53 protein-coding genes (2 of these 53 only partly in view) are annotated in these 57,339 nt (G+C 69.2%); 26 read left to right on the top strand and 27 right to left on the bottom strand.

The annotated features are described in order from the left end of the window. Positions 1 to 829 carry the 3' portion of a glycerol kinase GlpK gene (gene glpK, locus QE428_RS01720; RefSeq protein WP_307462450.1) on the top strand. 704 nt of this gene lie to the left of the window's left edge, so only the last 829 of its 1,533 coding nucleotides appear in the window; its start codon lies off the left edge, out of view; its stop codon occupies positions 827 to 829. A gap of 1 nt (position 830) precedes the next feature. On the opposite strand, the gene QE428_RS01715 is transcribed toward glpK, so the two are convergent. Together QE428_RS01715 and QE428_RS01710 are read right to left on the bottom strand one after the other, a co-directional pair. Beyond that, positions 831 to 1,694: an Fpg/Nei family DNA glycosylase gene (locus QE428_RS01715; protein ID WP_091356090.1), complete on the bottom strand. Its 864-nt coding sequence runs from the start codon at positions 1,692 to 1,694 to the stop codon at positions 831 to 833. Positions 1,695 to 1,737: 43 nt separating this feature from the next. After that, positions 1,738 to 2,295, bottom strand: coding sequence for a GNAT family N-acetyltransferase (locus QE428_RS01710; RefSeq protein WP_307462447.1), 558 nt, complete (start codon positions 2,293 to 2,295; stop codon positions 1,738 to 1,740). Positions 2,296 to 2,628: 333 nt separating this feature from the next. On the opposite strand from QE428_RS01710, the gene QE428_RS01705 reads away from it, so the two are divergent. Beyond that, positions 2,629 to 3,351: an endonuclease domain-containing protein gene (locus QE428_RS01705; RefSeq protein ID WP_231916466.1), complete on the top strand. Its 723-nt coding sequence runs from the start codon at positions 2,629 to 2,631 to the stop codon at positions 3,349 to 3,351. Positions 3,352 to 3,460: 109 nt separating this feature from the next. Here QE428_RS01705 and QE428_RS01700 read toward each other — a convergent pair whose 3' ends face one another. The 8 genes from QE428_RS01700 to sdhC are packed head-to-tail and all read right to left on the bottom strand — an operon-like array spanning position 3,461 to position 10,526. After that, positions 3,461 to 3,910: a hypothetical protein gene (locus QE428_RS01700; RefSeq protein ID WP_307462444.1), complete on the bottom strand. Its 450-nt coding sequence runs from the start codon at positions 3,908 to 3,910 to the stop codon at positions 3,461 to 3,463. After that, entirely contained in the window at positions 3,903 to 4,907 is a 1,005-nt protein-coding gene (trpS, locus tag QE428_RS01695; protein ID WP_307462442.1) for a tryptophan--tRNA ligase, read from the bottom strand. The genes QE428_RS01700 and trpS overlap by 8 nt, the downstream gene beginning before the upstream one ends. A 47-nt stretch (positions 4,908 to 4,954) precedes the next feature. Continuing rightward, positions 4,955 to 5,794 carry an exodeoxyribonuclease III gene (locus QE428_RS01690; protein WP_307462440.1) on the bottom strand — a complete coding sequence of 280 codons (840 nt, stop codon included), beginning with the start codon at positions 5,792 to 5,794 and terminating at the stop codon, positions 4,955 to 4,957. Positions 5,795 to 5,827: 33 nt separating this feature from the next. After that, positions 5,828 to 6,967: a YihY/virulence factor BrkB family protein gene (locus QE428_RS01685; RefSeq protein WP_091356075.1), complete on the bottom strand. Its 1,140-nt coding sequence runs from the start codon at positions 6,965 to 6,967 to the stop codon at positions 5,828 to 5,830. A gap of 22 nt (positions 6,968 to 6,989) precedes the next feature. Then, a complete protein-coding gene (locus tag QE428_RS01680; RefSeq protein ID WP_091356072.1) occupies positions 6,990 to 7,757 on the bottom strand; it encodes a succinate dehydrogenase iron-sulfur subunit in 768 nt (255 codons plus the stop codon). Next, positions 7,757 to 9,583 carry a succinate dehydrogenase flavoprotein subunit gene (gene sdhA, locus QE428_RS01675; protein WP_133400248.1) on the bottom strand — a complete coding sequence of 609 codons (1,827 nt, stop codon included), beginning with the start codon at positions 9,581 to 9,583 and terminating at the stop codon, positions 7,757 to 7,759. Before sdhA ends, QE428_RS01680 begins: the two co-directional genes overlap by 1 nt. Positions 9,584 to 9,630: 47 nt before the next feature. Then, the gene (locus QE428_RS01670; protein ID WP_018188785.1) at positions 9,631 to 10,092 is read right to left on the bottom strand and encodes a succinate dehydrogenase hydrophobic membrane anchor subunit; all 462 of its coding nucleotides are present in this window, start codon (positions 10,090 to 10,092) and stop codon (positions 9,631 to 9,633) included. Beyond that, positions 10,092 to 10,526, bottom strand: a complete 435-nt coding sequence (gene sdhC, locus QE428_RS01665; RefSeq protein WP_133400247.1) for a succinate dehydrogenase, cytochrome b556 subunit — start codon at positions 10,524 to 10,526, stop codon at positions 10,092 to 10,094. Before sdhC ends, QE428_RS01670 begins: the two co-directional genes overlap by 1 nt. A 230-nt stretch (positions 10,527 to 10,756) precedes the next feature. Between sdhC and QE428_RS01660 the strand changes: the two genes are divergently transcribed. The 9 genes from QE428_RS01660 to QE428_RS01620 all read left to right on the top strand — a co-directional run bounded on the left by QE428_RS01660 (position 10,757) and on the right by QE428_RS01620 (position 21,323). Then, on the top strand, positions 10,757 to 11,869 hold the full coding sequence (locus tag QE428_RS01660; RefSeq protein WP_091356056.1) for a mannose-1-phosphate guanylyltransferase: 1,113 nt from the start codon (positions 10,757 to 10,759) through the stop codon (positions 11,867 to 11,869). 171 nt (positions 11,870 to 12,040) lie between these two features. Continuing rightward, positions 12,041 to 13,165 carry a BMP family protein gene (locus QE428_RS01655; protein ID WP_307462432.1) on the top strand — a complete coding sequence of 375 codons (1,125 nt, stop codon included), beginning with the start codon at positions 12,041 to 12,043 and terminating at the stop codon, positions 13,163 to 13,165. 111 nt (positions 13,166 to 13,276) lie between these two features. Further along, entirely contained in the window at positions 13,277 to 14,791 is a 1,515-nt protein-coding gene (locus QE428_RS01650; protein WP_307462430.1) for an ABC transporter ATP-binding protein, read from the top strand. Beyond that, positions 14,788 to 16,098: an ABC transporter permease gene (locus QE428_RS01645; protein ID WP_307462427.1), complete on the top strand. Its 1,311-nt coding sequence runs from the start codon at positions 14,788 to 14,790 to the stop codon at positions 16,096 to 16,098. Before QE428_RS01650 ends, QE428_RS01645 begins: the two co-directional genes overlap by 4 nt. After that, complete coding sequence (locus QE428_RS01640; RefSeq protein ID WP_091356042.1) at positions 16,095 to 17,381, top strand: ABC transporter permease; 1,287 nt, start codon at positions 16,095 to 16,097, stop codon at positions 17,379 to 17,381. The genes QE428_RS01645 and QE428_RS01640 overlap by 4 nt, the downstream gene beginning before the upstream one ends. A 23-nt stretch (positions 17,382 to 17,404) precedes the next feature. Next, positions 17,405 to 17,830 (top strand): cytidine deaminase, encoded by a 426-nt coding sequence (locus QE428_RS01635; RefSeq protein ID WP_307470594.1) that lies wholly within the window; start codon positions 17,405 to 17,407, stop codon positions 17,828 to 17,830. Beyond that, the gene (locus QE428_RS01630; protein ID WP_133400244.1) at positions 17,827 to 19,119 is read left to right on the top strand and encodes a thymidine phosphorylase; all 1,293 of its coding nucleotides are present in this window, start codon (positions 17,827 to 17,829) and stop codon (positions 19,117 to 19,119) included. The genes QE428_RS01635 and QE428_RS01630 overlap by 4 nt, the downstream gene beginning before the upstream one ends. A 23-nt stretch (positions 19,120 to 19,142) precedes the next feature. Then, positions 19,143 to 20,258 (top strand): adenosine deaminase, encoded by a 1,116-nt coding sequence (locus QE428_RS01625; protein ID WP_091356035.1) that lies wholly within the window; start codon positions 19,143 to 19,145, stop codon positions 20,256 to 20,258. A 156-nt stretch (positions 20,259 to 20,414) separates the two neighbouring features. Next, positions 20,415 to 21,323, top strand: a complete 909-nt coding sequence (locus tag QE428_RS01620) for a hypothetical protein (RefSeq protein WP_307462423.1) — start codon at positions 20,415 to 20,417, stop codon at positions 21,321 to 21,323. A gap of 70 nt (positions 21,324 to 21,393) precedes the next feature. Here the strand turns inward: QE428_RS01620 and QE428_RS01615 are convergent, their stop codons facing one another. From QE428_RS01615 to QE428_RS01585, 7 genes are all read right to left on the bottom strand, one after another. Next, positions 21,394 to 22,152, bottom strand: a complete 759-nt coding sequence (locus QE428_RS01615) for an alpha/beta hydrolase (protein ID WP_307462420.1) — start codon at positions 22,150 to 22,152, stop codon at positions 21,394 to 21,396. Beyond that, entirely contained in the window at positions 22,149 to 23,312 is a 1,164-nt protein-coding gene (locus tag QE428_RS01610) for a mannitol-1-phosphate 5-dehydrogenase (RefSeq protein WP_307462418.1), read from the bottom strand. The genes QE428_RS01615 and QE428_RS01610 overlap by 4 nt, the downstream gene beginning before the upstream one ends. Continuing rightward, on the bottom strand, positions 23,309 to 23,749 hold the full coding sequence (locus tag QE428_RS01605) for a PTS sugar transporter subunit IIA (RefSeq protein ID WP_091356022.1): 441 nt from the start codon (positions 23,747 to 23,749) through the stop codon (positions 23,309 to 23,311). The genes QE428_RS01610 and QE428_RS01605 overlap by 4 nt, the downstream gene beginning before the upstream one ends. A gap of 79 nt (positions 23,750 to 23,828) precedes the next feature. After that, entirely contained in the window at positions 23,829 to 25,409 is a 1,581-nt protein-coding gene (locus tag QE428_RS01600; RefSeq protein WP_307462415.1) for a PTS mannitol transporter subunit IICB, read from the bottom strand. A 2-nt stretch (positions 25,410 to 25,411) separates the two neighbouring features. Further along, entirely contained in the window at positions 25,412 to 27,082 is a 1,671-nt protein-coding gene (gene ptsP, locus QE428_RS01595; RefSeq protein WP_307462413.1) for a phosphoenolpyruvate--protein phosphotransferase, read from the bottom strand. 7 nt (positions 27,083 to 27,089) lie between these two features. Further along, positions 27,090 to 27,365, bottom strand: coding sequence for an HPr family phosphocarrier protein (locus tag QE428_RS01590; protein ID WP_091356012.1), 276 nt, complete (start codon positions 27,363 to 27,365; stop codon positions 27,090 to 27,092). Then, entirely contained in the window at positions 27,362 to 27,691 is a 330-nt protein-coding gene (locus QE428_RS01585; RefSeq protein WP_307462410.1) for a PTS sugar transporter subunit IIB, read from the bottom strand. Before QE428_RS01585 ends, QE428_RS01590 begins: the two co-directional genes overlap by 4 nt. 140 nt (positions 27,692 to 27,831) lie before the next feature. On the opposite strand from QE428_RS01585, the gene QE428_RS01580 reads away from it, so the two are divergent. Next, positions 27,832 to 29,724: a transcription antiterminator gene (locus QE428_RS01580; protein WP_307470591.1), complete on the top strand. Its 1,893-nt coding sequence runs from the start codon at positions 27,832 to 27,834 to the stop codon at positions 29,722 to 29,724. On the opposite strand, the gene QE428_RS01575 is transcribed toward QE428_RS01580, so the two are convergent. The 3 genes from QE428_RS01575 to QE428_RS01565 are packed head-to-tail and all read right to left on the bottom strand — an operon-like array spanning position 29,725 to position 32,788. After that, a complete protein-coding gene (locus tag QE428_RS01575) occupies positions 29,725 to 30,300 on the bottom strand; it encodes a GNAT family N-acetyltransferase (protein WP_307462409.1) in 576 nt (191 codons plus the stop codon). It abuts the gene before it with no gap. Beyond that, complete coding sequence (locus QE428_RS01570) at positions 30,297 to 31,961, bottom strand: phospho-sugar mutase (protein WP_307462406.1); 1,665 nt, start codon at positions 31,959 to 31,961, stop codon at positions 30,297 to 30,299. The genes QE428_RS01575 and QE428_RS01570 overlap by 4 nt, the downstream gene beginning before the upstream one ends. Then, positions 31,958 to 32,788: a purine-nucleoside phosphorylase gene (locus QE428_RS01565; RefSeq protein WP_091355999.1), complete on the bottom strand. Its 831-nt coding sequence runs from the start codon at positions 32,786 to 32,788 to the stop codon at positions 31,958 to 31,960. Before QE428_RS01565 ends, QE428_RS01570 begins: the two co-directional genes overlap by 4 nt. Positions 32,789 to 32,881: 93 nt before the next feature. Here QE428_RS01565 and QE428_RS01560 point away from each other — a divergent pair, with 93 nt between their 5' ends. Next, positions 32,882 to 34,333: an NAD(P)H-quinone dehydrogenase gene (locus QE428_RS01560; RefSeq protein ID WP_165971384.1), complete on the top strand. Its 1,452-nt coding sequence runs from the start codon at positions 32,882 to 32,884 to the stop codon at positions 34,331 to 34,333. A 10-nt stretch (positions 34,334 to 34,343) separates the two neighbouring features. Here QE428_RS01560 and QE428_RS01555 read toward each other — a convergent pair whose 3' ends face one another. From QE428_RS01555 to QE428_RS01545, 3 genes are all read right to left on the bottom strand, one after another. Beyond that, a complete protein-coding gene (locus tag QE428_RS01555; protein ID WP_307462399.1) occupies positions 34,344 to 34,790 on the bottom strand; it encodes a hypothetical protein in 447 nt (148 codons plus the stop codon). Positions 34,791 to 34,832: 42 nt separating this feature from the next. Further along, positions 34,833 to 36,614 (bottom strand): biotin carboxylase N-terminal domain-containing protein, encoded by a 1,782-nt coding sequence (locus tag QE428_RS01550; protein WP_307462397.1) that lies wholly within the window; start codon positions 36,612 to 36,614, stop codon positions 34,833 to 34,835. An 81-nt stretch (positions 36,615 to 36,695) separates the two neighbouring features. Beyond that, positions 36,696 to 37,352, bottom strand: a complete 657-nt coding sequence (locus QE428_RS01545) for a nucleoside triphosphate pyrophosphatase (protein ID WP_307462396.1) — start codon at positions 37,350 to 37,352, stop codon at positions 36,696 to 36,698. Between the two features lie 41 nt (positions 37,353 to 37,393). Here QE428_RS01545 and QE428_RS01540 point away from each other — a divergent pair, with 41 nt between their 5' ends. The 4 genes from QE428_RS01540 to QE428_RS01525 are packed head-to-tail and all read left to right on the top strand — an operon-like array spanning position 37,394 to position 41,624. Continuing rightward, complete coding sequence (locus QE428_RS01540) at positions 37,394 to 38,674, top strand: class I SAM-dependent RNA methyltransferase (RefSeq protein WP_307462394.1); 1,281 nt, start codon at positions 37,394 to 37,396, stop codon at positions 38,672 to 38,674. Positions 38,675 to 38,690: 16 nt separating this feature from the next. Beyond that, complete coding sequence (locus QE428_RS01535; RefSeq protein ID WP_091355977.1) at positions 38,691 to 39,347, top strand: response regulator transcription factor; 657 nt, start codon at positions 38,691 to 38,693, stop codon at positions 39,345 to 39,347. Beyond that, positions 39,337 to 40,551 (top strand): ATP-binding protein, encoded by a 1,215-nt coding sequence (locus QE428_RS01530; RefSeq protein WP_307462392.1) that lies wholly within the window; start codon positions 39,337 to 39,339, stop codon positions 40,549 to 40,551. Before QE428_RS01535 ends, QE428_RS01530 begins: the two co-directional genes overlap by 11 nt. After that, positions 40,548 to 41,624 carry a hypothetical protein gene (locus QE428_RS01525; protein ID WP_307462389.1) on the top strand — a complete coding sequence of 359 codons (1,077 nt, stop codon included), beginning with the start codon at positions 40,548 to 40,550 and terminating at the stop codon, positions 41,622 to 41,624. Before QE428_RS01530 ends, QE428_RS01525 begins: the two co-directional genes overlap by 4 nt. Before the next feature lie 225 nt (positions 41,625 to 41,849). Here the strand turns inward: QE428_RS01525 and QE428_RS01520 are convergent, their stop codons facing one another. Both QE428_RS01520 and QE428_RS01515 read right to left on the bottom strand, forming a co-directional pair. Beyond that, positions 41,850 to 42,077 (bottom strand): acyl-CoA carboxylase epsilon subunit, encoded by a 228-nt coding sequence (locus QE428_RS01520; RefSeq protein ID WP_091355967.1) that lies wholly within the window; start codon positions 42,075 to 42,077, stop codon positions 41,850 to 41,852. Continuing rightward, positions 42,074 to 43,663, bottom strand: coding sequence for an acyl-CoA carboxylase subunit beta (locus tag QE428_RS01515; protein WP_373457688.1), 1,590 nt, complete (start codon positions 43,661 to 43,663; stop codon positions 42,074 to 42,076). Before QE428_RS01515 ends, QE428_RS01520 begins: the two co-directional genes overlap by 4 nt. A 138-nt stretch (positions 43,664 to 43,801) precedes the next feature. Here QE428_RS01515 and QE428_RS01510 point away from each other — a divergent pair, with 138 nt between their 5' ends. The 9 genes from QE428_RS01510 (at position 43,802) to QE428_RS01470 (ending at position 54,545) form a co-directional block, all read left to right on the top strand. Further along, complete coding sequence (locus QE428_RS01510; protein WP_133400231.1) at positions 43,802 to 44,584, top strand: biotin--[acetyl-CoA-carboxylase] ligase; 783 nt, start codon at positions 43,802 to 43,804, stop codon at positions 44,582 to 44,584. 81 nt (positions 44,585 to 44,665) lie between these two features. Beyond that, a complete protein-coding gene (locus tag QE428_RS01505) occupies positions 44,666 to 45,220 on the top strand; it encodes a PH domain-containing protein (RefSeq protein WP_091355954.1) in 555 nt (184 codons plus the stop codon). Positions 45,221 to 45,274: 54 nt separating this feature from the next. Then, positions 45,275 to 46,402 (top strand): 5-(carboxyamino)imidazole ribonucleotide synthase, encoded by a 1,128-nt coding sequence (locus QE428_RS01500; RefSeq protein WP_307462377.1) that lies wholly within the window; start codon positions 45,275 to 45,277, stop codon positions 46,400 to 46,402. Between the two features lie 97 nt (positions 46,403 to 46,499). Beyond that, entirely contained in the window at positions 46,500 to 46,967 is a 468-nt protein-coding gene (gene purE / locus QE428_RS01495; RefSeq protein WP_091355943.1) for a 5-(carboxyamino)imidazole ribonucleotide mutase, read from the top strand. Between the two features lie 25 nt (positions 46,968 to 46,992). Further along, entirely contained in the window at positions 46,993 to 48,453 is a 1,461-nt protein-coding gene (locus tag QE428_RS01490; protein ID WP_307462374.1) for an LCP family protein, read from the top strand. Positions 48,454 to 48,487: 34 nt separating this feature from the next. Then, positions 48,488 to 49,597 carry a glycosyltransferase gene (locus QE428_RS01485; RefSeq protein ID WP_307462371.1) on the top strand — a complete coding sequence of 370 codons (1,110 nt, stop codon included), beginning with the start codon at positions 48,488 to 48,490 and terminating at the stop codon, positions 49,595 to 49,597. Positions 49,598 to 49,689: 92 nt separating this feature from the next. Further along, complete coding sequence (locus tag QE428_RS01480; protein WP_307462368.1) at positions 49,690 to 52,797, top strand: SH3 domain-containing protein; 3,108 nt, start codon at positions 49,690 to 49,692, stop codon at positions 52,795 to 52,797. Between the two features lie 132 nt (positions 52,798 to 52,929). Then, positions 52,930 to 53,793, top strand: coding sequence for an ABC transporter permease (locus tag QE428_RS01475; protein WP_307462366.1), 864 nt, complete (start codon positions 52,930 to 52,932; stop codon positions 53,791 to 53,793). Continuing rightward, entirely contained in the window at positions 53,793 to 54,545 is a 753-nt protein-coding gene (locus QE428_RS01470; protein WP_307462364.1) for an ABC transporter ATP-binding protein, read from the top strand. The genes QE428_RS01475 and QE428_RS01470 overlap by 1 nt, the downstream gene beginning before the upstream one ends. A gap of 87 nt (positions 54,546 to 54,632) precedes the next feature. Here the strand turns inward: QE428_RS01470 and QE428_RS14680 are convergent, their stop codons facing one another. Continuing rightward, the gene (locus QE428_RS14680) at positions 54,633 to 55,514 is read right to left on the bottom strand and encodes a glycosyltransferase family 2 protein (RefSeq protein ID WP_373457687.1); all 882 of its coding nucleotides are present in this window, start codon (positions 55,512 to 55,514) and stop codon (positions 54,633 to 54,635) included. 76 nt (positions 55,515 to 55,590) lie between these two features. Then, positions 55,591 to 57,339: the 3' portion of a hypothetical protein gene (locus QE428_RS01455; RefSeq protein WP_307462355.1), read on the bottom strand. 105 nt of this gene lie beyond the right edge of the window; only the last 1,749 of its 1,854 coding nucleotides appear in the window; the start codon falls outside the window, past its right edge; it ends in the stop codon at positions 55,591 to 55,593.

Raw genomic sequence — 57,339 nt, 5'->3', positions numbered from 1 at the left:
CCGGGGGATTCGGATCGCCGGCATCCTCGGAGATCAGCAGGCGGCGACCTTCGGGCAGGCCGCCTTCGACGCCGGCCAGTCCAAGAACACCTACGGCACCGGCAACTTCCTGCTCGTCGGCACCGGGACCGAGCTCGTCCGGTCCGAGGCGGGGCTCATCACGACGGTCGCCTACCGCCTGGGCGACGAGCCCGCGCACTACGCGCTCGAGGGCTCGATCGCCGTCACCGGATCGCTCGTGCAGTGGCTGCGCGACAACCTCGGGATCATCTCCGACTCGGGCGAGGTCGAGCGTCTCGCCCGGAGTGTCGAGGACAACGGCGGAGCGTATTTCGTGCCCGCCTTCTCAGGCCTGTTCGCCCCGTACTGGCGACCCGACGCGCGCGGCGCCCTCGTCGGCCTCACCCGCTACGTCACCAAGGCCCACATCGCCCGCGCCGCCCTCGAGGCGACCGCGTTCCAGACGCGCGACGTGATCACGGCCGTCGTCTCCGACACGGGCCGCGACCTCGAGGAGCTCCGCGTCGACGGCGGGATGACCCGCAACGACACGCTCATGCAGTTCCAGGCGGACATCCTCGGCATCCCCGTGATCCGTCCGAAGGTGGTCGAGACGACCGCGCTCGGCGCCGCATACGCGGCCGGGCTCGCCGTCGGCGTCTGGACGGACAAGGACGCGCTCCGCGGGTACTGGCAGGAGGACCGCCGGTTCGAGCCGCAGATGGACCCCGGCGAGCGCGACCGCCGCTGCCGCCTCTGGGAGAAGGCCGTCTCGAAGTCGATGGACTGGGTCGACGACGACGCCCGGGTCCTCGCCGGGACCGTCTGACCTACTTCAGGAGCCTCGACAGGCGGCGGTCCGCGAGGATCTTGCCGCCCGTCTGACACGTCGGGCAGTACTCCAGGCTGTTGTCGGCGAAGAACACCGACCGCACCTCGTCGCCGCACACCGGGCACGCCTCACCGCGACGACCGTGGACGGCCATGCCGCGACGTTTGGCGTCCTTGAGGTCGGCCGGAGGCTTGCCGGATGCCGCGGCCACCGCTTCGGCCAGCGTCTGCCGCAACGCGGCATAGAGCCTGTCGATCTCGGCATCCGTCAGTCCCGCCGCGAGAGCGTACGGCGACATCTTCGCGGCGTGGAGGATCTCGTCGGAGTACGCGTTGCCGATCCCCGCGACGATCGACTGGTCCCGGAGGACGCCCTTGATCTGGGTGCGACGACCCTCGAGCAGCCCGGCGAGCGTGTCCCGTGTGAAGGACTCGTCGAGCGGGTCCGGGCCGAGGCGTGCGATGCCGGGGACGTCAGCGGGGGAGCGGGCGGCGTAGTAGGCGAGGGACTTCTTCGTGCCGGCCTCGGTCAGGTCGAAGCCGGAGCCGTCGTCGAAGCCCACCCGCAGGGCGATCGGGGTCTTGCCCGGGCGGATCACCGTCGCCGGCAGCTGGTCGTACCAGCGGAGCCAGCCCGCCTTTGCGAGGTGGAAGACGAGGTGGGCACCGGCATCCGTCTGCAGGTCGACGAACTTGCCGTGGCGCTCCGCACCGGTCACAGTCGCGCCGGTGATGGCGTCGATCGGCGGGTCGTACGTCTTCAGGGCGGCGATGTTCGCGACCGACACCTTCGTGACGGTCAATCCCGTCGCGCGCTCGCGGAGGAAGTCGACCAGTCCCTGCACCTCGGGCATCTCAGGCATGGGGTCATCCTGCCAGTCGGGTGCGACGGCGGTCAGGGGGTTGTCAGAGGATCGGCCAGGACTGCGGCGAGCGGTCGTCCGTTCGCAGGAGTGCCGCGATCCAGCCGTCGTGGCGGCCGCGCGGGTCGCTGAGCCCCTGGCGGAGGAGCCCTTCGTACCGGAAGCCGAGCTTCTGGGCGACTCTCGCCGACGCGTGGTTGCCGACCACGGCGCGCCATTGGATCCGGGCGAGCGCGACAGGCTCCGCGAACCCGAACTCCACGACGGCGGCCCCCGCTTCGGTGAGATAGCCGTGGCCACGGGCCGCGGCATCCATCCAGAACCCGATCTCGGCAGAACCCCGCTTCTCGACGCGGTGCAGGCCGATCATGCCGATCCAGCGGCCCCCGCGGCGGACGCCCCAGGTGAGCTCGCTCTCGTCCTCCCACCACCCGGCGGCCTTGTCGACGAACGCCTCGGCGTGCGCGCGGTCGTACGGCGACGGCAGTGTCGTCCACCGCGGTACCTCGGGATCCTGCGCCGCCGCCGTGATCGCATCGATGTTGGCCGCCGTCGGGACGGACAGCTCGAGCCGATCAGTCCGCAGGGTCACCGGTTCCATGCCCCGACCCTAACGGCGGCCGCGTGTGCCGAGTGCAGGTTCAGGTACGTCTCGGACGCTCCACCCCCACGAATCCGACGATTCTCCCTGCAGTCGGCACGAGGATTCCTCCCCGAGGCCACCTCGGAGCCTGTCCGCCACATCTCTCGCGGAGCCGCCCTGCACATCGGCGCCATCGGCGAGCGTCGTCCCATGACCTCGACACGTGATCGGCGCGTCTTCGCCGACAGAGCCGCCTCCCTCCTTTCCATCCGCTCCAGAACCGCCCGTGAGCTCCGGTCTTCCGGGATGTCGAAACGGGCGATCGCGCAGGCCGCAGCGGATGATGCGATCGTGGCGGTCCGTCGGGGCCGATACCTCGCCTCGGACGTCCCGGCCGATGTCGTCCGGGCAGCCCGCGTCGGCGGCCGGCTCACCTGCGTGAGCGCTCTTCGCCTCCTGGGGGTCTTCATCCTCACCTCGGAGGAGCTTCACGTGCACATCCCTCCGCATGCGGCTCGACTCCGCGTGCCGTCGGAAGGAGCCTCGCGTCATTGGTCGCCACCGATCGGGGAGCGACCCTCCGGGGCGGGCATCTCGCACCCGTGGGACCTGCTCGCCCACGCGATCGTCTGCCAGTCGCCCGCGGCGGCTGTCGCGAGCCTCGACAGCGCACTGCACTGGGGCCTCATCCTGCCGTCGGAGCTCGACCTCGTCTTCGCCGCTGTGCCCCGGAAGTATCGCGTGATCCGGAAGATGCTCGACGGACGGGCCGAGTCCGGGCCGGAGTCGTTGATGCGACTCATCCTGCGCCGCCTCGGATTGAAGGTGGAGGTGCAGGTGAGGATCGACGGAGTCGGGAGGGTCGATCTTCTCGTCGACGGGTGGCTCGTCATCGAGTGCGACAGCGATGCTCACCATTCCGGTCCGCTCGCCCACAGGGTCGACCGTCGTCGTGATCTTACGCTCGCCGCACTCGGCTACACGACGCTCCGACCGATGGCGGCCGACATCATGTGGCATCCGGATCGGGTGGTTGCAGCGGTGAGAGGGCTGTTGCGCGCGCGACGACGCTGACACTGCGCCGAGTGCAGGCTCAGCGGTGCCGATGCGGGCCGAATCGTCCTGAACGGGCGTCTGAACCTGCATCCGGCACGCGACCGGCCGCTTCCAGCCGGCGGCGGGATCAGCCCTCGGGGTGCTGCTGGATCCAGACGGCCATGGCGGCAAGGTTGGCCAGCGGGGCCATCGCGCCGGTCACGGGCGCGTCGAACACCATCGACTGGACGCCCGCCTCGGCGTAGGAGGCGACCCAGCCCGCGGCATCCGGCATCGGAACCGCGAGGAGCCGATCGGTCTCTTCGGGCGGGATGCCGAAACCCGCCGCCGCCTCGGTGGCACGCTCGGGCGTCGAGAAGGCGAAGATCGCCGGGCCCTGCTCCGTCGTGGCGGCGAACGGGGTGGGCTGCTCGTCGGTTCCGCGCGCGATGAAGATCCACCGCTCGAGGGCGAACACCGCGCGCCATAGGCGCTCCTGCGCGGCGCGGTCGTCGGGGGCTGCCATCGACGCCGCGGCGGCCGCATCGATCGCGGCGACCGCCTCGGGGGCGGGGTCGAGTCCGGGCTGGTCAGGCACGACGCAGCAGCCCCAGCTTGTCGTACACGTCGCCCAGGGTGCGGTCGGCGACCTCGTCGGCGCGGGCGGCGTTCGCCGACAGCACCCGGTCGAGCTCGGCGGGGTCGTCGAGCAGCTCGAGAGCGCGTTCGCGCACGGGGCCGAACTCCGACACGACGACCTCAGCGAGTCCCTTCTTGAAGTCGCCGTATCCGCGACCCGCGTACTCGTCCTCGATCGCGGAGATCTCGCGGCCGGTGAGTGCGGCGTAGATCACGAGCAGGTTAGAGACGCCGGGCTTCGCCTCCCGGTCGTACCGGACGACGCCCTCGGAGTCCGTGACGGCCCGCATGACCTTCTTCGCCGACTTCGCCGGGTCGTCCAGGAGCCAGAGCACACCGGCATCCGACTCGGCGGACTTCGACATCTTCGACGTCGGGTTCTGGAGGTCGTAGATGCGCGCCGTCTCCTTCTGGATGACGGGCTTCGGCACGCGGAATGCCTCGCCGTAGCGACCGTTGAAGCGCTCGGCGAGGTCGCGAGTCAGCTCGACGTGCTGCTTCTGGTCGTCCCCGACCGGCACGATGTCGGTCTGGTAGAGCAAGATGTCGGCGGCCATGAGGACGGGATAGGTGAAGAGGCCGACGTTGGTGGCGTCGGTGCCGTAGCGCGCGGACTTGTCCTTGAACTGCGTCATGCGACCGGCCTCACCGAAACCGGTGATCGTGGACAGCACCCAGGCGAGCTCGGCGTGCGCACGGACGTGCGACTGCACGTACAGCGTCGACTTCGCCGGCTCGATGCCGGCGGCGATGTACTGCGCAGCCGTGCGGCGGGTCTTCTCGCGGAGCTCCGCCGGGTCGTTCGGCTGGGTCAGCGCGTGCAGATCGACGACCGAGAAGAACGCGTCGTAGGACTCCTGCAGGTCTCGCCACTGCATGAGCGCCCCGATGTAGTTGCCGATCTGGAGGGAGTCGGCGGAGGGCTGCATTCCGGAGTAGAGGCGGGGTTTGCTCACCCTACGATCCTAGGCGCGAACGGATGCCGCGCCCCCGCGCCCGAGCCTCAGCTGCCGAGCGTGTAGTCCGCCACGACGGGCGCGTGGTCGCTCCACCGCGTGTCCCAGGACGGTGCCCGGACGACCCGGTAGTCCGTCGCGCGCGTCGCGAGCTCCGGAGTCGCGAGGTGGTAGTCGATCCGCCAGCCGGTGTCGTTGTCGAACGCCTTTCCGCGGTTCGACCACCACGTGTACGGCCCGTCGACCTCGCCGGCGAAGCTGCGCCCGATATCGACCCAGCCGAGTCCGGTGCCGTTCTCGCCGTCGACGGTGGCGACGGTCTCGCCCGCGGCGCCGGTGAATCGGTCGAAATACGCGCGCTCACGGGGGAGGAAGCCGGCCTTCTTGACGTTCCCCCTCCAGTTGCGGATGTCGAACTCGCGATGCCCGACGTTGAGGTCGCCCGTGATGAGGGCGAGGTCGCCGAGGTGCGGCATCCGCTCCTCCATCGCGTCGAGGAAGGCGTACTTCGCGACCTGCTTCTCGGTGCCGGCTTCGCCGGTGAAGACGTAGGCGCTGACGACGGTGAGCAGTTCGCCGTCGACCTCGATGTCGGCTTCGACCCACCGGCCCTTCGAGTCGAGCGTGTCGTCGCCGAGGTCGACCCGCCAGACATCGAGCGGCTCGCGCGCCGCGATCGCGACGCCTGCGCGCCCCTTGGCGAGGGCTTCGTCGTTCACCAGATGCCATCCGGGAAGGGCGGCGCCGAGATCGGATGCCTCGGCGCGCACCTCCTGGAGGGTCAGGACGTCGACGCCGGCGGTCTCGAGCCAGGCGTGCATGCCCTTCCGGGCGGCGGCGCGGATGCCGTTGACGTTGACGGAGGCGATGCGGAGTGTTCGTGGCACGCGTTCCAGCGTATCGAGGGCGACGGACCCGCCTCACCGACGCGTGCGGTCGAGGAGCTCCTCGGCGTGCCGGAGGTCTCGCCGTGCGCCCGGCTTCTGCCACCACGAGGCGTCCGCGACCGCCTGCCGCGCCTCGCGGACGCCGGCTTCAGCCACGACCCGGAGCGCGCGCCGCTCCTGCTCGCGGCGCTGCTGCGCGGTCACCTCCACCAGCGGGATGTCGGCGTCCTCGGCGGCCACGGAGATCCAGGATGCCGCGACGAGGATGACGATCCCGGCCAGGCGAAGCCACAGCAGGAGGCCGATGACGACGGAGAAGGTGGCCAGGAGCGGGTTGGTCGGGGAGTAGACCGCGAGGAATCCAGCGCCGAGCTGCAGCAGGGCGAGAGCGCTGCCGCCCGCGGCGGCCCCGGGGATGATGGCGCGCCAGGGAAGCGTGGTCCCCGTCAGGAAGCGGATGAGGCCGGTCAGGGCGGCGGTATTGAGGATGATGCTGACGAGCACCGAGGCGATCCGGCTCGTCACGTCGACGAGGGCCGACTCGTACGGCACCTCGGCCCACGCGAGGACGCGGGCGACGACACCGCCGGCGACCAGCCCCGAGGCGGCGCCGAGGACCAGGGCGAGTCCGAACAGCACGGCGGCGAGGAGGTCGCCGAGCTTCAGGAGCACGAAGCTGCGCGCGTCGAAGGGCAGACCGAAGATGTCGCGCACGGCGCGACGGGTGAAGGTGACGAACCCGATCGCGGTCCAGATCGCGACGGCCACGGCGATCGCACCGGTGACGGCCAGCAGGCTGCTGCTGTCGCGGGCGATCTGGGCGACGTCAGCGGGTTCCACCGTGCTGCCGGCGGCGATGAATCCCGGCAGGTAGGAGTTCACGACGGCGATGAGTCCGTCGATCGCGGCCTGCGAGCCGCCGAGCCACAGGCCGACCGCGGCGAAGGCCGTGTAGAGCGTCGCGAAGATCGCGAAGAGGGACTGGTAGCTGATGGATGCCGCGAGCAGGAACCCGTTCCGCCGGAGGAACCGGCGCCACACCCGGACGGGGAACGAGCCGATCGTCCGCTGCGTCAGCTCGGTGGCCCGCTCGATCGGCTGATCGAGGCGCTCGCGCAGACGAGACGCCTCCCACCGCTCGCGCAGGGGAGGCGTCGTGTCGTCCGAGGTCACGCCTCGAGGCTATCCGGCTGGATCAGCCGCGAAGGACCGCCTGCTTGACCTCGGCGATGGCCTTCGTGATCTCGATGCCGCGGGGGCAGGCCTCGGTGCAGTTGAAGGTGGTGCGGCAGCGCCACACGCCTTCCTTGTCGTTGAGGATGTCGAGGCGCACGTCGCCCGCGTCGTCGCGCGAGTCGAAGATGAAGCGGTGCGCGTTGACGATGGCGGCAGGGCCGAAGTACTGGCCGTCGGTCCAGAACACGGGGCAGGACGACGTGCACGCGGCGCAGAGGATGCACTTCGTGGTGTCGTCGTAGACGGCGCGGTCCTTGATGGACTGGATGCGCTCCTTGCCGGGCTCCGGTGCGCTGTTGGCCTGCAGGAAGGGCTGCACGTCGCGGAAGGACTCGAAGAACGGGTCCATGTCGACGATGAGGTCCTTCTCCAGCGGCAGGCCCTTGATCGCCTCGACGTAGATCGGCTTCGAGATGTCGAGGTCCTTGATCAGCGTCTTGCAGGCGAGGCGGTTGCGGCCGTTGATGCGCATGGCGTCGGAGCCGCAGATGCCGTGGGCGCACGAGCGGCGGAAGCTCAGCGTGCCGTCGACGTCCCACTTGATGCGGTGCAGCGCGTCGAGCACGCGGTCCGTCGGGTACATCTCCACGTCGTAGTCGACCCAGCGCGGCTCGGCGTCCACCTCGGGGTCGAAGCGTCGGATGATGAAGGTGACCAAATACGACTGGATGCCGGAGTCGTTCGTCTCCTGCGTCTGCGCAGGGGCGCCGCTGTCGACGATCGTCATCAGTACTTCCTCTCCATCGGCGGGTAGTTGTACTCGCCCTGCTCGTTCTTGGTGAACACGACCGGCTTCCAATCCAGGCGGATGTGGTCCTCGGGGTTCGCGGAGTGCGGGTCGCCCGTGAGGTAGGCCATCGTGTGCTGCATGTACTTGTCGTCGTTGCGGTCGGGGTAGTCCTCGCGCATGTGGCCGCCGCGGCTCTCCTTGCGGTTGCGTGCGGCGTAGGCGACGATCTCGGCGATGTCGAGGAGGAAGCCCAGCTCGACGGCCTCGAGGAGGTCGGTGTTGTAGCGCTTGCCCTTGTCGTCGACGTGGACGTTCTTGTACCGCTCGCGCAGGTCGTTGATCGTCCCCATGACGTTGGTCAGGGTCTCCTCCGTGCGGAACACCTGGGCGTTGGCGTCCATCTCCTCCTGAAGCTTCTTGCGGAGGGTGGAGATGCGCTCGGTCCCGGCGTTGCTGCGCAGGCCCTCGATCAGCTCGCGGACCTCCTTCGCGGGGTCCTCGGGGAGAGGCATGAACTCGGCCGTCTGGACGTACTCGACGGCGTTCTGGCCCGAGCGCTTGCCGAACACGTTGATGTCGAGCAGCGAGTTCGTGCCGAGGCGGTTGGCGCCGTGCACCGACACGCACGCGCACTCGCCCGCGGCGTAGAGGCCGGGGACGATGGTGTCGTTGTCGGCGAGGACCTCGCCCTTGATGTTGGTCGGGATGCCGCCCATCGCGTAGTGCGCGGTCGGCATGACCGGCACCGGCTCGACGACCGGGTCGACGCCCAGGTAGGTGCGGGCGAACTCGGTGATGTCGGGGAGCTTGGTCTCGAGGACCTCGGCACCCAGGTGGGTGCAGTCGAGATAGACGTAGTCCTTGTTCGGACCGGCGCCGCGGCCCTCGAGGACCTCCTTGACCATGCAGCGCGCGACGATGTCGCGGGGTGCGAGGTCCTTGATGGTGGGGGCGTAGCGCTCCATGAACCGCTCACCCGAGGCGTTGCGGAGGATCGCACCCTCACCGCGGGCACCCTCGGTGAGGAGGATGCCGAGGCCCGCAAGGCCGGTCGGGTGGAACTGGAAGAACTCGATGTCCTCGAGCGGCAGGCCCTTGCGCCAGACGATGCCGACGCCGTCACCGGTGAGGGTGTGCGCGTTCGAGGTCGTCTTGAAGATCTTGCCGAAGCCGCCGGTGGCGAAGATCACGGCCTTGGCGTGGAAGACGTGCAGGTCACCGGTGGCGAGCTCGTACGCGACGACACCGGCGATGCCGGTGCGACCCAGGGCATCCTTCACCGTGATGAGGTCGAGCGCGTAGAACTCGTTGAAGAAATTGATGCCGAGCTTGACGCAGTTCTGGAACAGCGTCTGGAGGATCATATGGCCGGTCCGGTCGGCGGCGTAGCACGCGCGACGGACGGGGTTCTTGCCGTGCTCTGCGGTGTGCCCGCCGAAACGGCGCTGGTCGATCTTGCCGTCAGGCGTGCGGTTGAAGGGTAGGCCCATGTTCTCGAGGTCGATGACCGCGTCGATGGCTTCCTTCGCGAGGATCTCGGCCGCGTCCTGGTCGACGAGGTAGTCGCCGCCCTTGACGGTGTCGAAGGTGTGCCACTCCCAGGAGTCCTCTTCGACGTTGGCGAGCGCCGCCGCCATGCCGCCCTGTGCCGCACCGGTGTGGCTGCGGGTGGGGTAGAGCTTGGTGATGACAGCGGTCTTCGCGCCGGGACCGGCTTCGATCGCGGCGCGCATGCCGGCGCCGCCGGCGCCGACGATGACGACATCGAACTGGTGGTAGTGGACGCCGTCCTTGACGACGGAGTCCGCGGTCTGAGTGCTCACGTGACGAATGCCTCTGTTCTCTGCGTTTGCGTGCCGGGCGAGCCGGCTCAGCCCTGTGCCTTGCAGACCTCGGCCAGAACGCTGCCGTCGAGGTTGGGGATGCAGGGGTCGAAGGTGAAGACGACGAGGGTGCCGAGGAGGATCATGAAGCCGGCCACCACCCACAGGCTGGTGACGAGGACCCGGCGGACCTTCGCGTTGGTGACGTAGTCGTTGACGATCGTGCGCATGCCGTTCGTGCCGTGGATGAACGCCAGCCACAGCATGAGGACGTCCCACCACTGCCAGAACGGCGTGGCGAACTTGCCTGCGACGAAGGCGAAGTCCAGGCCCGAGATGCCCTCACCGAGCATGAGGTTCACGAAGAGGTGGCCGAAGATGAGGACGAGCAGGAGCACGCCCGAGACGCGCATGAAGACCCAACCCCACTTCTCGAGGTTGGGGCCCTTCTTGCGGACGGCGGCCTTGCCCTGCGGGGTGCGCGGAGCGGCGAGGGTGTCGGCGGTCATCAGTGCTCGCCTCCCATGTGCGAGAAGACGTTCGGAAGGTGGCGCGCCGCGAAGCCGACGAGGGTGACGGCCCAGACGGCCAGCACACCCCACCACAGCTGACGCTGGTGGCGTGTGGCCCACGGCCAGAGGTCCACCGCGATGATGCGGAGGCCGTTGAAGGCGTGGTAGACGATCGCGCCGACCAGGGCGACTTCGCCGATGCCCATGATCGGGTTCTTGTACGTGCCGATGACCGCGTTGTACGCATCGGGCGAGACCCGGATGAGCGCCGTGTCGAGGACGTGCACGAGCAGGAAGAAGAAGATGGCGATGCCGGTGATGCGGTGAAGGACCCACGACCACATGCCCTCGTTGCCGCGGTACAGCGTGCCGCGCGGGGTCTTGGACGTGGTCTCAGCGATCGACGGCGTGACGCGTGCTGGTGCAGACACGGTCGTCCTCCCTTGAGTGAGATGGATCGCGCGCGTGCGGCGAGATCGCGGCATCCCGGGGAATGTCGCCCATCGTCGCAAGCGGGCGCACCGACCATCCTAAGCGGCGTCGAAGGAGGCGGGCGAGGAAGGCGAGCCTTAGATCGCACGGTGCTCGGGGCGACAGGGCCGACTGCGACCGTCATCGGAGCGGAATGAGGGCGTCACGGTCGGCCGGTAGGGTTCGGGGCATGGTCGAACACATCGAGGATTTCTACGCCGTCATCCCCGCCGGCGGTGTCGGATCGCGCCTCTGGCCGCTCTCCCGGGCCGATGCCCCGAAGTTCCTCCACGACCTGACGGGTTCCGGGCACTCCCTGCTGCGCGACACCTGGAACCGGCTCGAGCCGCTGACAGGCCCCGATCGGATCGCCGTGGTCACCGGTCGCGCACACCGGGCGGCCGTCGAGGGGCAGCTTCCCGGCATCCCGGACAAGAACGTCATCCTCGAATCGGAGCCGCGCGACTCGGCCGCCGCGATCGGTCTCGCCGCGGCGATCCTGCACCGTCGGCATCCGGATGTCGTCATCGGTTCCTTCGCGGCGGACCACGTCATCCGCGGCTCGCGCGTCTTCGAGTTCGCGGTGCGCGACGCGGTCGCGGTGGCCCGCGAGGGGTACATCTGCACGATCGGCATCGCACCGTCGGAGCCCGCGATCGGGTTCGGCTACATCAAGCGCGGCGGTGAGCTGATCGTCGAGGGCGCGCGGGATGCCTCCCTCGTGGAGCGGTTCGTCGAGAAGCCCGACCTCGAGACCGCGAAGTCCTACGTCGCGGATCGCTCGTATCTCTGGAACGCCGGCATGTTCATCTCGCGGGCGGACGTGCTGCTCGCCGAGATCGAAGCCAACAACCCGACCCTGCATGCGGGGCTCATGGAGCTCGCCGAGGCATGGGACGACCGGGACCGCCGGGGTCCTGCCGTCGACCGCATCTGGCCGACCCTCGAGAAGATCGCCATCGACTACGTCGTCGCCGAGCCCGCCGCGGAGAAGGGCAAGCTCGCCGTCGTGCCCGGGCACTTCGACTGGGACGACGTCGGAGACTTCGCGAGCCTCGCCAAACTCAACTCCGCCGGTCGCAGCGACCTCGCGATCCTCGGTCAGAACGCCCGCGTGCTCTCCGATGCGGCGAGCGGGATCGTGGTCTCGCAGACCAGCCGGGTGATCAGCATCATCGGCGTGCGCGACATCGTCGTGGTCGACACCGACGACGCGCTGCTCGTCACGACGGCGGAACATGCACAGCGCGTGAAGAGCGTGGTCGACGCCTTGAAGGTGACCGGCCGCGGCGACGTCCTCTGACCGCCCTCGGGTGGGTTTCTTGGGCAGGATGCCGCTCCTGTGACAGGTTCATTGCGGCTTTGTAACCATTCGGCCTCACGCGCTCATCAGGGTGCCCGGTCGTCGTCACAGTAGGTAACTTCGGTTGCGCACACCCGCGAAGTCCGCGGGTTCTCTTCCGTGGAGGCACTCTTGACCATCTCGAACCCGAAGAAGCTCGCCGGCATCGCCGGTGCCGCGCTTCTCATCGCCGCGCTGGCCGGTTGCGGTACCGCCCCCGAGGCCAACCCGTCGTCGTCCGCCGGCGCCGGTGCCGGCGACGTCGTCGACGGCTTCAAGCCCTGCCTGATCTCCGACGCCGGTGGCTGGAACGACAAGTCGTTCAACGAGTCGGCCAAGAACGGCATGGACAAGGCCGCCGACGAACTCGGCGTGGACCCCATCGAGTTCGAGTCGACCAACGACAACGACTACGAGCCCAACATGACGACGGCGATTTCCGAGGGCTGCACCCTCATCGTCTCGGTCGGGTTCAAGCTCGCCGCCGCGACGGTCGAGGCGGCCAAGGCCAACCCCGACCTGCAGTTCGCGATCATCGACGACTACGCGGACACCGACCAGGACGGCAAGACCGACGCCCCCAACATCAAGCCCCTCGTGTTCAACACGGCCGAGGCCGCGTACCTCGGCGGCTACGCCGCCGCGGCGTGGTCCGCGGAGGCCGGCGTCAACAAGGTCGGCACCTTCGGCGGCATCCAGATCCCGTCCGTCGCGGTCTTCATGGACGGCTACGCGCTCGGCGTCGAGAAGTACAACGAGGACAAGGGTGCGGACGTCCAGCTCTTCGGCTGGGACGTCGCAGGCCAGAAGGGCGCCTTCACCGGCGGCTTCGACGCCAACGACACCGCGAAGCAGACGGCGCAGTCCGTCCTCGACCAGGGCGTCGACGTCATCCTCCCCGTCGGCGGCCCCATCTACAAGAGCGCCGCGGCCGCCATCACCGACAGCGGTGACGACACCCTCATGCTCGGCGTCGACACCGACCTCGCCGTCGCCGACACGAGCGTGACCGACGTCACGCTGGTCTCGATCATGAAGGCCATCGACGTGGCCGTCTACGACACCACGGTCGCCGCCTCCACCGGCGAGTTCGACGCCGCGCCGTACATCGGCACGCTGGAGAACGAGGGCGTCAAGCTCTCGAGCTTCCACGACTTCGAGTCGAAGCTGCCCGCCGGTCTGACCGACGAGCTCGCCGCCCTCCAGAAGGCGATCGTCGCGGGCGACATCACGGTGGAGTCGAAGAACTCGCCGTGATCTGAACGACACACACTCGGGGCGGGCGGCGTGCAGCTGCCCGCCCCGAGTGCCGTTCACTCCACATTCGTTGGCGGGTGCTTCCTGACACCCGCCGGATAGGGTTCTCGTATGAAGCTCGAGCTCCGCGGAATCACCAAGAGATTCGGCAGCCTCGTCGCCAACGATCACATCGACCTCGTGGTCGAGCCGGGGGAGATCCACGCTCTCCTCGGTGAGAACGGCGCCGGCAAATCCACACTCATGAACGTCCTGTACGGCCTCTACCGTGCAGATGAAGGCCAGATCCTCCTGGACGACGTCGTCCAGAACTTCCGGGGCCCCGGCGATGCGATGGCCGCCGGGATCGGCATGGTGCATCAGCACTTCATGCTCATCCCCGTCTTCACCGTCGCCGAGAACGTCATGCTCGGACACGAGAAGACGAAGGGTCTCGGACGGCTCGACCTGGCCCAGGCCCGCGACCACGTCCGCGCCGTCGCGGACCGCTTCGGTTTCCAGATCGACCCCGACGCCCTCGTCGGCGACCTCCCCGTCGGTGTCCAGCAGCGGGTCGAGATCATCAAGGCGCTCTCGCGCGATGCGAAGGTCCTCGTCTTCGACGAGCCGACCGCCGTCCTCACGCCGCAGGAGACCGATGAGCTCATGGGCATCATGCGCCAGCTGCGCGACGAAGGCACCTCCATCGTCTTCATCACCCACAAGCTCCGCGAAGTCCGCGAGGTCGCGGACCGCATCACGGTCGTTCGCCTCGGCAAGATCGTCGGCACGGCGTCGCCCACGGCGACGAACGCCGAGCTGGCCTCTCTGATGGTCGGTCGCGCGGTCGAGCTCACCGTGCAGAAGGAGCCTGCGAGCGTCCGCGAGGGCGGCCTCGAGGTGCGCGACCTCCGCGTCCTCGCTCCCGGAGGCAGCATCGTCGTCGACGACGTCTCGTTCGACGTCCGCCCGGGAGAGATCCTGGCCGTCGCCGGCGTGCAGGGCAACGGTCAGACCGAACTGGTCGAGGCGATCGTCGGCCTCGCAGCACGCACCGAGGGCTCGATCCGCCTCGACGGCACCGAACTGGTGGGCAAGAGCGTCCGCAGCATCCTCGATGCCGGGGTCGGTTTCGTTCCCGAAGACCGCAAGGAGGACGGCCTGGTCGGCGGCTTCTCCGTCGCCGAGAACCTGATCCTCGACCGGTCGACCGACCCGGCGTTCTCGCGCGGAGGTACCATCCGTCGCGCTGAGCTCGACGCGTTCGCCCGCGCCCGCATCGAGGAGTACGACATCCGTACGCGCGGACCGGAGACCCCCGCAGGCACCCTCTCGGGCGGCAACCAGCAAAAGGTCGTCATCGCTCGCGAGATGAGCCGCGACCTCAAGCTGTTCGTCGCCGCGCAGCCCACGCGCGGCGTCGACGTCGGTTCCATCGAATTCATCCACAAGCGCATCGTCGAGACCCGGGATGCCGGCATCCCCGTCATCGTCGTCTCGACCGAACTCGACGAGGTCACCGCCCTCGCCGACCGCATCGCGGTCATGTACCGAGGCCGCGTCGTCGGCATCGTTCCCGGGGACACACCCCGCGACACCCTCGGCCTGATGATGGCCGGCGCAACCGACCCGGAGGTGGCTGCATGAGCGGCACCACGCCCGGCGCCGCCGACGCGGCGCACCCCGCCACCCAGTTGCCGACGGCCAGCGGTCCGATGACGGGGGAGAAGGAGCCGAAGGAGACGTCCCGGACGGACGTCTTCTTCCGCGAGCTCATGCGCGGCAGCGCGGTGACCACGATCCTCGCCGTCGTCCTGGCGCTGATCGTCGGCGGCATCCTCATCGCCGTGACGAACGAGGACGTCGAGGAGGCCAGCGGATACTTCTTCGCGCGCCCCACCGACACCATCGTCGCCGCATGGAACGCCATCTACAACGGCTACGAAGCCTTGTTCCGCGGCGCCGTCTTCAACCCGCGCGTCACCGACTTCGCCGCGCAGATCCGGCCGTTGACGAACTCGCTCGGATTCGCAGCCCCCCTGATTGCCGCGGGCCTCGGCGTCGCGCTCGCGTTCCGCGTGGGCCTGTTCAACATCGGTGCACGCGGCCAGATGCTCGTCGGTGCGCTCTTCGCCGGTTTCTTCGCCTTCAACCTGGATCTGCCCCTGCTGGTCCACCTGCCGATCACGTTGCTCGCCGGCATCCTCGGCGGAGCGATCTGGGGCGGGCTCGTCGGCCTGCTGAAAGCACGCACCGGCGCGCACGAGGTGATCCTCACGATCATGCTCAACTACGTCGCCTACTACCTGCTGCTGTGGATGCTGCGCACCCCGGGCCTCCTGCAGGCGGAGGGGACCAACCAGCCGCAGTCGCAGCCGACTCCCGCGAGCGCGCAGTTCCCGGACCTCCTCGGCCCGATGTTCCCGCAGCTGGACTGGGGTTTCGTCATCGTCGTCATCGCGACCCTGTTCGTCTGGTGGCTCATCGAGCGCTCCAGCCTGGGCCTGCGCATGCGCGCCGTGGGTGAGAACCCTCACGCCGCACGCGCGGGTGGCATCAACGTCGAGCGCATCTACGTCTACGCCATGGTCTTCGCCGGCGGCCTCGCAGGCCTCGCGGCGATGAACCAGATCCAGGGCAACGTGACGACCGGCTTCGCCGCGACCATCGACGCCGGTATCGGCTTCGATGCGATCACCGTCGCACTCCTCGGGCGCAGCCGCGCGTGGGGGACCTTCGCCGCCGGCATCCTGTTCGGCGCCCTCAAGGCGGGGTCGTTCTCGATGCAGGCGCAGGGCATCCCGGTCGACATCGTGCTCGTCGTCCAGTCGCTCGTCGTCCTTTTCATCGCGGCTCCGCCGCTGCTGCGCGCCGTGTTCTTCCTGCCCAAGACCGAGATCGAGAAGGCGGACAAGGCGCGAGCCAAGGCCGCGAAGAAGGCGGTGTCGGCATGAGCGCTCCTGCTCCCGCACTCGAATCCGACGGCACGATCCAGCTGGACGTCGTCAAAGAACGGCACATCAAGGTGCCCCTCGTGTTCGGCGTCGTCGTCGTCCTCATGGCACTGCTGTTCCTGCTGGTGCCGCGCGGCGTCACCACGACGTTCCGACTCGGCGACGCGACGTCCTCCATCGCGGTCCCCGACCTCGCTGTTCCCACGGGCGCGACGAGCTGGGTGATGGTCGTCATCCTGGTGGCGCTCGCCGCCCTCGCCGGGTGGAACGCCTGGAACTACCGCCGGACGCCCCTCTGGCTTACCACGGCCTTCGCCGTGATCGCTGTCGTGGCATTCATCGTGTGGGCGGCCGCCGGGGGGATCTTCCCCGTCACGAGCCTGCTGTTCGGTGCCGTCTCGCTGTCGGTCCCGCTCGTGTTCGGCGCGTTGGGCGGTGTCATCGGTGAACGCGTCGGTGTCGTCAACGTCGCCATCGAGGGGCAGCTGCTCCTCGGCGCGTTCTCGGCGGCCCTCCTGTCGAGCATCACCGGGAACCCCTTCGTCGGCCTGTTCGGCGCGATGATCGGTGGCGTCCTCGTCTCGTTCGTCCTGGCGGCGTTCGCCATCAAGTACCTCGTCGACCAGGTGATCGTCGGTGTCGTCCTCAACGTCCTGGTCACGGGCCTGACCGGCTTCCTGTACGGGGCGCTGCTCGTCCCGAACGAGGACACGCTCAACCAGCCCGAGCGCTTCGGTCGCATCGAGATCCCGCTGCTGAGCGAGATCCCGATCATCGGTCCGGTCCTGTTCAACCAGACCTTCATCGTGTACCTCATGTACATCACCGTCGCCGTCGTCTCGTGGGGTCTGTACCGCACGCGCTGGGGCCTGCGCCTCAGGGCCGTCGGCGAGCACCCGCAGGCCGCCGACACCGTGGGCATCAAGGTCAACATGACGCGGTTCTGGAACGTCTCGCTCGCCGGTGCGATCGCCGGCATCGGCGGCGCGTACTTCACGCTCGTGTCGGTGCCGCAGTTCGGCAAGGAGATGACCGCAGGACTCGGCTTCATCGCTCTCGCGGCCGTCATCTTCGGACGCTGGGACCCGATCCGCGCGACACTCGCGGCGCTCCTGTTCGGCTTCGCGACGAACCTGCAGAACCAGCTCACCGTGCTGGACACCCCCATCCCCAGCGAATTCATGCTCATGCTGCCGTACGTCGTGACGATTCTCGCGGTCGCAGGTTTCGCCGGCCAGATCCGCGGGCCCGCGGCAGCGGGCAAGCCCTACATCAAGGGCTGACACGGGATGCCGCGACCCGCGGCATCCGCTCATCTACAGAGGAAGAAGTCGTGACCGACATCGATTGGGACGAGCTGCGTTCGGCAGCCGTCGAGGCCATGGAGAACGCGTACGCGCCGTACTCCCGTTACCGAGTGGGCGCCGCTGCGCTCGTGAGCGACGGGCGGATCGTGACCGGCTGCAATGTCGAGAACGCGTCCTATGGCGTCGGCCTGTGCGCCGAGTGCGGGCTGGTCGGGAATCTCCACATGACCGGCGGCGGGGAGCTCGTCGCCTTCGTCTGCGTCAACAACGACGGCGAGACGATCATGCCGTGCGGACGCTGCCGGCAGCTGCTCAACGAGTTCGCGATCCCCGGGATGCTGCTCGAGACCGTCTCGGGCATCCGCACGATCGACGAGGTCCTCCCGGATGCCTTCGGTCCCCGCGACCTGGAGGCCGCCCGATGAGCGCGGTCGAGGCGTTCGACGCCGTCGACGTCATCCGCACCAAGCGCGACGGGGGAGCCGTCCCCGAGGACGCGCTCCGCTGGATGATCGACGCCTACACGCGGGAGTACGTCGCCGACTCGCAGATGGCCGCGTTCGCGATGGCCGTGCTCCTGAACGGCATGAGCCGCGACGAGATCCGCGTCATGACCGACGCGATGATCGCGTCGGGGGAGCGGATGAGCTTCGCCGGTCTCGGCAAGCCGACCGTCGACAAGCACTCCACCGGCGGCGTGGGCGACAAGATCACGCTGCCGCTCGCGCCACTCGTCGCCGCGTTCGGTGTCGCCGTGCCGCAGCTCTCGGGCCGCGGCCTGGGCCACACCGGTGGCACGCTCGACAAGCTCGAGGCCATCCCCGGGTGGCGCGCAGCCCTCAGCAACGACGAGATGGTGGCGCAGATGCGCGACGTCGGCGCCGTCATCTGCGCTGCGGGGTCGGGCCTCGCCCCGGCCGACAAGCGGCTCTACGCCCTCCGCGACGTCACGGGCACGGTCGAGGCGATCCCGCTCATCGCGTCGAGCATCATGTCGAAGAAGATCGCCGAGGGAACCGACTCGCTCGTCCTCGACGTGAAGTTCGGCTCCGGCGCCTTCATGCAGGACGTCGACAAGGCCCGCGAACTCGCCCGCACGATGGTCGCCCTCGGCACGGACTCGGGCGTCGCGACCACGGCGCTGCTGACCGACATGAACACGCCCCTCGGTCTCGCCATCGGCAACGCCAACGAGGTTCGCGAGTCCGTCGAGGTGCTCGCCGGCGGCGGCCCCGCCGACGTCGTCGAGCTCACCGTCGCCCTCGCGCGCGAGATGCTCGCTCTCGCCGGCCAGCCCGACGCCGACGTGGAGGCCGCCCTGAAGGACGGCCGCGCCATGGACTCGTGGCGCCGGATGATCCGCGCTCAGGACGGCGACCCGGATGCCGCGATGCCGGCGCCCCGCGAGACCCACACCGTCACCGCGACGGAGTCCGGCGTCGTCACGCGGCTCGAAGCCCTCCCGTTCGGGATCGCGGCCTGGCGCCTCGGCGCCGGACGCGCCCGCGCGCAGGACCCCGTCATCCACGCCGCCGGCATCGACCTGCACGTGAAGCCGGGCGACACGGTCACCGCCGGACAGCCGCTGTTCACCCTGCTCGCCGACGATGACAAGCGCTTCGGGCGCGCCGCCGAGGCGCTCGAGGGTGCCTGGGAGATCGGTGCGGAAGCCCCGGCATCCACCCCGCTCGTCCTCGAGCGCATCACCGCCTGAAACCCTCACGACAGGACTGCACAATGGCCATCGATCAGCACGGTGACGCGAACCTCGAGGGCGTCTCGATCCGCTCTCTCCCCAAGGTGTCGCTGCACGACCACCTCGACGGCGCCCTGCGCCCGCAGACGATCATCGAGCTCGCCGATGAGGCGGGTGTCGAGGTCCCCGAGACCGCGGCCGACGACCTCGCCGACTGGTTCGAGGACCAGTCGGATTCGGGCTCGCTCGTCGAGTACCTGAAGACGTTCGACCTGACCATCGCGGTCATGCAGACCCGCGACGGACTGCGCCGCGTCGCGAAGGAGTTCGTCGAGGACCTCGCGGCCGACGGCGTCATCTACGGCGAGGTGCGCTGGGCTCCGGAGCAGCACCTGGGCGGCGGCCTCAGCCTCGACGAGGTCGTAGAGGCCGTGCAGGAGGGCATCGAGGAGGGTGAGGACTCGGTCGAGGGATCGGGCCGCGACATCCGCGTCGGCCAGCTCATCAGCGCGATGCGTCACACCGACCGGTCGCTCGAGATCGCCGAGCTCGCCGTCCGTCACCGCGGACGGGGCGCCGTCGGGTTCGACATCGCCGGTCCCGAGGCTGGCTTCCCGCCGTCGAACCTGCGTCCGGCGTTCGACTACCTCGCCTCCGCCTTCTTCCCCGCCACGGTGCACGCCGGAGAGGCCGCCGGTCTCGACTCGATCCGCTCCGCGCTGGTCGACGGGCGCGCGCTGCGCCTCGGACACGGTGTGCGCATCGCCGAGGACCTCGACGTCGTCGAGCAGAAGGGCGAGGAGGTGCAGGTGCGCTTCGGCGACCTGGCCCGCTGGGTGCGGGACCGCGAGATCCCCCTGGAGCTCTCGCCGTCGTCGAACCTTCAGACCGGTGCGATCGCGGCGTGGGGCACGCAGCTCGAGGACCACCCCTTCGACCTGCTGTACCAGCTCGGCTTCGCCGTCACCGTGAACGTCGACAACCGCACCATGAGCCGCACGTCGCTCACGCGTGAGCTGAAGCTCCTCGCGGACGCGTTCGAGTACACGCTCGACGACCTCGAGGCGTTCCAGCTGAACGCTGCCGCGGCCGCCTTCCTCACGATCGAGGAGCGCGAGGAGCTCATCGAGCTCATCGGTGAGGGCTTCTCGGCCTGACGACTTGTCGAGGTCCCGATCGGGCCGGGTATGGCGCGCTCATACCCGGCCCGATCGGGACTTCGGTCTTCCTCCCCAGGGCCGCCGCCGCGAGCGCCGTCCCCGAGGGGCGGGCAGGCGTGATTGCGAGCGGATGCCGTCGGTCACGCTTCCCGGATGCGACGACCGCGACCTCTCCCCGAACACCTGCAGGACCGCGCGTTCGCGGTCCGGGATGCGCGCGCGGCGGGCGTCTCCGCCGGCCGGCTCGATGCGGATGACCTCGCCATCCCGTTTCCCGGCGTCCGTGTCCCGGCCGGGGGAGACGTCGACTCGCTGTCGGCGCGGGCGACGCACTTCGCGCAGCGCATGCGGCCAGGGCAATTCTTCAGCCACAGCACGGCCCTTGCCCTCTACGGAGTCCCCATGCCGTCCGATCGCCGCTCGCATCTGCTCCACGTCGCGGCGCATCGGCCTGATCGCGAGCCGCGCGTCGCGGGCGTCGTCGGTCATCGCCTCGGTCAGCGCGCACCCGACATCCGCGTCGTCGGCGGGCTGCGCGTCGAGCATCCGGTGAAGGCGTGGCGTCATGTCGCATCGTGGTGGGGTCATACCGAGCTCGTCGTCGCCGGGGACTTCCTCGTCGGACGACGGGGGTTGCTCACCCTCGACGATCTGACACGCGAGGTGGTCACGGGATCAGGCCGCGGACAGGCAGCGCTCGAGTCGGCGCTGGCTGACGTCCGTGTCGGAGCCGAGTCGCCGACCGAGACCCGGCTGAGGCTCGTCCTGTGTGCCGCAGGGATGCCGGAGCCGCTCCTCAACCCCGTGATCACCGCGCCGGACGGGCGGTTCGTCGCCCGCCTCGACCTCGCCTACGCACCATGGCGGGTCGCAGTGGAGTACGACGGGCGCCAGCATGCGGAGGACCGTGCGCAGTTCGAGCGCGATGCGGACAGGTGGAACGACATCCGCGAGCAGGGGTGGGTACTCGTCCGCATCCTCCGGCACCATCTGCAGGGAGACGGGCGGGCCGCGGTGCGCATGGTCGCGAGCGCGCTCGAGCGGGCGGGGTGGGCGCCGTGACGCACGAGGTCCCCATCCGGCCGGGAAACCAGGGCGGATACCCGGCCGAAGTGGGACCTCGTAGCGCAGGTCAGAGGCGGGAGAGGAGGTCCGCGACGGATGCCGTGATCTCGGCCGTCATGTCGGTGTCATCGATCGTGGGGGTGCCGTCACCGGCCTGGGGGCCGTAGTCGCCGAAGGAGGCGTGCGAGGCGCCGGGGATCTCGACGAACTCGGCGTCGGCGGGCAGCATTCCGCGGGAGTCCAGGATCTTCTCGGGCGTCGACAGCCCGTCTTCCGAACCCGAGATGCTCAGCACCGGCAGCCCGGAGTCGGCGAGGTCGTTCGCGCAGTACGAGGCGAACAGCACCAGGCCGTCCGCGTCCGGCGCGAGCTGGCACGCGCGCACACCGCCGAGGGAGTGCCCGCCGACGAGCCAGGTGTCGACGTCGGGTGCGACATCGGTGAACGTCGACAACGGACGGGGGTCGAAGAAGGCGAGGTTCAGCCACGGGCGGGTGATGACGACTGTCATCCCGTCCTCGGCGACGAGCCCCGAGAGCTTCGCCTCGTACGCCTCGACGTCGACCTTCGCGCCGGGGATGAAGACGAGCCCGACGGTGCTCTCCCCGGAGGCCGGCGACATCACCACGTTGCCACCGGTGTCGGACACGGCGACCCGGTCGTCCTCGCGCACCGAGGCGAGTGGGCCGGCCTCAGCGCCCATGACGCCGACCTGGCTCCAGATCACGATGCCGACAATCCCGGCGACGAGCAGCCCCGCCACGGACAGCAGCACGATCGAGACGATGCGCCGTGCCCGGGAGCGGGGCCGCTTCGACGCGCTCACGCGCTGTAGACGCCGAGGTCGGTCTGCCGCTGGGCGACCTGCTCCTGCACGCGTGCGAACAGGGGGTGGGCGGGCTCGAGACCGGTGACGGATGCCGTGAAGGCTGCGGCATCCTCCGTCCTGATGCGCTCCTGCAACTCGACGGCCTGCGGGTCTGCAGCGTCCTCGAACCGAAGCGCGGCGGAGATCGCGGCGATGAGCCCGTCGACGCCGAGACCACGCTCGGCAGCGGCGGAGGCGGGTCCGACGAAGCGCTCGTGGCGCGACAGCTTGCGCAGCGGCTGACGGCCGACGCGCTGCACGGTGTCGGGCAGGGCCTCGTTCGAGAACCGCTCGAGAATCGTCGCGCGGTACTCGGCGAGCTCGGCCGGGTCGAGCCCGTGCGCGGCCGCGAGGAACGCGGAGGTCTCCTCGAGGGCCTGCTCGACCTTGCTCCGGATGCCGGGGTCCGCCAGGGCGTCGGAGATCCGGGTGATCCCCGCGGCGGCACCGAAGTAGGCGGTCGCGGCGTGTCCCGTGTTGACCGTGAAGAGCTTCCGCTCGATGTAGGGGGCCAGGTCGTCGACGAAGTGGGCGCCGGGGATGTTCGGCAGGTCGTCGCCGAACGGGCCGCGCTCGATGGCCCACTCGAAGAACGGCTCGACCGTCACGTCGACGCCTGCGCCCTCGGGCTGGCCGGGGACGATGCGGTCGACGGCGGTGTTGGCGAACACGGCGCGTGTGGAGAGGTCGCCCCACGCATCGCCGGCGAGCTTCTCGATCTCGCCGCGGAGGGTGTCGGTCGCGCCGATCGCGTTCTCGCACGCCATGACCTGCAGCGGCTTCGCGTCGGCGGAGCGACGGGCGAGTCCCTCGAGGATGTGCGGTGCGACGAACGGCAGGATGTTGGGTCCGACGGCGGTCGTCACGACGTCGGCCGAGGCGACCTCGTCGGCCACGGCGTCGGGATCGGCCTGGCTGTTGATCGCCCGGAAGCCGGTGACGGTCTTGTCACCGCCGCCCGGTCCGACCTCGTGAACGGTGTACTCGGATGCCGCGTTGATCGTCTCGACGAGGGTCGGCGCGACGTCCGAGAACACGAGCTCGTAGCCGCCCTCGTGCAGGAGCAGTCCGACGAAGCCGCGCCCGATGTTGCCGGCGCCGAAGTGGACGGCTTTCATGCGTTGTTCACCGTCGCGAGCAGCTGGTAGAGCTCTTCGGGTGTCTGCGCGGCCTTGAGCTTCGCGACTTCGTCGTCCTCGGAGAACAGGAGCGCGATCTGCGACAGGATCTCGAGGTGCTCATCGCCCTTGCCGGCGATGCCGACGACGAACGAGACGTGCTCACCGCCCCAGTCGACACCGCCGTCGTAGCGGACGAACGAGAGCGCCGAGTCGAGGATCGCTTCCTTGGTCTCGTTGGTCCCGTGGGGGATTGCGAGCTCGTTGCCCATGTAGGTCGAGACGGCGACCTCGCGCTGCTGCATCGCGTCGAAGTAGGCGCTGGTGACGGCGCCTGCGGCCTCGAGGATGTCGGCGGCCTCCTTCATGGCCTGTTCCTGGCTGACGGAGCCGGAGTGGATGCGGATCTGGCCGAGGGTGAGGACTTCGCGAGCCATGACGTTCTCCTTCTGAGGGGGTGGAAAAAAGGATGCTGCGGGGTCGGGACCATTGTTCCCGACCCCGCAGCGCTGTGCATCAGGCGTCGCCGCGCTGGCGACGCACCATCTCGACGACCTCGTCGTACTTCGGCGAGTTCATGAAGTTGTCGACCGAGACGTGCATCGAGTCGGGGGTGACTCCGCGTGCACGGTCGGTCAGCTGCTGCTGCGTGATGACCAAGTCGGCCGACGGGTCGAGGTTCGCGATCGCCTTGTTGGTGACCGTGACGCCCTCGACGCCCGCCTTCTTGAACTTGTTGCGGAGCACGCTCGCGCCCATCGCGGACGATCCCATGCCGGCGTCGCACGCGAACACGACGTTCGTGATCTCGCGCTCGGTGACGGCGGTCTCGGCCGGGGTGGATGCTGCGGCTGCGGCATCCGTCGTCGCGGCGGGAGCCGTGGCCGAACCCCGCAGACCCGACAGCGCGTCGGACTTCTTGCCCTTGTTCGCCTCGGTCTTCGAGACCGCGGCGGAGAAGGAATCCGTGCCGAGCTCGGCAGCGGCGAGGTCGCGCTTGCGCGATGCCCGCAGGATGATCGACGCGACGATGAACGTCACCGCGGCGGACAGGATCACCGAGAGGATGACGGCGACGTAGCTGTTGTTTGCGACTTGAGCCATCACCGCGAGGATGCTGCCTGGGGCTGCCGGGGCACGCAGCATGCCGCCGAGAAGCATGTTCGTCGTGACGCCCGTCATACCACCGGCGATGAGGGCGACGATCAGGATCGGCTTCATGAGCGCGTACGGAAAGTAGACCTCGTGAATGCCGCCGAAGAACTGGATGATCGCAGCACCCGGCGCGGACGCGCGAGCAGCGCCGATGCCGAAGAAGGTGAAGGCGAGCAGAAGTCCCACGCCGGGTCCCGGGTTGGCCTCGAGGAGGAAGAGGATCGACCCGCCGCCGTCGCTCGTCGCGGCCTGGTCGAGACCGAGCGGGGTGAGGACGCCGTGGTTGAGCGCGTTGTTGAGGAAGAACACCTTGGCCGGCTCGATGATGATGCTCGTCAGCGGCAGGAGGTTCGTCTCGACGAGCCAGTTGACCGCGGTGCTGAGGACGTTCATGAGGCCGTTGATCAGCCACGCCAGGGGGTAGAACCCCACGATGGCCATGACGAAGCCCCAGATCCCGGCAGAGAACATGTTCACGAGCATCTCGAAGCCAGCGCGAACCTTGCCCTCCCACAGCCGGTCGAGCATCTTCATGGTCCACGCGGCGATCGGCGCCATGATCATGGCGCCGATGAACATGTTTACTTCGCCGAGCTGGTTGTCGGCAGGGAGCGTCGCATTCACCTGAGCGATGAGGAAGTCGGATCCGGCGATGACACCGAACGTCGCGATCGCGCCGACGACGCCTCCGCGGACGGCGTAGACCAGGTGACCGCCGAGGTAGGCGATGAGGATCGGCAGGAGGTAGTGGATGAAGGGGCCGACGATGGTGGCGAGCTGAGCGTTCGGCGTCCACCCCTTCTCGATGAAGAAGGCGGTGAAGATGCCCCACGCGATGAGCGCGGGGATGAGCGGCATGATCATGCCCGAGAGGAACGTGCCGAATCGCTGAACGGCGACGCGCGCTCCTCCCCGGGTCTGTGCCGGGGACGTCGTTGTCATGGTTACTGGTTCTCCTTGTGCTGTGCTGCGGCTTCCTGGGCCGCGGCTCGGGCGGATGCCGCATCGGATGCGGCGAGGGCTGCTTCGGCGATGCGCTTCGCGTCGTCGAGGCTGTGGTGCAAGAGGGTGGCGCGCACGTCTGCGAGCGCCGTCGGTGCCATGGAGAGCGTCGTCGCGCCGAGGCCGACGAGGACGACCGCGAGCAGCGGGTCGGCTGCGGCTTCGCCGCAGATGCCGATCGGCTTGCCGGTGACGCGTCCGCCGTCGCCCGTCGCCTTGACGAGCTGCAGGACGGCGGGATGCCACGGGTCCTGGAACGACGAGACCGAACCCAGCAGCCGATCGGCCGCCAGCGTGTACTGCGTCAGGTCGTTCGTCCCGATCGAAGCGAAGTCGGCGTGGGCGAGGACCTTGTCGGCGAGCAGGGCCGACGAGGGAACCTCGACCATGACGCCGGCGGTCTTGATGCCGTACTCCTTCGCGAGCGTGACGAAGTACTCGGTCTCCTCGACGGTCGACACCATCGGAGCCATGACCCAGAGGTCGGCCTCGGTGGCGGCATCCGCGTTGGCCAGGGCAGTGAGCTGCTCGCGCAGGATGTCCTCGCTGGCGCGGAGGGCGCGGAGGCCGCGGAGGCCGAGGGCCGGGTTCTCCTCGTGTGCGTCGTTCAGGAAGGCAAGCGGCTTGTCGGCGCCGGCATCCAGTGCGCGGACGACGACCTTCTTGCCGGGGAACGCCTGCAGCAGCTCGGTGTACGCCTTCGTCTGCTCCTCGACGGTCGGGGCCTGCGACGAGCTCAGGAAGAGGAACTCGGTGCGGAACAGGCCCACGCCCTCGGCGCCGAGCTCGACGGCCTTCGCGGCGTCCTGCGGTTTGCCGAGGTTCGCGAGCAGCGGCACGGCTGTCCCGTCCGCGAGCGCACCCGGCGTGACGGGTGCGTCCGCCGCGGCGGCGCGGTCGGCCTCGCGGCGCTCGGCCTGCGCGATGTCGTCGTCGGTCGGCTGGGTGGTGACGACGCCGGCTGCGGCATCGACGACGACCGTCTCGCCCTCGGCGAGGTCGGCTGCACCGCGGACGCCGACGACGGCGACGATGGACTTCTCACGGGCGAGGATCGCGGTGTGCGAGGTCGGCCCGCCCTCGGTCGTCACGAGCGCGAGGACCTTGTCGAGGTCGAGGAGCGCGGTGTCGGCGGGAGCGAGGTCCTTGGCGACCAGGACGAAGGGATGCCCCGGGTCGGGGACTCCGGGAGCGGCGACGCCACGGAGGTGCGCGATGACGCGCTGGGCGACGTCGTCGAGGTCGGCGGCGCGCTCGCCGAGGTAGCCGCCCATCGCGGAGAGCGTGTCGCGGAACGACGCGAAGGCGTCGAAGACGGCGAACTCGGCGGTCTTGCCGGCGCCGATGCGGTTCGTGACCTCTTCTTCGAGCGCCGGGTCCTCGGCCATCATGGCCTGCGCCTCGAGCACCTCCTGCGCCGCGCCGCCCGCGGTCTCGCCGCGCTGCTCCAGCTCGCGTGCGACCGCCTCGATCGCGGCGCGGACGCGCGCGGTCTCCTCGTCGGCGCCCCGTGCGCTCTTCTCGTCCTTCGGCGCGGGCAGCGGCTCCGCCATCCGCGCGATGGGGCCGTGGCTCACGCCCAGGCCGATTCCTACTCCTCGAAGCTCAGTCATGTGTCCCTCAGGCGTCGTGGTCGGTGGTCAGAAGTTCGGTGAGGGCGTCGAGCACCTCTTCGGCGTTCGCGCCGTCTGCGGTGAGCGTCACGTAGTCGCCGTTCTCGGCACCCAGCGAGATCACGCTGAGGATGCTGGCAGCGTTGACCGCTCCGCCGGATCCCTTCGAGATCGTGACGGGGATGCCGGCATCCTTCGCGGCCTGCGCGAACATCTTCGCGGGTCGGGCGTGCAGGCCGTTGGAGGAGCCGATCCTCACGGTCCGGCTGGCCGGTGCGCTCATCGCGGGGTCCTTTCACTGCGGTCGGCGGCCATCGCCGCCGTCACCAGGGCGAGCGTGCGGATTCCGTCACGGTCGCCGAAGACGTCCTCCGGCAGCAGCACGGTGCTCGCCTGTCGGGTGGCGGCATCCCGTTCGATGTCGGAGAGGGCGGAGGCGAGGTGCGGACCCACGAGCACCACGTCGCCGGCGTCGGCCTCCGTGGCGACCATGCCGGGCACTCCCGCGCGGACGAACAGGTCCCTACCTTCGCGCTGTGCGGCGTGCCGCAGACGCTGGGCGACGAACGTGCTCGACGCACCGGCGCCGCAGACGACGAGGATCTTCATCGATCCGCCTCCTTGTCTCCTTGTCATTCTCATCCGACTCCCAGGAAGCGACAACCAGCCGTTCTTCCGCGGGGGAGGAAACCGCCGGGTCGCACAGGTGGTTGACTGGACGGGTGAGCCGGGCGAGACAGGACCAGGTCATGGCGCTCCTGATCCGGGATGCCGCGTGGCGGACGGCCGGCGAGCTCGCCGACGTGGTGGGGGTCACGCCCCGCAGCATCCGTTCCTACGTCGCCGCCCTCAACGCCCGCGTGCCGGGTGGGGATGCGGTCGAGTCCGGGGCCTCCGGCTATCGCGCCGGCGCAGGCGCCGCGGGCGCCCTGCGGACGGCGACCGAGGAGACGCCGCGAGACCGGCTGCACCGCCTCGTGCGGGACCTGCTCGACGCCCCCGCCGGGGTCGACGTGTACGCTGCGGCGCAGCACTTCCATGTGAGCGAAGCGACGCTCGAGTCGGACCTCGGACGGGTGCGCGCCCTGCTGAGCGGCACGCAGCTCACCCTGGAACGCTCCGCGGAACGGGTACGACTCTCGGGCACCGAGATGGCCCAACGCCGTCTGCTCAGCCGTCTCGTCCACGATGAGATGGAGCAGGGCGCCTTCGACCTCCGCGCGCTCCGACGTGCACTGGGGGAGAGCACCGCCGAGACCTCCGCCCTGGGCGCGTTCAAATCCGAGCTGGTCGAGGGCCTCGGGGAGCTCGGCTACCTCGTCAACGAGTTCGGGATCGGCGACGTCATGATGCACATCGCGATCGCCGCCGACCGCGTCGGACGGGGCCGTGGGCTCGACGGTGCACCGGTCGGCGACTCCGCCGCCCGCAGCCGGATCGCCGACCTGCTCGACCGCCTTGCCGTGACGCACTTGGGCGTCCATCTCGGCGACGGCGACCGGGACCACCTGGCCGCGCTCGTGCAGACGCGTGTCGTCGCACCGGGGGCAGCGGAGCCCGACGCCGTCATCCGCGATCGACTGGATGCCGATGTCGAGGCCGCCGTGCGCGCGGTCGTCGCGCGTGCGGCATCCGAGTTCCTCGTCGACATCGATCACGACGACTTCATCCTGCGGCTGTCTCTGCACGTCCAGAACCTGCGCCAGCGCGCCCAGGACCGGGCATGGTCGCGGAACGCCCTCACCCGCTCGCTGAAGTCGAGCTACCCGATGATCTTCGACGTCGCCGTCTTCATCGCCGAGCAGCTCCGCGTCGTCGTCGGCGCGCCGCTCCACGAGGACGAGATCGCCTACATCGCGATGCACGTCGGCGGCCGCCTTGAGCGCTCTCGCCAGTCCGCGCGTCTGCTGACCGCGACGCTCGTCTGCCCCGGGTACTACGAGATGCACGAGCTGCTGCGCACGAGCATCGACCGCGCCCTCGGCCGCGAGATCGAGGTCGTCGCGGTCGAGACGCGCGTCGACCCGGATTGGGCAGGGCTCGACACCGACCTGGTGCTGACCACGATCGATCCCCCCACGCCCTCCGACCGGCTCGTGCGGATCCAGCCCTTCCTCACCGAGGCCGACGTGGAGCGCGTGCAGGCGGCCGCCGCTCGCGCGCGCCGTGCCCGGCGCCTCGCGGGGCTCCGCGCAGAGCTCGAGCGCTACTTCTCGCCCGATGCGTTCGTGTCGCGGCTGCCTGCCGACGCCGACGAGGAGACCGTCATCCGCGGTCTCGGCGGGCTGCTGGCCGCGCAGGGCGTCATCACCGAGGACTACGTGCACCGCACGCTGGAGCGGGAGCGGATCTCCTCGACAGCCTTCACCGATGCGCTCGCCGTCCCGCACGCGATCGGCATGACCGCCACGCGCACGGCGATCGCGGTCGGCCTCGCCGACCCGTCGATCCGCTGGGGCGACGGGCGCGTGCAGGTCGTCGCGATGGTGGCGTTCTCCGAGTCGGACCGCGAGGCGTTCCAGACCGTCTTCGAGCAGTTCGTCGAGGTGTTCAGCGAGCGCGAGAGCGTGCAGCGCATCCTCCGCCGCGGCACGAGCTTCGCCGGCTTCCTCGACGAGCTCGTCGCCGTCATCGACGGCTGATCAGTCCGCGAGGCGCGCGTCGAGTCCCACCCGCACGCCCGGCCACTCGTGGGGGAGGATCGAGAACACGACGGTGTCGCGCATCGTCCCGCCCGGTCCGATCCGGTGGTTGCGCAGCACGCCGTCCTGCCGGGCGCCGAGCCGTTCGATCGCCGCGCGGGACTGCCGGTTGTGCCACGACGTCCGGAACTCGACCGCTATCGCTTCGCACGCCTCGAACGCGTGCCCTAGCAGCAGCCGCTTCGCCGTCGTGTTCACCTCGGTGCGCTGCACGTCACGCGCCAGCCACGTGTACCCGATCTCGACGCGGCGGTTCTCGGCGTCGATGTCGCAGAACGTGGTCATGCCCTGCGGCCTGCCGTCGACGACGACCGTGAACGGATTCATCCGGCCGGCGTCGCGCTCGGCGAGGCGCCGTGCGATCTCGTCGGGGACGGATGCCGGGATCGACGTGTACCAGGCATACTCGAGCGCCTCGCGGGCCGATGCCAGCGCGTCCGCATGCGACGCGTCCAGCGGCACCAGCTCGACCCGGCCACGACGGAGCGTGACCGGGTCGGTCAGTGCGGTGGTCATGCCTGCGCCGCGTCGAGCAGGGTGCGCACGCCACCGTCGACGGCAGTGAGCCGGTCCGCCGCGTCTTCCGCGGATTCGCCGCGCACGTCGAGATAGGCCTTGAGCTTCGGCTCGGTGCCGCTCGGCCGGACGATGACGCGCGATCCGTCCGCGAGCCAGAGGCGCAGGACGTCGCCGCGGGGCGAGCCCTCCGGCGCCGTCAGCAAGTCCTCCATGCGGTCGACGGCGACCGAACCGACGGATGCCGGGGGCACCGCGCGCAGCGCCGTCATGATGCGGCCGATCACCGAGACGTCGTCGACACGGAGCGAGACCTGACCGCTGGCGAAGTGCCCGAAGGTCGCGGCGGCCTCATCGAGCAGGTCGCCGAGCGTCCTGCCCTCCTCGCGCGCCTCGGCCACGAGGCCCAGGATCGCGACCGCCGCCGAGATGCCGTCCTTGTCGCGGACCGTGCCCGGGTTGACGAGGTAGCCGAGCGCCTCCTCGAAGCCGTAGACGAGGCCCGGGGCGCGAGAGATCCACTTGAACCCGGTGAGGGTCGCGGTGAAGTCCAGGCCGTAGTGCTCGGCGATCGTCTGCAGTCCGGGCGAGGACACGAGCGAGCACGCGAGGGTTCCCGACGTGGCGGTGCGGGCAGCGCGCCAGCCGAGCAGGAGCCCGACCTCGTTGCCGGTCAACCGGCGCCAGCCACCGGGGGCCGCGGCATCCGGAATCGCCACGGCGAGCCGATCGGCGTCGGGATCGTTCGCGACGATGAGCTCCGCGCCCGCCTCGCGAGCGGTCTCGAACGCGAGGTCCATCGCGCCGGGCTCTTCGGGATTGGGGAACGCGACGGTCGGGAAGCGGCCGTCCGGCGCGATCTGCGCCGTGACGACCGTCGGTGCGGGGTAGCCCGCGGTCTCGAGGACGCGAGCGAGCGTCTCATGCCCGACGCCGTGCATGGCCGTGTAGACCCAGTTCAGTCCTGATGCACCGGCCGGTCCGGGGGCCACGAGGGCTGTCGCGGTGACGTAGGCCTCGATGACCGACTCGTCGGCGATCTCGTAGTCGCTCGAACGGGGCACCGAGCCGAGGTCCGCACGCGCGGCGACCTCGTCGATGCGGGCCGCGATCTCGGCATCCGCCGGCGAGACGATCTGGGCGCCGTCGTCGTCGCCGCCGAGGTAGACCTTGTACCCGTTGTCGTCCGGCGGGTTGTGCGACGCCGTGACCATGACGCCGGCCGAGACGCCGAGGTGGCGCACCGCGAAGGCGAGGACGGGAGTCGGCAGCAGGCGGGGGAGGAGGATCGCGCGGAGCCCCGCACCGGCGAAGATCTCGGCGCTGTCCCGGGCGAACACGTCGGAGTTACGGCGTCCGTCGTAGCCGATGACCACGGAGGGCGTCTCGCCGCCGGCGCGCTCGCGGAGGTAGGCCGCGAAGCCGGCCGCCGCCTGGCTCACGAGCACGCGGTTCATGCGGTTCGCGCCCGCACCGAGCGCACCCCGAAGGCCCGCGGTGCCGAAGGCCAGGCGGGTGTCGAAGCGGTCATGCAGGTCGGCGGTCGCGGTGGCGTCGCCCGCCTCGGCGCGCGAGAGCAGATCAGCGAGCTCCGCGCGGGTCGCCTCGTCCGGGTCCTGCGCGAGCCACTGCCTCGCGGTCTCGAGGACGCCCTCGCTCACAGGACGCCGATCACGCGTGCGAGCAGGTCCGAGATGACGGGCTCGGCGTCGCGGCCGGCCTCGAGGACCTCCTGATGGCTGAGCGGGGTCGACTGGATGCCGGCGGCCAGGTTCGTGATCAGCGAGAAGCCGAGGATCTCCATGCCCGCCTGTCGCGCGGCGATCGCCTCGAGCGCCGTCGACATGCCGACGATGTGCCCGCCGATGGCCTTGGCCATCTGGACCTCGGCCGGGGTCTCGTAGTGCGGCCCGCGGAACTGGCAGTAGACGCCCTCGTCGAGGCTCGGATCGATCGTGCGCGCGAGGTCGCGCAGGCGCGACGAGTACAGGTCGGTGAGGTCGATGAAGGTCGCGCCTTCGAGCGGCGAGTCCGCGGTGAGGTTGATGTGATCGCTGATGAGGACGGGCTGCCCCGGCGACCAGGACTCCTTGATGCCGCCGGCGCCGTTGGTGAGCACCATGATCTTCGCGCCGGTCGCGGCGGCGGTCCGCACGCTGTGCACGACCCGGCGGACGCCGTGGTTCTCGTAGTAGTGGGTGCGCGCACCGATGACGAGGACGCGCTTGCCGTCGTGCGTCAGGATGCTGCGGATCGACCCGACGTGGCCCGCGAGGGCGGGCTTGCTGAAGCCGGTGACCTCCGTCGCGTCGAGCGTCGCGGTGGTCTCGCCGATGAGCTCGGCGGCCTTCCCCCATCCGCTGCCCAAAGTCAGGGCGATGTCGTGGCGTTCCACACCGGTGAGGCGGGCGATGTCGGCTGCGGCGGTGTCAGCGACCTCGAACGGGTCGATGGCGGGATCGTCGAGCGGGTGGGTCTCCTCGTGCATGCTCCCACTCTAGGAAGCGCCGACGCGCTCGGCCACACGATGCGTTTCGCGGCGCGGCGCGCGAACCCCCGCCGGCCTGGAAGAATGATCCACATGTCTGTGAGCTTCGAGACCACCCAGAGTGTCGCGATCATCGGGGGCGGCCCCGGCGGATACGAGGCGGCTCTCGCAGCGGCCCAGCTAGGCGCCGAGGTGACGCTCGTCGAGCGCGCGGGCATCGGCGGCTCGGCCGTCATCACCGACGTCGTGCCGTCGAAGACCCTGATCGCCACAGCGGACGCGGCCGTCGCTATCCGCGGCGCATCCGATCTGGGCGTTCAGCTGTTCGCCCGCGGCGACAGCGGCAAGCCGCTCAAGCCCGAGATCGCCATCAACCTGGGCGCGGTCAACAAGCGCCTGCTCTCGCTCGCCCGTCAGCAGTCCGACGACCAGCGCGCGCAGCTGGTGGATGCCGGTGTGCGCATCATCTCCGGACACGGCCGCCTCGACGGCACGCACGCCGTCGTCGTCTCGACCGGCCCCGGCGGAACCGACTTCGACCGCGTCGAGGCCGACACCCTCGTCGTCTCGGTCGGTGCCTCGCCCCGTGAGCTGGACAGCGCAAAGCCCGACGGGGAGCGCATCCTCACGTGGACGCAGCTCTACAACATGACGAGCCTCCCCGAACACCTCATCGTGGTGGGCTCGGGTGTCACCGGCGCCGAGTTCGCCGGCGCCTACATGAACCTCGGCTCGAAGGTCACGCTGATCTCGAGCCGCGACCAGGTGCTGCCGGGTGAGGACTCCGACGCGGCGGCCGTGATCGAGAAGGTCTTCACGCGCGGCGGCATGGAGGTCCTCTCGAAGTCCCGTGCCGAGAAGGTCGAGCGCACGAAGGACGGCGTCGTCGCGACGCTGTCGGACGGGCGCACCGTCGAGGGCAGCCACTGCCTCATGGCGGTCGGTTCCATCCCCAACACGGCGGGCATCGGTCTGGAGGATGCCGGGGTCCAGCTCACCGACTCCGGCCACATCCAGGTCAACCGCGTCGCGCGCACCTCGGTCCCGAACATCTACGCCGCAGGAGACTGCACCACCTTCCTGCCGCTCGCCTCGGTCGCTGCGATGCAGGGACGGATGGCGGTCTTCCACGCGCTCGGCGACACCGTCATCCCGCTCGAGAAACACCGCGTCACGGCCAACATCTTCACTGCCCCCGAGATCGCGACGGTCGGTCGTCAGGAGCGCGATATCGAGTCGGGCGCCGTCAACGGCACCGTTCACAAACTCCCTCTCGCCGCCAACGCGCGCGCCAAGATGATGGGGGTCAAGGACGGCTTCGTGAAGATCATCGCCCGCGAGGGGTCGGGCACCGTCATCGGCGGTGTCATCGTCGCGCCGCGCGCATCCGAGCTGATCTACCCCATCGCTATCGCGGTGGAGCGGCGCCTCACGGTCGACCAGCTCTCCCGCGTGTTCGCGGTGTTCCCGTCGCTCGCGGGCAGCATCACCGACGCGACCCGCGCGATGCACCAGGTCGCCCGGGACGAGGACACCTACAGCTGATCCGCGCGCCTCAGCCGGCGGTGACGGCGGTCACGTACAGATACGTCGGCATGGGCGCAGTCCCCGACGCCGATACGGCCCGCGCGTAGGCGTCGCCGAAGCGGATGCGGTGCGGCTCGGTGTCGCAGACGATCTGTTCCGTCAGCGTCAGCTGTCCGCCGTCGGCGGTCATCAGGTTAACGGTGACGGAGGCCGTCACATCGTCGCCGCCGTAACACCGGGCATCCGCTCCGATGATCTCCGCCGGCTTCGCGAAGTCCGTCCGCACCTCGCCCGAGCTTCCCGGGCCGACCTTCATCCCCACGGCGGCGGCGGCAGCATCGCCGACGGACTCATCGTCAACGGCGGCGAACCACGCGCTCGCGGCGTCGACATCGACGGTGGGCGTGCCGGAGCATCCCGAGAGGAGGAGCACAAGCGCGGAGACGGCGATCACCGGCGCACGCAGACTCCTCATTCGCACACCCTAAGGGCGGATGCTCCTGCGCGTACAGTTCCGTCAGGAGATGGTGAGGAGCTGGTGCCCGGCCGAGACGGTGGCACCCGCCTGAGCGTTGATCGCGCCGACGACGCCGTCCTTGTGCGCCTGGATGGGCTGCTCCATCTTCATGGCCTCGAGGACGACGACGAGGTCGCCCTTGACGACCTGCTGCCCCTCTTCGACGGCGATCTTGACGACGGTGGCCTGCATCGGCGACGCCACGGAGTCGCCGCTCGCTCCCGAGACCGCGGTCGATGCGTGGGAGCGACGCGAGGGCGGGACCGCGACGGGCCGCCCGACCGCGGCCGGGGCCTGGGTGAGGCGGTCCGGCAGGCTCACTTCGAGGCGCTTGCCGGAGACCTCCACGACGACCGTGTGCCGGCTCTCCGGCTCGGCGGCGGGTCCTGCCTCGCCGTCCCACGCCGGGATGTCATTGTCGAACTCGGTCTCGATCCAGCGCGTGAAAACGCCGAACGTGCCGTTCTCGCTGGTGAACGCGGGATCCCGCACGACCTTGCGGTGGAATGGCAGGACCGTCGGCATCCCGGCGACCTCGAACTCGTCGAGCGCGCGACGCGAACGTTCGAGCGCCTCCTCGCGGGTGCGTCCCGTGACGATGAGCTTGCCGAGGAGCGAGTCGAAGGCTCCCGAGACGCTGTCGCCGGCGGTGACGCCGGAGTCCAGCCGCACGCCGGGGCCGCCGAACGTCTTGAAGACGTGGATGTCGCCCGGGGCGGGGAGGAAGCCACGACCCGGGTCTTCGCCGTTGATGCGGAACTCGAACGAGTGGCCGACCGGCTCGGGGTCGGCGTAGTCGAGCGCGCCGCCTTCAGCGATCCGGAACTGCTCGCGGACGAGGTCGATCCCGGTGACCTCCTCGGAGACGGGGTGCTCGACCTGGAGTCGCGTGTTCACCTCGAGGAACGAGATGGTGCCGTCGGCTCCGATGAGGAACTCGCACGTACCCGCACCGATGTAGCCGACCTCCTTGAGGATGGCCTTCGAGGCGGAGTAGAGGGTCTCGTTCTGCTCTGTGGTGAGGAACGGGGCGGGTGCCTCCTCGACGAGCTTCTGGTGGCGGCGCTGGAGCGAGCAATCGCGGGTCGAGACCACGACGACGTTGCCCTCGGCATCCGCGAGGCACTGCGTCTCGACGTGACGCGGCTTGTCGAGGTACTTCTCGACGAAGCACTCGCCGCGGCCGAAGGCGGTGATCGCCTCACGGGTCGCCGACTCGAAGAGCTCCTCGACCTCGTCGAGCTCGCGGGCGACCTTCAGACCGCGGCCGCCGCCGCCGTAGGCCGCCTTGATGGCGATCGGAAGGCCGAACTCCTTCGCGAAGGCGACGACCTCGTCGGCTCCGGCGACGGGACCGGGCGTACCCGGCGCGAGCGGGGCACCCACCTTCTCTGCGACGTGACGCGCGGTGACCTTGTCGCCGAGCGCCTCGATCGCCTCGGGGGACGGGCCGATCCAGATGAGGCCGGCGCCGATCACGGCGCGGGCGAACTCCGCGTTCTCGGCGAGGAAGCCGTACCCGGGGTGCACGGCGTCGGCGCCGGAGCGCCGGGCGACCGAGAGGATCTTCTCGATCGACAGGTAGGTCTCGGCGCTCGTCGCTCCGGCGAGGGCAAAGGCCTCGTCGGCCAGGCGGGCGTGCATCGCGTCGCGGTCCTGGTCGGCGTAGACCGCCACCGAGGCCTTCCCCGAGTCGCGTGCGGCACGGATGATGCGCACCGCGATCTCGCCGCGGTTGGCGATCAGCACTTTCGAGATTCGGGAGGTCACGCTCTCAGGCATGGCTTCGAGCCTACCCACGTGGATGCCGGGTTCTTTGGATCCCTCGCACAAAGTCGCGCGGGATTCATGTCGCAGAGTCCACTACGGCGTGGTCGCCCCGGTCCGGTTCCACAGCGCCGTCCACTCCACCCCGAGCTCGCGGACCAGGCGGCGCAGCGTCGACAGCGACATTCCCACGACGGTGGACGGGTCGCCCTCGACACGCTCGATGAACGCGCCTCCGAGGCTGTCCACCGTGAAGGCGCCGGCCACCAGGAGAGGCTCTCCCGTCGCCACGTACGCGTCGATCTCGGCATCCGTCACATCCGCGGCGAACGAGACGGATGCCGCGGCCACCGCGTGCGCCTCGGTGAGGGTCCCGCCGGGGCCGACGAGGAACACGCTGTGGCCGGAGTGCAGGACGCCGGTGCGTCCGCGCATCGACTGCCACCGCGCGCGAGCCGCCTCGGGCGTGTAGGGCTTGCCGAGGATCTCGCCGTCGAGCTCGAACATGGAGTCGCCGCCGATGACGAGTCCCTCGAACCCTTCCGCGGCGAGCGTCTCGGCGACGTCGGCGGCCTTCCGCCGCGCGAGGAGGAGGACGTGTTCCTCCGGCGGCAGGGTGCGCGCTTCGGACGCCTCCGTCGCGGCGATCACGGCCTCCTCGTCGACCTGCGGCGCCCTCGTCGCAGGCTCGATGCCGGCCTGGCGCAGGAGCATGAGGCGGGCGGGGGAGGTGGAGGCGAGGCAGACGCGCATGCCGACCACGCTAGCCGCGAGCGGTGTGACAGCATCGGAGGATGCAACCCGGAGACCTCCTCGACCTCGACATCACGGCCGTCGCACACGGCGGCGTCTTCGTCGCCCGCCACGAGAATCGGGTCGTCTTCGTTTCGGACGCGATCCCCGGCGAGCGCGTCCGCGTCGCCCTCACCGACACGAAGAAGTCGTCGTTCTGGCGCGGTGACACGGTCGAGGTCCTGGATGCCTCGCCGCACCGCCGTCCCCACGTGTGGACGCCCGCCGACGTCGAGACGCCTCCTGCAGATCGGCCCGGCGGTGCGGACTTCGGCCACATCGCCCTCGACCACCAGCGCGAACTCAAGGCCGAGGTCCTGCGTGACGCGCTCGCCCGATTCGCGGGCTCGACGGCACCCGTCACCATCGAGCCGCCGACTGCGCAGACGAAGGGCGATCGTGTCGTAGAGGAGTCTCCCGACGGAACGGGGTGGCGCACGCGGGTGAGCCTTCACGTCGACGAGGACGGACGTATCGGACCCTTCGCTGCCCGGAGCCACCGCGTCATCCCCGTCGAGGAGATCCCGCTGGCGACCGCCGCCATCAACCGCGCGATGTCCCGTCGGCAGGGCGGTTCGCCCGGCCGACTCGACCTCGTTCAGCCGGCGGACGGCCGGGTCCGCGTCATCCCCCGCCCCGAGCCCAGTCGCTCGCGTCGTCCCGGCCCCGTCGATCCCGCCGCGCGAGAGGTCGTCGTCGAGACGGTCGGCGATCGGGAGTTCCAGGTGGATGCCGGTGGTTTCTGGCAGGTCCATCGCCTCGCGGCGGGCACACTGCACGACGCCGTCGCCGATGCGGTCGCCGGATCCGTGGACCCGGAGGGCTGGCACCTCGATCTCTACGGCGGGGTCGGGCTCCTCGCGGCGTCCGTCGCGGGCGTCGGCGGCCCGGCGACCCGGATCACCTCCGTAGAGTCCGACGCGCGGGCCACCGAGCACGCCGGCGAGAACCTGGCCGCGTGGATCGGCGCCCGAGCCGAGACCGCCCGCGTGGATCGCTGGCTCGGTCATCTCGTGGACACCGCCACACCCGCTCAGCGCGCGAGGCTGTCGCGGGGCACCGTGGTCCTCGACCCGCCGCGGGCGGGCGCCGGGAAGGACGTCGTCGAACGACTCGTCGACCTCGCGCCCGAGCGGATCGTCTATGTCGCCTGCGATCCCGTCGCACTCGCGCGCGACCTCGGAACCTTCGCCGCCCACGGGTACACGACGCCGTCCGTCCGCGCGTTCGATCTGTTCCCTCACTCGCATCACGTCGAGGCGATCGCCGTCGTGACGCGCTGACGGATAAGGTGAGCGCATGATCCGCGTCGCCCTGATCGACGACCACGAATCCGTGCGGCTCGGCCTCGAGGCCGCCTGCAGCCGCACGGGCGACATGCGTGTCGTCTTCTCGGGGGAGAGCGTCTCGGCCTACCTCGATTGGCGGACCCTCACGCTCGAGCAGCCCGCCGATGTCGTCGTCCTGGATCTCACCCTCGGGGACGGCGCGACGGTGACCGAGAACGTCACCCGTGTCGTCCAGGACGGCTCGCCCGTCATCATCCACAGCGTGGCGGACCGCCCCGCCGCGGTTCGGGAGGCGCTCGTCGCCGGTGCCGCAGGCGTCGTCAGCAAGGCGTCGCGCATCGACGAGGTTATCTCCGCCGTCGACACCGTTGCGCGAGGCGAGTCCCTCGACAACGTCGAATGGGCGTCCGCCATCGACGGCGACCGCGCCTTCGCCGATGCACAGCTGTCCTCACGCGAGCGCGACGTGCTCCGGTTGTACGCCGCCGGACTCCCGCTCAAGACCGTGGCGGAGCGGCTGGGCGTCGCCTACTCGACCGCCAAAGAGAACATCACCCGCGTCCGCGTCAAGTACGTCGAGGTCGGGCGGCCCGCCCCGACGAAGGTGGATCTCCTCCGGCGCGCGATGGAAGACGGCCTCGTCGCAGAGGACTCCGGTGGCGCCTGAGGTCGCGACGACCGGGATGCTGACGATCCCGCCCGATTCGACCTTCTTCTCCCGCGAGCGCGTCGAGCGCATCCTCGCGTTCGTCGTCGCTGTGGGATCCGCCGTGCTGGGGGTCCAGGCGCTATTCCACGCGATCGGATCGGTGCAAGAGGATCCCACCTGGAACATCGCCCTCACCGCGGCGACCTTCGGACCCCTGATCCTGATGATCGCGGCCGGGGTCGCCGGGCGCTTCTACCGCCCCCTCGCCGCCATCCTCGCGATCGTGTTCCCGCTGGTGCTGCTGGCCTGGCCGGTCGCGACAGCCGGGCGCTCGGCATCCGCTGCAGGAGAACCCTGGGTCTGGTATCTGCTGAACGTCGCGACGGTGGCCACGGTGCTCGTCTTCCCGCTGATGCTCCAGTACGTCTGGTGCGCCCTGGTGCCGGTCCTGTACGGCGTCGCCCGACTCATCCAGATCGGGGCGGACGTCGAGAACGTCATCCAGGTGTCGCGCCAGGTCGTCTACGCCATCATCCTCGCCGTCGTCATGACGATGATCGGCTGGATGCTGCGGCTCCTCGCCGAGCGACTGGACCGGACGCGCGAAGAGGCGGTGCGCTCCTACGCCGCGGCAGCAGCTGCGGATGCCGTCGAGCAGGAGCGCATCTCGGTGGCGGCGCTCATGCACGACAGCGTCCTGGCGGCGCTCATCGCGGCGGAGCGCGCCTCGACTCCGCGCGAGCGCGACCTCGCGGTCGGGATGGCGCGCGACGCCCTCACGCGACTCGCCAACGCCGACCGTGAGGCGGAGGAAGGCCCCGACGAGCCTGTCGAGCCGATGTTCCTGGTCGACGGCATCCGCGAGGCGGCGCTCGAACACGACGTCGACATCGACCTGCGGATCGCGATCGACCCCCGGGCGCAGACCCTGCCGGGTCGCGTCGCGCGCGCGCTCGTGCTTGCGGCGGCGCAGGCGGTCGTCAACGCGATCGAACACGCCGAGAGCGCGGGCCTGCACGCGGAAGTGACAGCGGACGATCGCCGCGTCGTGGTTCGCGTCATCGACGCCGGGGAGGGGTTCGACGTCCACGCGGTCCCCGAAGACAGGCTCGGCATCAGCGGATCGGTCGTGGCTCGTGTCGCCGCTGTCGGCGGCCAGGCGAAGGTGCGCAGCTCCCGACGCGGCACGATCGTCGACCTGCGGTGGGAGTACCCCCGATGAACATGCGTGTGCACACCGGACTCTCGATCGTGGCTGTCGTCTTCACGGCGTATCTCGCCGTGGGCGGGCTCGTGTGGACATCTCCTGTGTCGCAGCCGGCCCTGTTCATCGCGGCTCTGTCGCTCTACCTCGTGACGACCTGGCTCTGCGTGTTCTGGGACTTCGCCCCGCGTCTCGCGGGAGCAGAGCCTCGCCTGGAGGAGGCCCCCGAGGGTGCCCTGCCCCGCGGGACGTCGCTGCCCCTCTGGCTGTGCATCCTGGTCCTCGCGACCACCGTCCTCGTGCCGCTGGCCACCTGGTCAGCCGTCGACGAAGGCGCGCGGCTCCAGCCGTTCGCGACGTGGAGCCTTGGCGGGATCGGCGCCCTCCTCACGATCATCACCGTCCGGCGGAGGCCGCTGTACGCCTGGATCGGCGTCGTCCTCCTGGGTGTCTCCTCCTCGCTGTGGATCGGCCTCCCGAACTCACTCGCGCTCGGAATCGTGGGGGCCGCCGTCTGGGTGGTCGTCGCCCAGCTTCTGACGGGCCTCGTCGACCGTGCCGCGGTCGACACGGCCGAGCTGACCGGCATCCAGCGTCGCTCCTTCGAATGGCTCGCCAGCCAGGAGGGGCGCCGGCGGGAGCGCCGGGTGCGCGTGCAGCAGGCTCTCGCCGTCGCCGGCCCCCTCCTCATCCGCACCATCGAATCCGACGGCGACCTCGAACCCGAGGAGCGCGAGCGCGCGCGCCTCGCGGAGGGGTCGCTGCGCGACGAACTGCGCGGGCCTCGACTGCTCGACGAAGCGGTGCGGGCGCGGCTGCAGCAGGCACGTCTGCGCGGGAGCACCGTCACCGTGCTGGACGAGGGCGGACTGGATGCCGTGAGTCCCGCCGCGCTCGAGCGGATCCGTGCCGATCTCGCCGAGGCTCTGGCAGGAGCGTCGTCCGAGCGCATCTACATCCGCACGTCGCCGCATCCGCGCGTGGCGGTCACCGTCGTGGGTCGTTCACGCCGCCGGGAGGACCCGGACGGCGACGAGGTCGTCGACCTGTGGCACGAGATCGCGCATCCGCGTCCCGCGCTCGACCGCTGAGTCTCGCGTGAGCGAGGCCCCGGGAGCGGGAAGAGAAGAGGCGAGGGGCGGCGAAGCCGCCCGCCCCTCGCCATGCGAGTGGTTACCCGAAAACCGACCCGCACATGCCGATCCGCGCTCTGAGGGATACGGATCGACAGAACGCAGAAGCGTTCCAGCAGTATTAGTCTGACTGATCGTCAAATGCGTGTCTGTAGGTACTTTGGGGGACACGCCCGGTGGCGCTCAGCCCGCCCAGCGTCCCCACGGTACGTCGCGCCGGATGCCACGGTGGATGCCGCGACCGGAGGCCCGCCACGCCGAGACGGCCGGATCATCCGCGACGGCGGTCTGCTCCTCACGGACGAGGGCCTCGCTGACGACGGCGACCACGGCAGCCAGCTCCTCGGGGCTCGCGTCGCCGCGTCGCACCTGCAGCGGTGCGGCGGTCGCGGTGTCGTCGGGCAGGCTCACAGCGGGATGTTCCCGTGCTTCTTGGCGGGCTGGCTCGCACGCTTGCCGCGGAGGGCGCGCAGCGCCTTCGCAACGGCGACGCGGGTCTGCGCCGGCTCGATGATCCCGTCGAGCTCGCCGCGTTCGGCGGCGAGGAAGGGGGAAGCCACGTTGTAGGTGTACTCATTGGCGAGCCGCGTCCGGACGGCGGCGACGTCCTCGCCGGCCTCCTCGGCGCGCTTGATCTCGCCGCGGTACAGGATGTTCACCGCGCCCTGTCCACCCATGACGGCGATCTCGGCCGTGGGCCACGCGAGGTTGATGTCGGCGCCGAGTTGCTTGGAGCCCATGACGATGTACGCGCCGCCGTAGGCCTTGCGCAGGATCACCGTGACGAGGGGAACGGTCGCCTCCGCGTACGCGTACAGCAGTTTCGCGCCGCGACGGATGACACCGGTCCACTCCTGGTCCGTGCCCGGCAGATAGCCGGGGACGTCGACGAGGGTGAGGATCGGGATCGAGAACGCGTCGCAGAAGCGCACGAAGCGGCTGGCCTTCTCGCCGGCGTCGATGTTCAGCGTGCCGGCCATCTGCGACGGCTGGTTCGCGATGATGCCGACCGTACGTCCCTCGATGCGTCCGAACCCGATCACGATGTTCGGCGCGAACAGCGGCTGGACCTCGAGGAACTCGCCGGCATCGACGATGTGCGAGATGACCTCGTGGATGTCGTAGGGCTGGTTCGGCGAGTCCGGGATGACGGTGTTGAGCACGCGGTCGGAGTCGGTCGTCTCGAACTCGAATCCCGACTCGTAACCCGGGGCGTCCGACATGTTGTTGTCGGGAAGGAATCCGATGAGGGTGCGCGCGTAATCGATCGCGTCGTCCTCGTCCTCGGCGAGATAGTGCGCGACACCGGAACGGGTGTTGTGCGTGTGAGCGCCGCCGAGCTCCTCCATGCCGACGTCCTCGCCGGTGACGGTCTTGATCACATCGGGGCCCGTGACGAACATCTGGCTGGTCTTGTCGACCATGATGACGAAGTCGGTGAGCGCGGGCGAGTAGACGGCGCCGCCCGCGGCGGGGCCCATGATGAGGGAGATCTGGGGGATGACGCCCGAGGCCGCGGTGTTCAGGCGGAAGATCTCGCCGTACTTGCCGAGCGCGACGACGCCTTCCTGGATGCGGGCACCGCCGGAGTCGAGGATGCCGATGATCGGGATGCCGCTGCGCAGCGCCAGCTCCATGACCTTGATGATCTTCTCGCCGGCCACCTCGCCGAGCGATCCGCCGAAGGTCGTGAAGTCCTGCGAGTAGACGGCGACGGTGCGGCCGTGGATGGTCCCCGTGCCGGTGACGACGGAGTCGCCGTAGGGCCGGGAGCGATCCATGCCGAACGCCGTGGTGCGGTGTCGGACGTACTCGTCGAGCTCGACGAACGAGCCGGGATCGACGAGCATCTCGATCCGCTGACGGGCGGTCAGCTTCCCTTTCGCGCCCTGCTTGGTGCGGGCGGTCTCCTCGGCGGAGACGACGGCTTCTTCGTAGCGTGCACGCAGGTCGGCGATCTTGCCGGCGGTCGTGAACAGGTCGGGCTGATCGGTCACGCGTTCCACCCTAGCGAGCGCGCCCGCGGCGGCGTTGGATACCGGCGACAACGGCACGGCGGATCCGCTGTGGCATCCCTCAGGGGAGGACCTGTCAACCCGCGGGAGCGGGGCCGCCTATCCGCTTATGGTGGCGGCATGTCGATCCCCGAGAACGGTTACCCCCGCGCGGCCGAGGTCAGCCCCCGCCTCCACATCGCACAGAGCGTCGACTCGACGAACAAGAAGCTCCTGAAGGACGCGTTCGATGACCCGGACGGGCACCCGCACCTGTCCGTCGTCGTGACCCGCGACCAGCGCGCGGGCCGCGGTCGACTCGATCGGACCTGGGTCACTCCGCCCGACTCCGCGCTCGCGATCTCGGTGCTTCTTCGCGTCGAGGCGGTCCCGACCTCGGACCGCGGGTGGATCCCGCTCGTGGCAGGGGCGGCCATGGCGAACGCCGTCGGAGCGCAGTTGGAGGGTCGCGAGGTCGGTCTGAAGTGGCCGAACGACGTCCTCGTGGGCGGGCTGAAGATTTGCGGCATCCTCGCCGAGGTCATGCCGGGCGACCCGCACGCCGTCGTCGTGGGCGCGGGCGTCAACACCCGCATGACCGCCGCGGAGCTCCCCGTGCCGACAGCCACGTCCTTCGCCGCACTCTCCCGCACCGCCGACGAGGACCGCCTCCTCGCGGACTACCTGACGAGACTTCGCGACGGGATCTCCGACCTCGCCGTGGGCGGGACTGCGGCGGGCCTCGCGACGAAGGCGGTCCGCGACGCATGCACGACCATCGGTGCGGAGGTCTCCGTCTCGCTCCCCGACGGTGCGACGCTCATCGGGTCCGCGCGGGGCATCGATGACGAGGGTCGCCTCATGGTCGAGGCCGCCGGAGTCACCCATGTCGTCTCCGCGGGTGATGTCGTCCACGTGCGGTGACAGTGTCGAGGGACGCGGTCACTCCCATCGACCCGGGCGCGTCGGCGGGAGCCTGTCGGCGCGTCGCGTCATGATGGACCTGTGAGCCAGCCGACCGCGTATCCCGGACGTCCGCGCACGCCCGCGCCCGGGACGGCCTCACCGGAACTCGTGGTCGCGCGCCTGCGCCGCCACGCGCGTCGGATGTTCTTCCCCGCGCTCATCCTCGTCGCGACGGCGGGAGCGGCCGGATACTTCGCCGGCAACCTGCCCGATCCGTTCGAGGAGTGGATGCTCTGGGCGGCAGTGGCCCTGGTCTTCATCCTCCTCGTCGTCATTCCCTACCTCCGCTGGCTCTCGCACACGTACACCGTGACGACGCGTCGCGTCATCGAACGGGCGGGGCTGATCAACAGACGTCGCACCGACATCCCGCACGCGCGGGGCTACACGATCTCGGAGCGCCGGGGTCCGGTTCAGCGGATGTGGGGGAGCGGCACCCTCACCCTCGCCAACGGGGTCGATGAGCCGGTGCGCCTGATCGACATCCCCTCCGTCCGGCTCGTCCACGAGACCCTGTCGGACCAGGTCGAGGTCAGTCAGATCCTCGCGCACCGCGACTCCCACAGCATCCCGGTCATCGATTCCGACGGCTGAGCGCCGCACGCGCCCACGCGGATGCGCGAGGATGGTCTGGACGGGAGGAGCAGCATGGCACTGCAGGTCGGAATCGTCGGAGGCGGACAGCTCGCGCGGATGATGATCGCGCCCGCCGTGGAGATCGGCATCGATGTCCGGGTGTTGGCGGAGCAACCCGCGATGTCGGCGGGACTCGCCGCCACGGCCGTGGGCGACTACCGCGACCTCGACACGGTCCTCGCGTTCGCGAAGGACGTCGACGTCATCACGTTCGATCACGAGCATGTGCCGCAGGACGTCCTCCGAGGCCTCGTCGCCGCCGGCGTCGCCGTGCATCCGGGCCCTGACGCCCTCGCGTTCGCGCAGGACAAGATCGACATGCGGACGAAGCTCGCCGAACTGGGTTTGCCGCAGCCGGACTGGGCTGCCGTGACGGATGCCGCATCCCTCGACGCGTTCATCGCCGACCACGGCGGCCGCGCTGTCGTCAAGACTCCGCGCGGCGGGTACGACGGGAAGGGCGTTCGCGTCGTCTCGCGCGCTGCCGATGTCACCGAGTGGATGGACGGTCTCGAGGAGGGCGCCGCCCTCCTCGCCGAGGAACTCGTGCCCTTCACCCGTGAGCTCGCCCAGCAGGTCGCCCGGCGCCCCTCCGGGGAGCTCGTCGTGTACCCGGTCGTCGAGACCGTGCAGGAAGGCGGGGTGTGCGCCGAGGCGATAGCGCCGGCGCCGAGGTCCGCGGGCCGTCTCGCCGACGTCGCCGCAGAGATCGGAGAGGCGATCGCGACCGGCCTCGGTGTGACCGGGATGCTGGCCGTCGAGCTCTTCCAGACGGATGACGAGCGGCTCCTCGTCAATGAGCTGGCCATGCGTCCGCACAACAGCGGCCACTGGACCCAGGACGGCGCGATCACGAGCCAGTTCGAGCAGCACCTGCGGGCCGTGCTCGATCTTCCTCTCGGCGCCACGGCGCTACGCGCACCCCACGTCGTCATGGTCAACATCCTCGGCGGTCCGTCGCAGGGCTCTCTCGGCGACCGCCTGCCCGCCGCGCTCGCCGCCCACCCGTCGGCGAAGGTGCACACGTACGGCAAGGACCCGCGTCCCGGTCGCAAGGTGGGCCACATCAACGTGGCCGGGGACGACCTGGACGAGATCGTCTACGAGGCGCGGGCGGCGGCGGCGTTCTTCCTCGATTGATCCGTGCCGTTCCGGGGTTCTCCAAGCTCCCGCACCTAGCCTTGGTCGAGTGAACCGCCCCCTCCACTCGTCCTCCGCCCCCCTGATCGGCGTCGTGATGGGGTCCGATTCGGACTGGCGCATCATGTCGGACGCCTCGCAGGTGCTGACCGACTTCGGCATCGCCCACGAGGTCGAGGTCGTCTCGGCCCACCGCACGCCGGACAAACTGCTGCGTTACGGGCGCGAGGCACGCGACCGCGGGCTGCGGGCGATCATCGCCGGAGCAGGCGGGGCGGCGCACCTCCCCGGCATGCTCGCATCGGTCACGACGCTCCCGGTCATCGGAGTCCCGGTGCAGCTCGCCACCCTCGACGGCCTCGACTCGCTCCTGAGCATCGTGCAGATGCCGGCCGGTATCCCGGTGGCGACGGTATCGATCAACGGCGCGAAGAACGCCGGGCTCCTCGCGGTTCGTCTGCTCGGCTCCTCCGAGCCTGCCGTCGCGGATGCGGTCGCCGCATACGCGGCCGACCTCGAGGTGCAGGTCGAGGAGAAGAACCGGCGTCTCAAGGACTCCCTGTGATCCGCCCCGGCCTGGGAGCCATGCGATGAGCGTCCTCAGCCCGTCGCGCGTCCCGACGTCCGCGCCCCGGGGTCGCGCCCTCGTCGAAGAGCGACCGCTTCGTCACCCCGACGTCACCTCGTCGCGTGTCATGTCGCGGCGCGCGTGGTGGCTCGTGGCATCCAACTTCCTCCTCCCCGGCTCCGCGCAGACCCTGGCCGGCAATCGCCGACTCGGTCGCGTCGGGCTCATCGCGACGATCGCCATGTGGATCGTGCTCGCGGCCGCTGTCCTCCTGGGACTCATGTGGCGTTCGATGCTGACGTCGATCATCGCGTCGGACTGGACGCTCACCGCCGCGCAGGTTCTGCTCTGGGCGTACGCGCTTCTGTGGGTCGTCCTGACGATCGACACGCTTCGACTCGTGCGCCTCCGGCGCGTGCCCGGTCGCACGCGCGCGGGAGTGGTCGTCGTCGCCCTCGTGCTGGCCCTCGTGCCCGCTTCCGCGTCCGCCTACACGGCGCAGTCCGTCATCGCTCCGCTCCAGTCGGGGCTGGGGATCTTCGCCGACGGACCGAGCGTTCCCCCGTCCGACGGCTACTACAACTTCCTCCTCCTCGGGGCCGACAGCGGCGAGGGGCGGGACTCGATGAGATTCGACAGCATCTCCGTCGTCTCCGTCAACGCGGACTCGGGCGCCGTCACGATCTTCGGCATCCCGCGCGATCTGCGCCACGTTCCGTTCTCCGAGGGCCCTATGCGCGACCTCTACCCGGAGGGCTTCGAGGGGCAGAACTCGCCGACCTGCGGATGGACGTCGGGAATCAACCAGCTCACGAACGCCGTCGAGGCGTGCCGGACCGACAAGGGCGACAGTCTCTACCCGGACGCCCGGAAGCAGAACTCCACCCCGGCCGTCGAAGCGACCAGGGACGCCGCCGAGGGGATCCTCGGCATCGACATCCCGTACCACGTCTTCATCGACATGCACGGTTTCGCGGATCTCGTCGACGCGCTCGGCGGAGTCACCATCACGGTCCGGGAGCGTCTTCCCGAGGGCGGCGGCCCGAGCTATCACAACCAGCCCGCGGAGGACTGGGCGACGGGCTGGATCGAGAAGGGCACGCAGCACATGGACGGCGACACCGCGCAGTGGTATGCGCGGTCCCGCTACACCACCAGTGACTGGGACCGGATGCGGCGTCAGCGCGAGCTGCAGACTGCGATCCTCGACCAGGCGACCCCGTCGACGGTTCTCAGCCGATTCAGCGGGATCGTCGCGGCGGGCAAGAACCTCGTGCAGACCGACATTCCGGACTCGCTGCTGCCCTACCTCGTCGACCTCGCCGCAGACGCCAAGGGGCAGGAGATCCAGGATCTCGAGTTGACGCCGAAGGGCGTGAACATCGACCCCGAGAACCCCACCTCTGCCGATTGGGAGAGGATCCGGGGCATGGTGCACGACCTGCTGCACCCGCCGACCCCGACGCCGACCACGGCGCCATGACACCCCGCACCGTGACGCCCGAGGGAGAGCACCGATGACGACGACGCTCCGTGTCGTGTTCGACCCGTCCGCCCCAGCCATCGGTCCCGACCTCGCTGTGGCGGCGCGCGAACTCACCGCCGGTCTGGTGGCGACAGCTCCCAGCGGGTGCGAGGTGCGGGCCATCGTGCCGAGCGACGGCGGGGACGTTCCGCAGGTGTCGCAGGCCGTGGCCGGTGTCGACCGCCTGCCCGTCGGGTCGGCGGCGGCATCCGCCCTGTGGCGTCGAGGCCTCCGCGCGGCTGCGGGTGACGGTCTCATCCACTCCCCGACGCTCGCGGCACCCCTGGTGCGCCACGACCGTGTCCACGATCACGATCAGACCGTCGTCACCCTGTGGGATCTGAAGCCGTGGGAGAGCCCCGATGAGTTGTCCCGAACGGATGCCGCCTGGTCCCGCGCGATGCTCCGCCGAGCTGTCCGCCACGCTGACGCCGTCGTCGTGCCCACGCACGAGCTCGCGCGCCGGGTTGCGGAGCTCGCGCCGCTGGGTGATCGTCTGCGGGTCATCTCCGGAGCCCCGTCTGCTGACCTGCGAGTGCCGAGCGACGAGGTCGGTCGGCGTCGCGATCTCACGCTCCCCGACGGGTACGTCCTCCTCTCCGGATCAACGGCGCCATCGGACCGTCTCCGCACCGGATTCGAAGCCATCGTCCGGTCGGGGCGCGACACGGCCGTCGTCGTGATCGACGCACCGGAGGGGCAGGAGCCGGAGGTGGCGGAACTGGCCGCGGCAGCGGGCCTTCCCGAGCGGCGTCTGCACGTCCGTGGCTCGCTGGATGCGCCCGACCGCGCCGCGGTCATGGCGGGCGCCGTCGCGTTCCTGGCGGCGGCCGACTCGAGCGCGTTCCCGTGGCGGACGTTGGACGCGCTGCGCCTCGGCGTGCCGATCGTCGCCGCCGACAGCGCGACGCACCGCGAGTTGCTCCTCGACGGCGCCACCTTCGCGGCGGGGGATCCTGGCTCGCTCGGGGACGAGCTCGCCGGCGCGCTGTCGTCGACCTCGACCGTCGAACGCCTGGCCGTCCTCGCCGCCGATCGGGGCCGTGCGTTCAGCTGGCTCGGCGCCGCGGAACGGGTCTGGCAGCTTCACGCCGAGTTGTGACGTCGTCTGTGAACGCGTCGTGATCGGCGTGTCGGAGTCCTCGTATCCAGGCTCGACTGGTATCAGGGTTCAACTTCAGTAACACTGTTCACATGAGTCTCACATCTGCCGTGCCCGAACGCTCGCTTCGGCGCATGGCGATGCTGCTCGTGGCGGTACTGTCGCTGGGTGTTCTGATGGCCGTCGCGCCCACATCCGACGCTCGTGCGGCCGAGCTCCCGTCCTCCATCACCGACGGCGGATACATCATCAGCGACCGTGAGTTCTTCAACGGGGGAGCGATGACGGCAGCGCAGGCGCAGTCGTTCCTCGAGGCGAGGGTCCCCTCCTGCAAGGCCACCACGGGGCCGAACTGCCTGCGTGGATTCAAAGCCGACCTCCCCGCCAAGGCGAAGGACGCGTACTGCGATGCGATCGCGGCCAAGAAGGGTGCGCGCGCGTCCGAGATCATCGTCGCCGTCGGCAAGGCCTGCGGGATCAGCCCGAAGGTCATCCTGGTCATGCTCCAGAAGGAGCAGGGCCTCGTCACGTCGACCAAGCCGACCGACTGGAGCTACCGCGCCTCGATGGGCATGAACTGCCCCGACACCGCGCCGTGCAGCGCGGCATCCGCCGGCTTCATCAACCAGGTCTACCTCGGGGCGCGCCAGCAGCAGGTCTACGCGAAGAACCCCACGCGGTACGGCTACCGAGCCGGGCAGGTCAACACCGTCAAGTGGCACCCCGACAGCGCGTGCGGGACGTCGAAGGTCTTCATCAAGAATCAGGCGACCGCGAACCTCTACATCTACACGCCGTACCGTCCCAACATCGCGGCCCTCGCGGCCGGGTACGCGCAGGGTGACGGCTGCTCGAGCTACGGCAACCGAAACTTCTACAACTACTACGTGCAATGGTTCGCGCCCGAGGTCTCGCCGCATGACTCCGGTGCCGCCGCCCGGGTCGACGCCTGCACGGTCCCGGTCGACGCCGACATCGCCGCCGGTTCGGGGACCGCGACCCTCACCGTGGCCTCGACCGCCCGGCGCGCGCCGGTCGCGACCTGCGCGACGGGTGCTCAGAACGTCGCCAAGGGCGCCACGTTCACGGTTACCGGCACCTACGGATCCTGGGTCCGCGTGGTCAGCGGATCGAACCGTCTCTGGCTGCCGAAGACGTCAGTCAAGGTGACGTCCGGAACGCCCGCGGCCGGTGCGTGCGCCGTTCCCGCGGAATCGAGTGTCGAGAAGGCGACGGGCACCGTGGTCGTGACGGCCGACTCGCTCAACGCTCGTAAGGCACCGTCCACGAGTTGCGAGACGGATCGTCGTTCCCTCACCAAGGGGCAGATGTTCGAGCGCACCGCGATCTACGGGGTCTGGTGGCGCCTGCGGGTCGGAGGCGCCGACTACTGGGCGCACAGCGACTACCTGAACGTCCAGTCCGTGGTGGAGCGGCCGTTTGTGAAGGGTCCGTTGCATATCCGGTCGTCTGCGGGTGGGAGTGGTTTGGTTCGGACTCTGGTGACGGGGGACCAGGTTCGGGTGTTGTCGGTCGATGGTGATTGGACGCGGATTCAGGCGGGGTCGTCTTCGGGGTGGGTGGAGTCGCGGATGTTGGTCGCGTCGAAGCCGCAGGTTCCGGTGTCGTCGGAGATGGTGACGTCGGGTTCGGTGGTGTTCCGTTCGGTGATGGCTGAGAACGGGACGGTGATTCAGACGTTGGCGTCGGGCACTGCTGTGGTGGTGATCGATTCGTCGGGTCAGTGGCGGGCGATTCGTGTCGGGACGATCACGGGATGGGTTCCCGCGTCGTCTTTGACGACGGCTGCGCCGCCGGCGCCGCCGGTGGTGGAGCGGCCGTTTGTGAAGGGTCCGTTGCATATCCGGTCGTCTGCGGGTGGGAGTGGTTTGGTTCGGACTCTGGTGACGGGGGACCAGGTTCGGGTGTTGTCGGTCGATGGTGATTGGACGCGGATTCAGGCGGGGTCGTCTTCGGGGTGGGTGGAGTCGCGGATGTTGGTCGCGTCGAAGCCGCAGGTTCCGGTGTCGTCGGAGATGGTGACGTCGGGTTCGGTGGTGTTCCGTTCGGTGATGGCTGAGAACGGGACGGTGATTCAGACGTTGGCGTCGGGCACTGCTGTGGTGGTGATCGATTCGTCGGGTCAGTGGCGGGCGATTCGTGTCGGGACGATCACGGGATGGGTTCCCGCGTCGTCTTTGACGACGGCTGCGCCGCCGGCGCCGCCGGTGGTGGAGCGGCCGTTTGTGAAGGGTCCGTTGCATATCCGGTCGTCTGCGGGTGGGAGTGGTTTGGTTCGGACTCTGGTGACGGGGGACCAGGTTCGGGTGTTGTCGGTCGATGGTGATTGGACGCGGATTCAGGCGGGGTCGTCTTCGGGGTGGGTGGAGTCGCGGATGTTGGTCGCGTCGAAGCCGCAGGTTCCGGTGTCGTCGGAGATGGTGACGTCGGGTTCGGTGGTGTTCCGTTCGGTGATGGCTGAGAACGGGACGGTGATTCAGACGTTGGCGTCGGGCACTGCTGTGGTGGTGATCGATTCGTCGGGTCAGTGGCGGGCGATTCGTGTCGGGACGATCACGGGATGGGTTCCCGCGTCGTCTTTGACGACGGCTGCGCCGCCGGCGCCGCCGGTGGTGGAGCGGCCGTTTGTGAAGGGTCCGTTGCATATCCGGTCGTCTGCGGGTGGGAGTGGTTTGGTTCGGACTCTGGTGACGGGGGACCAGGTTCGGGTGTTGTCGGTCGATGGTGATTGGACGCGGATTCAGGCGGGGTCGTCTTCGGGGTGGGTGGAGTCGCGGATGTTGGTCGCGTCGAAGCCGCAGGTTCCGGTGTCGTCGGAGATGGTGACGTCGGGTTCGGTGGTGTTCCGTTCGGTGATGGCTGAGAACGGGACGGTGATTCAGACGTTGGCGTCGGGCACTGCTGTGGTGGTGATCGATTCGTCGGGTCAGTGGCGGGCGATTCGTGTCGGGACGATCACGGGATGGGTTCCCGCGTCGTCCTTGAAGACTCCGGCGGGTGCCGTCACGAAGGTGACCACTGCGGCCCTTAACCTCAGAGCCGAGCCGTCGACGAGTGGTCGTCTGATCACGACTCTTGCGAAAGACACGCGAGTGACCGTCCTCGGTACGCAGGGTGGCTGGAGTCGAGTGACCGCGGGCTCGTCCACCGGGTGGGTGAGCAGCGACTTCCTGCGCTGATCACCGTGCTCCCGACCCGCCACGCTGAGCGAGCCCTCAGCGTAGTGACGATAGGCCCCGTGTAGTCTTTCCTACGGCCTGAGCGGCCTCGCGGACTGGCCCCAGAGCGCGACAGACGACCGAACGACTGCAGTGAGCAACGCAATAGATCTCAGCGACTACGACGTTCCCGGCCGCGGCCGCGGAATCCTCGACGTCATCCGTTGGCGGTACCTCCTCTCTCTCCTCGTGCAGAAGGGGACGGCGACTCGATATCGGAACTCCGTCCTCGGCTGGACCTGGTCCTACGTGAAGCCGGCAGCCCAATTTGCCGTCTACTACTTCGTAATGGGCATCATTCTGGGTTTGCACCAGAATGTGCCGAACTTCGCGATCTACCTCTTCTGCGGTGTGGTGATGGTGAACCTCTTCAATGAGGCCTTCACAAACGCCACTGATTCGATCGTCGCCAACGGCTCATTGGTGCGGAAGATCTATCTGCCGCGCGAGCTCTTCCCACTCGCCGCGGCCATCGGCGCGGTGATCCACTTCCTGCCCCAGGCAGCAGTGCTCGTCTTGATCTGCCTCATCGCCGGGTGGTCACCGAGTCTGCTCGCCATCGGTGCAGCGCTGCTCGGAATAGTTCTCGTTGTCGTGTGGTCTTTCGGTCTGGGGCTTCTCTTCGCGGGCGTCAATGTGCGATTCCGTGACGCTCACAACTTCGTAGAGATCATCCGGACCTTCTCCACCTGGACGTCACCGGTGCTGTACACCTGGGTGTACGTGCAGACTGCTCTGCCGTCCTGGGGTTTCCACATCTTCATGTCGAACCCCCTCACGGTGGCAGTGGAGCTTTTCCACGTCGGCTTCTGGGACGCCACTGTCGACAAGGGGCACGGCCTGCCGCCCCACTTCCTCGTCTACGTCGTAGCTTCGCTCGTCGTCTCGCTCATCGTCATGATCGCGGGTCAGATCACGTTCCGTCGCTTCGAACGCTCCTTCGCTCAGGATCTCTAATGAACGCACCCATCCTCCAAGAGACGTCCAAGCGGCCGTCCATCATCGTCGACCACGTTTCCAAGCGATTCCTCCGCCGCAATTCGCACTCCTTCAAAGAAGCGTTCGTCGGCTGGGTGAAGGGAAAGAAGGTACGCGCCGACACCTTCACCGCCCTCGATGACATCAGCATGCAGGTGGGCGAAGGGGAGTCCGTGGCGGTTCTCGGACTCAACGGATCGGGCAAGTCGACGACTCTCAAACTGGTCTCAGGTGTGCTTGAGCCCGATGTCGGGAGGGTGTTCACTCGGGGACGCGTAGCCGGACTCATCGAAGTGGGCGCGGGGTTTCACCCCGACCTGACCGGCCGGGAGAACGTCTACCTGAACGCGGCAATCCTCGGCATGTCCAAGACGCAGATCGATCAGCGATTCGACGACATCGTCGCCTTCTCTGAGATCGGAGACTTCATCGACCAGGAAGTGAAGCATTACTCCTCTGGCATGTTCATGAGGCTCGCGTTCTCGGTCGCCATCCATGTGGACCTCGACATCCTCCTCGTCGACGAGGTCCTCTCGGTCGGGGACGCCCCTTTCCGCGCGAAGTGCGCCGAGAAGATCAAAGAGCTGACGGCTCGGGGTATCACCATGCTCGTGGTCAGTCACGACCAGAACATGGTGCAGCAGCTCTGCGAGCGTGGCGTGGTCATCTCGAAGGGTAAGAAGGTCTTCGATGGCCCCATTTCTGAGGCGGTTTCCTACCTTCGGGCTTGATCAGAGGGTGAGGCGACTGCGCGGTGACTCTAGCGCCGTCGGATCCGACGCGTTACCGCCCGGAGGAGCCCGCGGGGGCCGAGGTCGTCACGCAGGCGGGTCTCGACCTCTGCAAGATGGCCGCGGACGCCGTTTTCCACGTCGACGAAACGCTGGTCGATGAACTTCGTCAGGTAGAGCACCAGTCCGGTCCCGTTCGCCTGTACGTACTCGCGGAGCGCGGCGTCGCGAATACGTGCGTCTACAGTGCGGTGCAGGTCGCCTGAGTCGATCACGCTGTTGCCGTCGGCGCCCGAGCTTCCCGTTCGCTGACGCCACTGCACGGCAGGTGCGCCCGGAAGGTACTCCAGCTCCTCGTGCGTGAGCACCTTGAGGTTGAAGGCCCAGTCGCCGACGACGGGGAGCGAGTCGTCGTAGAGCCCGTGCTCCTCGTGCAGCCTCCGGCGGTAGACGAACCCGATCGGCACGAAGCGGTTGAACAGGAGTGTGTCGGAGAGCGACGGCGCCGTCAGATGCTCCTGGAACACCTCTCGGCGTTCTTCCGAGAAACCGATCGCCGTCCCTGGTCTCCCACACGATCTCGATCCGGGAGACGACTCCTGCGCGAGTGGGATGAGCGTCCAGGTAGTCGGTCGCCCGCTGGAGGAAGTCGGCATTCCACGTATCGTCGTCGTCGTGGAGGACGAGGAGTGCGGCGCGCGCGGCGAGCACACCGGCGTTGGCGCTGCGCCAGCGGCCGCGGGATTCGGGCGAGTCGATCACCGTCGTCCGGGCGCGGAAGGCATCGTCTCGCGCTGCGACCAGGCCCGCAACAGTTTCGGGGTCACCGCCGTCGTTGACGATGATGCACTCCCACGAGGCCAAAGTCTGGGCCGCGATGTCCGCCAGAGCGCGCCGCAAGTAATCCGGGCGGTCTTTCGTGCGGACGATGATCGACACATCGGGGTCGTCGACTCGGGCGTCGGTCATTGCGACATCTCCTTCTCGTGAGGAAGACGCACTCTCATCGCGACAGGGCGTCCACGCAGGTGGCGGGGGTCACGGCTCACTCGCCGTGGACGGCATCCAGTTCGGCGGGGGTGAGGAGACGCCCCTTGGCCTTGAGCTCATCCTGCACCGGCCCGGGGAGCACCCAGAGGCGATAGATGTAGTCGACGCCACCGTCGTAGGCGAGCGCCCCGAGGGAATCCGCCTCGGGCCAACGGTCGCAGGAGACGACGAACGGAGTATCCGGCTTGTCTCCCTTTGCGATCTGGACGAGGTGGACGACGCGCGGCGAGAGCCAATAGGGCAACCAGTTCGTCATCTGGTGAACGGCGAGGGAGGAGTCGCGACAGCTTCGGTCGAAATCGACCTGGAGCAGGTCGTCACCCGGAAGGACCTGTTCGGCGTCTTGGACCGCTGCCGTGACCCTGGCCGGGTAATCCCGTGACTGCGACGGGTCGGCCGCGACGGACATGCCCGCGATGACGACGGTTCCGAGGACCACGAGTGTCCGAGGTCGTGTGCGCAGAAGAAGGAAGGAGGCGACGCTCAAGACGACGAAGATCGAGGCGTACAGCCAGAACCGGTTCTGGTTGGTGAACGATGGGACCAGCGGAAGCGGGAACGGCTGGCCGGTGGGGAAGAAACGATCCCAGGTGAGGATGGCGGCGGCGTTGGCGGGCCCGTCCAGGTTGCCCCAGGTCGGTACGTTCGGTGCCACCCAGAAGACGACGACGGCACACGTGGCAAAGGTCACTCCGAGCGCGGCGCCGATGACCGGCCGACTCAGCGCTCGGAGCAGCGCCACGAGGGCCACCACCACGATCAGGGTCGCGATCGGATCCAGATAGCGCGTGTAGATGCTGGCGTCGAACCGGACGCCCGGCACCGGACGGAGGAACGGGGAGTCCGCCCACGACGCGACGCTGATGAGGACGGTGATGAGGGTCAGGCCGACGAGGAAACCGCCGATCCCGACGTGGAGCGCGCGCACTTCCCGCCAGGCCCAGATGACGATGATCAGCAGACCGACGCCGAAGAGGCCGGCCGTCCCGACGAACTGCGCCCAGATCTGAGTGGCGGTGACGCGGACGATGTCGCCCGGCGTCGCGGAGAGGAGTCCGGAAATGAGGTTGTCGCCCTGGCTGAACTTGTTGAGGAGGACGGCCTCATGAATCCACGCGGCAATCTGCCTGACCGCGACGAAACCCGCTCCGAGGAGGACGAGGCCCCACAGGGCTTGACCGATGTTCCGCCGGAAGAAGAGGACGAGCCACACCGCCGCCACCACAACGAAGGTGAGGGCACGGGCGTGCACGAAGAAGGTCGCGGTGACCGAGAGGGAGAACAGCGTCATCCGACCCCACGTCGGCTGTTGCCAGAGAGCCACCGCTGCAAGCAGCATCCACGCCATGAAGAAGACCAGCGGCTTCTCGGAGAGGACGTAATCGGCGTTCACGACGCGACCGGGTAGGCACATGGCCAGTCCGCCGATCGCGACACCCTGCCAGAAGGTGACGCCCAGCCGCTTCGCGGTCAGGGCGAGCGGGATGATGGTGGCCACTGCGATCGCGTTCCCCAGGACGATCGCGATGAAGTAGACGGCCCCGGCATCGTGCGTGAACCACCAGATGGGGGCCATGATGAACGACCAGCCGGGGTAGTAGCCGGCACCGGTCATCGGGGTGACGTTGTGGTCTCCTGAGATCCACCGAGCCATCTGCAGGACGTGATTCTCGTCCCAGGGCGTGCGGGGAGCGATGGCGCTGCGTGCCACCTGCCAGTGGAGGCCTATGCACACCGCCACGAT

This window comes from Microbacterium sp. SORGH_AS_0505, from assembly GCF_030818715.1.
GTDB lineage: Bacteria > Actinomycetota > Actinomycetes > Actinomycetales > Microbacteriaceae > Microbacterium.
This window is presented reverse-complemented; position numbering and strand designations above follow the sequence as displayed.

Bases quoted from the DNA above. Each gene is read 5' to 3' on its own strand.
- QE428_RS01490 (WP_307462374.1), top strand. From the start codon at position 46,993: ATGAGCGTCCTCAGCCCGTCGCGCGTCCCGACGTCCGCGCCCCGGGGT.
- QE428_RS01620 (WP_307462423.1), top strand. From the start codon at position 20,415: ATGCGACGACCGCGACCTCTCCCCGAACACCTGCAGGACCGCGCGTTC.
- QE428_RS01550 (WP_307462397.1), bottom strand. From the start codon at position 36,614: ATGCCTGAGAGCGTGACCTCCCGAATCTCGAAAGTGCTGATCGCCAAC.
- QE428_RS01485 (WP_307462371.1), top strand. From the start codon at position 48,488: ATGACGACGACGCTCCGTGTCGTGTTCGACCCGTCCGCCCCAGCCATC.
- purE (WP_091355943.1), top strand. From the start codon at position 46,500: ATGGGGTCCGATTCGGACTGGCGCATCATGTCGGACGCCTCGCAGGTG.
- QE428_RS01680 (WP_091356072.1), bottom strand. From the start codon at position 7,757: ATGACGATCGTCGACAGCGGCGCCCCTGCGCAGACGCAGGAGACGAAC.
- QE428_RS01605 (WP_091356022.1), bottom strand. From the start codon at position 23,749: ATGGCTCGCGAAGTCCTCACCCTCGGCCAGATCCGCATCCACTCCGGC.
- QE428_RS01650 (WP_307462430.1), top strand. From the start codon at position 13,277: ATGAAGCTCGAGCTCCGCGGAATCACCAAGAGATTCGGCAGCCTCGTC.
- QE428_RS01590 (WP_091356012.1), bottom strand. From the start codon at position 27,365: ATGAGCGCACCGGCCAGCCGGACCGTGAGGATCGGCTCCTCCAACGGC.
- QE428_RS01470 (WP_307462364.1), top strand. From the start codon at position 53,793: ATGAACGCACCCATCCTCCAAGAGACGTCCAAGCGGCCGTCCATCATC.
- QE428_RS01710 (WP_307462447.1), bottom strand. From the start codon at position 2,295: ATGGAACCGGTGACCCTGCGGACTGATCGGCTCGAGCTGTCCGTCCCG.
- QE428_RS01645 (WP_307462427.1), top strand. From the start codon at position 14,788: ATGAGCGGCACCACGCCCGGCGCCGCCGACGCGGCGCACCCCGCCACC.
- QE428_RS01640 (WP_091356042.1), top strand. From the start codon at position 16,095: ATGAGCGCTCCTGCTCCCGCACTCGAATCCGACGGCACGATCCAGCTG.
- QE428_RS01525 (WP_307462389.1), top strand. From the start codon at position 40,548: ATGAACATGCGTGTGCACACCGGACTCTCGATCGTGGCTGTCGTCTTC.
- QE428_RS01555 (WP_307462399.1), bottom strand. From the start codon at position 34,790: ATGAGGAGTCTGCGTGCGCCGGTGATCGCCGTCTCCGCGCTTGTGCTC.
- QE428_RS01545 (WP_307462396.1), bottom strand. From the start codon at position 37,352: ATGCGCGTCTGCCTCGCCTCCACCTCCCCCGCCCGCCTCATGCTCCTG.
- QE428_RS01610 (WP_307462418.1), bottom strand. From the start codon at position 23,312: ATGAAAGCCGTCCACTTCGGCGCCGGCAACATCGGGCGCGGCTTCGTC.
- ptsP (WP_307462413.1), bottom strand. From the start codon at position 27,082: ATGACTGAGCTTCGAGGAGTAGGAATCGGCCTGGGCGTGAGCCACGGC.
- QE428_RS01670 (WP_018188785.1), bottom strand. From the start codon at position 10,092: ATGACCGCCGACACCCTCGCCGCTCCGCGCACCCCGCAGGGCAAGGCC.
- QE428_RS01575 (WP_307462409.1), bottom strand. From the start codon at position 30,300: ATGACCACCGCACTGACCGACCCGGTCACGCTCCGTCGTGGCCGGGTC.
- QE428_RS01560 (WP_165971384.1), top strand. From the start codon at position 32,882: ATGTCTGTGAGCTTCGAGACCACCCAGAGTGTCGCGATCATCGGGGGC.
- QE428_RS01660 (WP_091356056.1), top strand. From the start codon at position 10,757: ATGGTCGAACACATCGAGGATTTCTACGCCGTCATCCCCGCCGGCGGT.
- QE428_RS01510 (WP_133400231.1), top strand. From the start codon at position 43,802: ATGTCGATCCCCGAGAACGGTTACCCCCGCGCGGCCGAGGTCAGCCCC.
- QE428_RS01480 (WP_307462368.1), top strand. From the start codon at position 49,690: ATGAGTCTCACATCTGCCGTGCCCGAACGCTCGCTTCGGCGCATGGCG.
- QE428_RS01565 (WP_091355999.1), bottom strand. From the start codon at position 32,788: ATGCACGAGGAGACCCACCCGCTCGACGATCCCGCCATCGACCCGTTC.
- QE428_RS01535 (WP_091355977.1), top strand. From the start codon at position 38,691: ATGATCCGCGTCGCCCTGATCGACGACCACGAATCCGTGCGGCTCGGC.
- QE428_RS01625 (WP_091356035.1), top strand. From the start codon at position 19,143: ATGGCCATCGATCAGCACGGTGACGCGAACCTCGAGGGCGTCTCGATC.
- QE428_RS01630 (WP_133400244.1), top strand. From the start codon at position 17,827: ATGAGCGCGGTCGAGGCGTTCGACGCCGTCGACGTCATCCGCACCAAG.
- QE428_RS01540 (WP_307462394.1), top strand. From the start codon at position 37,394: ATGCAACCCGGAGACCTCCTCGACCTCGACATCACGGCCGTCGCACAC.
- QE428_RS01585 (WP_307462410.1), bottom strand. From the start codon at position 27,691: ATGAAGATCCTCGTCGTCTGCGGCGCCGGTGCGTCGAGCACGTTCGTC.
- QE428_RS01715 (WP_091356090.1), bottom strand. From the start codon at position 1,694: ATGCCTGAGATGCCCGAGGTGCAGGGACTGGTCGACTTCCTCCGCGAG.
- QE428_RS01580 (WP_307470591.1), top strand. From the start codon at position 27,832: ATGGCGCTCCTGATCCGGGATGCCGCGTGGCGGACGGCCGGCGAGCTC.
- QE428_RS01600 (WP_307462415.1), bottom strand. From the start codon at position 25,409: ATGACAACGACGTCCCCGGCACAGACCCGGGGAGGAGCGCGCGTCGCC.
- QE428_RS01500 (WP_307462377.1), top strand. From the start codon at position 45,275: ATGGCACTGCAGGTCGGAATCGTCGGAGGCGGACAGCTCGCGCGGATG.
- QE428_RS14680 (WP_373457687.1), bottom strand. From the start codon at position 55,514: ATGACCGACGCCCGAGTCGACGACCCCGATGTGTCGATCATCGTCCGC.